Raw genomic sequence first — 57,284 nt, 5'->3', positions numbered from 1 at the left:
CTGTACAGGCCGCCGAACGAGAAGCCGCCGTAGGTCGGGCTCGTGTACTTGACCGCGTTGTTCACGCGATATGCGTTGTTGAAGTTGTCGAGGTCGCCCGGGTGAGCAGCGATGTAGCCGCCCCACTGGTCGCCTGCCTCGAGCGGGCCGACGAAGTCGACGACGGAGTCGTACTGGCGACCCAGCGTGACCGTACCGTACTGGCTCGACAGGCCGACGTAAGCCTGGCGGCCGAACATCAGGCCGCCCTGGCCCAGCTTGCCGGAGTTGACGTCGAAACCGTTTTCGAGCACGAAGATCGCCTTCAGGCCGCTGCCCAGATCTTCGGTGCCGCGCAGGCCGAAGCGGCTGCCTTGCATCACGCCGCTTGCCAGACCGTACAGGTGGCCGCCCTTGGCGTTGTTGTTGAAGATGAAGCCTTCATCGATGATGCCGTAGAGCGTCACGCTGCTTTGCGCATGGGCTGCGCCAGCAAACGCGCCCAGCGCGACGAGCGCGAGAAGCGACTTTTTCATTAACGGATCTCCAAGAAACACTGAATTTTTTTGGCGGGGCGGATAGTTATGTTGTGTTGACGGGCCCCGTCAACTTCGCAAGAAGTTGCACGTAATGTAGCAAAGCCGATTTTTCCGACAAAGCGAAATGCCGTGGCGCAAGGCTGCCATGTTTCCTTTATGCAACAATGGTTAAAATCACGGGTTAACCGCAATTTCCGCTGAATAATCAAGTCGGTTACGCAGCGGAGCACGTGCCTTTGCCGCCCGCGGCAGCACACGCAGCCAGGAGAACAGGATGGTGTTGGATGAACTGATCAGCGAATTCGATCGCGGCCTGCGATCGCTGACCGGCATTAGCCGGATGAGCCGCCCGGTGCCCGCGCCGGCGGAGCCGCCGGCCGGCGAACTGACGCCCGCGGAGCGCACGCACGCCGCCGGGCTGATGCGCGTGAACCATGTCGGCGAGGTCTGCGCGCAGGCGCTTTATCAGGCGCAGAAGCTGACCGCGCGCTCGTCGTCGTCGAAGGCGATGTTCGAGGAAGCCGCGCGCGAGGAGGAGGATCATCTCGCGTGGACCGCGCATCGGCTGAAGGAACTCGATTCGCGTCCGAGCCTGCTCAACCCGCTGTGGTACGCTGGCGCGCTCGCGATCGGCGTCGTCGCCGGCACGCTGGGCGACAAGGTCAGCCTCGGCTTCATGGCGGAGACGGAGCGCCAGGTCGAGAGCCATCTCGACGGGCACCTGTCCGAGCTGCCGGCGACCGACACGGCGTCGCGTGCGATCGTCGAGCAGATGCGGCTCGACGAGGTGAAGCACGGCAAGGCCGCGACCGACGCCGGCGGGATCGAGCTGCCGCTGCCCGCGCGGATGCTGATGCGCGCCGCGTCGAAAGTCATGACGAGCACTGCATACTATCTCTGACATTCGGGCCGGGGCGGCGCGCGACGCCGTCCTGGTTCGCCGTTCCCGATACCGCCCGTTTTTTCCGCGTTTTCCCGCCCCCGAAAGCCCCGTCCGCACGCCAGTCTGGCCCGCCTTTCTCACGTATCACCTTCACAAGTTGCACTAGCTCATTCATTTATAACGGTTTTTGGTATGAGGGGCCGCATGAGCATGCGCGCGTAAGTCCTTGTTCTAACTAACAAAATTCGTCAAAAAACCGGGCCGCTCCCTTGACCGTGCCAAACCCTTCCACTAAAGTGGGAGACAGTGTGAGAAAGTGTATTTTTGTGTGATTTAGCGGGCCATTCGGGCTAAATTCTTGAGCATTGAGCGGGTGCTTCGGTGCCCTGAACGGGAGAGCGGAAAGTGTTCCAAGGGGCGTCGGCGCTGACGCTCGATGCGAAAGGGCGGATGTCGGTGCCGGCTCGCTATCGCGAAGCGCTGCAAGGACAGGCAGAAGGACGGGTGACTGTGACCAAGCACCCGGACGGCTGCCTGTTGCTGTTTCCGCGCCCCGAATGGGAAGTATTCCGCGCCAAGATCGCCGCGCTGCCGATGGACGCGCATTGGTGGCGGCGAATTTTTCTCGGCAATGCGATGGATGTCGATCTCGACAGCGCAGGCCGGATTCTCGTATCGCCCGAGCTGCGGATGGCGGCCGGACTGGAAAAGGAAGTCATGTTGTTGGGAATGGGTAGTCACTTCGAGCTGTGGGATTCGCAGACCTACATCGCGAAGGAGCAGGCAGCGATGGCGCAGGGCATGCCCGACGCGCTGAAGAACTTCACGTTCTGATTGCGGTGACGGAGACGCCCGCGATGGGAAACGAATTGCAGCATCGGACCGTACTGTTGGACGAAGCGGTCGATTCGCTCGTGACGCGGCCGGACGGCATTTATGTCGACGGCACGTTCGGGCGCGGCGGTCATAGCCGCGCGGTGCTCGCGCGGCTGGCGCCGGGCGGCCGGCTGATCGCGTTCGACAAGGATCCGAGGGCGATCGAGACGGCGCAGCGTATCGAGGATGCGCGCTTCTCGATCGTGCATGACAGCTTTGCATCGATGCGCGACGCGCTTGCGGCGCGCGGTGTCGAGAAGGTGTCGGGTGTGTTGCTGGACCTGGGCGTGTCCTCGCCGCAGGTGGACGATCCGGCGCGCGGCTTCAGCTTTCGCGCGGATGGCCCGCTGGACATGCGAATGGATCCGACGCGCGGCGAGTCGGCGGCCGAGTGGCTCGCGCGGGCTTCGGTGCAGGAATTGACGGAGGTGATACGAGATTATGGGGAAGAACGGTTTGCTTTTCAGATTGCAAAGGCGCTTGTTGCTCGCCGGGCAGAGTCCGACCGTCTTGGGCCTCTCGACACCACGGGCGAGCTTGCCCAAATCGTGGGTAACGTCGTCAAAACCCGTGAGAAGGGCAAGGATCCGGCAACCCGCACCTTTCAGGCTATACGGATTCACGTCAATCAAGAGCTTGCGGACCTGCAAGTCGTACTAGACGCGGCATTGTCGTTGCTGGAGCAAGGGGGGCGGCTGGTGGTCATCAGCTTTCATTCACTCGAGGACCGGATCGTCAAGCGATTCATGCAGGCGCACGCGAGTGCGCCCGCGGTCGATCGTCGCCTGCCGATCCGCGCCGTCGACCTCCCGAGCCCGCCGCTCAAGATCATCAGCCGTCAGTTCCCGAGCGAGGCGGAAGTCGCCGCGAATCCGCGCGCCCGGTCGGCCGTGATGCGCATCGCGGAGCGCGTCACGCCATGAGCCGCTTCAACATCTTCCTGCTGATCATCGTGATGGGCTGCGCGCTGTCGGTCGTCAACTCGACGAACCAGCAGCGCCAGATCTTCATTCAGCTGCAGCGCGCGCAGTCGCAGGAGCGTCAGCTCCAGCAGGACTACGCGCAGCTTCAATATCAGCAGAGCGCGCTGTCCAAGACGTCCCGCATCGAGCAGCTCGCGAACGATTCGCTGAAGATGCAGCCGATCACGACGGGTCGCACCCAGTACCTGACACTGCCGTCGGGCGCCGCGAAGGCGACCGACGCGCCGATTCCCGCGTCGGCCGATACGGCCACCAAGGGCAACGGAGGCGCGCGATGAAGCCGTCGCAAAAGCGCCAGGACGTGAAGTTCTCGTCGAGCCCCGTGCTCGGCGTGCACCTGCCGATGTGGCGCTCGAAACTCGTCGTGTTCCTGCTGTTCATGGCGTTCGTCGCGCTCGCCGCGCGGGCATTCTGGATCCAGGGCCCCGGCAACGCGTTCTATCAGAAGCAGGGCGAGAGCCGCTACCAGCGCACGATCGAGCTGCCGGCCACGCGCGGCAAGATCCTCGACCGTAACGGGCTCGTGCTCGCGACGAGTCTGCCCGTGCGCGCGATCTGGGCGATTCCGGACGCCGTGCCGGACGATCTCGACGCCGGCAAGGTCAACCAGCTCGGCAAGCTCCTCGGCATGACGCCGAAGGAACTGCGCGTGAAGCTGTCGCAGGACAAGGGTTTCGTCTACGTAAAGCGCCAGGTGCCGATCGACGTCGCGGACAAGGTCGCCGCGCTCGACATTCCCGGTATCTATCAGCGCAACGAATACAAGCGCTTCTATCCGGAAGGCGAGATCACCGCTCACCTGATCGGCTTCACGAACGTCGAGGACGAAGGGCAGGAAGGCGTCGAACTCGGCGACCAGAAGATGCTGTCCGGCACGTCCGGCGTGCGCCGCGTGATCAAGGACCGGATGGGGCACATCGTCGAGGATGTCGCCGAACAGATCCCGCCGCACAACGGGACGGACGTCGACCTGTCGATCGACAGCAAGATCCAGTACATCGCGTATGCGAACCTGAAGGCCGCCGTCGAGAAGTTCAAGGCGAAGGCCGGCGCGGCGATGGTCGTCGACGTGCGCACCGGTGAGGTGCTCGCGCTCGTCAACTACCCGACGTACAACCCGAACGACCGCTCGCGCATGACGGGCGAGCAGTTGCGCAACCGGATCATGACCGACGTGTTCGAACCGGGTTCGATCATGAAGCCGTTTACGGTGTCGCTCGCGCTCGACCTGCACCGCGTGACGCCGAACACGCTCGTCGAGACGGGCAACGGGCATTTCGTGCTCGACGGCGCTCCGATCACCGACGACGCAGGTTTCGGCACGCTGACGGTCGGCGGCGTGATCCAGAAGTCGAGCAACATCGGTGCGACGAAGATCGCGATGACGATGCGGCCCGAGGAAATGTGGAATATGTATACGAGCATCGGCCTCGGCCAGGCGCCGAAGGTCGGGTTTCCGGGCGCGGTGGCCGGCCGCCTGCGTCCGTGGAAGAGCTGGCGCCGCATCGAGCAGGCGACGATGTCGTACGGCTACGGCCTGTCGGTGTCGCTGTTCCAGCTTGCGCGCGCCTACACGGCGATCGCGCATGACGGCGAGCTGATGCCCGTGACCATTTTCAAGACCGACCCCAATCAGCCGATCGTGGGCACGCAGGTGTTCAACCCGACCACCGCGCGCGAAGTGCGCGCGATGCTCGAAACGGTGGTGGCGCCGGGCGGCACGTCGCCGGATGCGGCCGTGCCGGGTTATCGGGTCGGCGGCAAGAGCGGTACCGCGTACAAGCATGAAGGTCACGGCTACACGCGCAAGTACCGCGCGTCGTTCGTCGGCATGGCGCCGATGCCGAATCCGCGCGTCGTGATCGCGGTGTCGGTCGACGAGCCGACCGCCGGCAGCCACTTCGGCGGCCAGGTGTCGGGCCCCGTATTCTCGGCGATCGCGGGCGATACGATGCGCGCGCTGAACGTGCCGCCGAACATGCCGATCAAGCAGCTCGTCGTGTCCGACGACGCGCCTGGCGCGCCCGCCGGGACGGGCCCGCAAAAGCTCGCCGCGGGCGGCGGCGCGAAGCATATGATCGTATCCAGCACGACACGTAATTCACCAGGAGTTGTTCGATGAGCGCCGCTCGCAGTTCCCATCCGGCGCATCAGCAGATCGCGGCCGCGCTTGCGTGGCTGCGCCAGCATGTGGCCCCCGCGGCGCAACTGCATGCCGACACGCGCAGCCTGAAGGCAGGCGACGTGTTCCTCGGCTATGCGGTCGACGGGGCAGACAATCGCGCCTTCATTTCCGATGCCGTCGCGCACGGCGCGGCCGCCGTGCTGTATCAGCCGGAAGGTCTCGAAGCCGCGCCGGCCGTGCCCGTCGCACTCGCGGTGCCGGCGCTCGACCAGCTGGCCGGCGAGATCGCCAGCGGCTGGTACGGCGACCCGAGCGACAGCCTGCTCGCCATCGGCGTGACCGGCACCAACGGCAAGACGTCCTGCACGCAATGGATCGCGGCCGCGCTGACGGCGCTGCACCAGCCGTGCGCGCTGATCGGCACGCTCGGCAGCGGCATGCCGGGGCAGCTGGTGCCGACCGGCTTCACGACACCTGACGCGCCGCAGCTGCAGCGCAGCCTCGCGCAACTGCACGACGCGGGCGCGAAGGCCGTCGCGATGGAAGTGTCTTCGCACGCGCTGCATCAGGGCCGCGTGAACGGCACGGCATTCGACATCGCCGTCTTCACGAACCTCACGCAGGATCACCTCGACTATCACGGCACGTTCGACGCGTACGAAGCCGCGAAGTCGAAGCTGTTCGCGTGGCGCGGTCTGCGCGCGGCGGTCGTCAATCGCGACGACGAAGCCGGCCGCCGCCTGCTCGAGAAGCTGGTCGGCCGCGTGCGCACGATCGCATACGGGGTCGGCGACGTGCAGGCGGCCGACGCCGATCGCGAGCTGGTCGCGCTCGACGTGCGCGCGACCGCCACGGGCACGGCTTTCCGCCTGCGCTCGTCGTGGGGCGACGCGGACGTCGAGGTCGGCACGCTCGGCACGTTCAACGTCAGCAACCTGCTCGCGGTGCTCGGCTCGCTGCTCGCGGCCGACGTGCCGTTCGATGCGGCCGTCGCGGAGATTGCGCGGCTCGAGTCCGTCAACGGGCGCATGCAGCGCCTTGGCGGCCGGCTGCAGAACGACGAACCGCTGGTCGTGATCGACTACGCGCACACGCCCGATGCGCTCGACAAGACGCTCGATGCATTGCGCCCGATCGCGGCGGCGCGCGGCGGGCGGCTCGTCTGCATGTTCGGCTGCGGCGGCGATCGCGACGCGACGAAGCGCCCGCTGATGGGCGCGATCGCCGAGCGGCTCGCCGACGAAGTCGTCGTCACGAGCGACAATCCGCGCAGCGAGGATCCGCAGCGCATCATCGACCAGGTCATCGCGGGGATGACCGCGCCCGATCGCGCACGCCGCATCGAGGATCGCGCGAGCGCGATCCTGCAGGCCGTGCGCGGTGCCGCCCGCGAGGACGTCGTCGTGCTGGCCGGCAAGGGGCACGAGGCGACGCAGGAAATCATGGGCAAGAAGCGCGCGTTCTCCGATCAGGATCACGCGCGGCTCGCGCTCGCGGCACGCGCGACGCACGGCAAGGGAGGCGGCCAATGACGATGCTCAGTCTCGGCGAAGCCGCGCGCCTGATTCCCGGCGCGACCGTCCACGGCGATCCGGACACCACCTTCGAGCGCGTGTCGACGGACAGCCGCACGGTCGGCCCGGGCGACCTGTTCGTCGCGCTGAAGGGCGAGCGCTTCGACGCGCACGACTTCCTCGGCGACGTGGCCGCGCGCGGCGCGGCCGCGGCGCTCGTCGCGCATGCGCCGGCGGGCCTGGCGATGCCGGTCGTCGAGGGCGGTGAAACGCGTGCCGCGCTCGGCGCGCTCGCGCACGGCTGGCGCAAGCGCTTCGCGGTGCCGCTCGTCGCGGTGACGGGCAGCAACGGCAAGACGACCGTCAAGGAAATGATCGCGTCGATCTTCACGGCGGCCGTCGGCGCAGACGCGCGGCTGGCGACGGCCGGCAACCTGAACAACGACATCGGCGTGCCGCTGACGCTGCTGCGCCTGTCGGACGCGCATCGCGTCGCGGTGATCGAGCTCGGGATGAATCACCCGGGCGAGACCGAAGTTCTCGCGCGCCTCGCGGCGCCGACCGTCGCGCTCGTCAACAATGCGCAGCGCGAACACCAGGAATTCATGGCGACGGTCGAGGCGGTCGCGCTCGAACACGCGGCCGTGATCCACGCGCTGACGCCGGACGGCGTCGCGGTGTTTCCGGCCGACGACGCGTACGCCGGTATCTGGCGTGTCGCGGCGACCGGCAACCGGATTCTCGATTTCGCGCTGCACGACGCCGAACGGCAGATCGAAGCGCAGGTCACGGGCCGTCTGCACGGCGGCGAGCTTGCGATCGACACGCCGTCCGGCTCGGTGACGGTGCGGCTGCGCGCGCTCGGCGAGCACAACGCACGCAACGCATTGGCGGCCACGGCCGCGACGCTCGCGGCCGGTATCGAGCTGGCCGCGATCAAGCAGGGCCTCGAATCGTTCGAGCCGGTCAAGGGCCGTTTGCAGGTCCGGCGAGCGGATGTCGGCAGCCTCGCGGGCGCGACGGTCGTCGACGACACCTACAACGCGAACCCCGATTCGATGCGCGCGGCGATCGACGTGCTGGCCGCACAACCGGCGCCGCGCGTGCTGGTGATCGGCGACATGGGCGAGGTGGGCGACGAAGGCCCGGCATTTCACCGGGAGATCGGCGCGTATGCGCGCGAGCGCGGCATCGATGCGCTGTTCGCGCTCGGCGATGCGTCGCGCGATGCATGTACCGCGTACGGCGACACGGCCCGCCATTTCGGCGACGTCGGCGCGCTGGTGACGGCGCTGCTCGCGGCGGGCTACGGCGCGCAGGCGACGGTGCTCGTGAAGGGCTCGCGGTACATGAAGATGGAGCGCGTGGTCGACGCGCTGACGAAACAACCCGCGGCGGGCACGGTGCCCGCTGCACACTGAGTAGAAGGAAGGAAGCATGCTGCTGGCGCTGGCGCAATGGCTGCAAGGAGACGCAAGCTTTTTGCGCTTGTTCACGTACCTGACGTTCCGTGCGGTGATGGCTACCATCACCGCGCTCGGGATCGGGCTCGTGTGCGGACCGTGGGTGATCCGCAAGCTGACGCAAATGAAGGTCGGGCAGGCCGTGCGCAAGGACGGCCCGCAGAGCCATCTCGTCAAGTCCGGCACGCCGACGATGGGCGGCGTGCTGATCCTGATCGGCATCGCGGTCGCGACGCTGCTGTGGGGCGACCTGACGAACCGTTTCATCTGGATCGTGATGCTCGTCACGTTCGGCTTCGGCGTCATTGGCTGGGTCGACGACTACCGCAAGGTCGTCTACAAGGACCCGCGCGGGATGTCGTCGCGCGAGAAGTATTTCTGGCAGTCGGTGATCGGGTTGTTCGCGGCGGTCTACCTCGCATTCAGCGTGTCCGAGGCGAACAACGTGCGTGTGTTCGACCTGTTCATGGCGTGGGTGCGCAGCGGCCTGTCGATGGGGCTGCCCGCGCGGGCCGACCTGATGTTGCCGTTCCTGAAGTCGATCAGCTACCCGCTGGGCGTCTGGGGCTTCATCGTGCTGACCTACTTCGTGATCGTCGGCGCGAGCAACGCGGTGAACCTGACCGACGGCCTCGACGGTCTCGTGATCATGCCGGTCGTGCTGGTCGGTGCGTCGCTCGGCGTGTTCGCGTACGTGATGGGCAGCTCGGTCTATTCGAAATATCTGCTGTTCCCGCACATCCCGGGCGCCGGTGAATTGCTGATCTTCTGCTCCGCGATGGGCGGGGCAGGGCTCGCGTTCCTCTGGTACAACACGCACCCCGCGCAGGTGTTCATGGGCGACGTCGGCGCGCTGGCGCTTGGCGGCGCGCTCGGCACGGTCGCGGTGATCGTGCGCCAGGAAATCGTGCTGTTCATCATGGGCGGCATCTTCGTCGCGGAAACGCTGTCGGTGATGCTGCAGGTGTCGTGGTTCAAGTACACGAAGAAGCGTTACGGCGAAGGGCGGCGCCTGCTGAAGATGGCACCGCTGCATCACCATTTCGAATTGTCCGGCTGGAAGGAAACGCAGGTGGTGGTGCGTTTCTGGATCATCACGCTGATGCTGTGCCTGTTCGGTCTGTCCACCCTCAAGTTGCGGTAAAGGAAAGGTAACAAGGATGTCTGGCGAGATGTTTGGAGATCGGCAGCGGCCGATGGTGCTCGTACTGGGGCTCGGGGAATCGGGTCTCGCGATCGCGCGATGGTGCGCGAGGCACGGGTGCCGGCTGCGAATTGCCGATACCCGCGAGGCGCCGCCGAACCTTGCCGCGCTGCAGGCCGAAGGCATCGATGCGGAGTTCGTCGGCGGGCCGTTCACGCCTGCACTGCTCGACGGCGGCATCGAGATCGTCGGGCTGAGCCCCGGCCTGTCGCCGCTCGAACCGGCACTGGCGGCGCTGATCGCGGCCGCGAACGAGCGCGCGATCGCCGTGTGGGGCGAACTGGAATTCTTCGCGCAGGCGCTGCGCGCGCTCGGCACGAGCGGCTACCAGCCGAAGGTGCTCGCGATCACCGGCACCAACGGCAAGACCACGACGACGAGCCTCACGGGCCTGCTGTGCCAGCGTTCGGGCAAGAAGGTCGCCGTCGCCGGCAACATCAGCCCGGCGATGCTCGACCGGCTCGCGGGCGCGATCGACGATACCGCGTTGCCCGACGTCTGGGTGCTCGAACTGTCGAGTTTCCAGCTCGAGACGGCACGCACGTTCGCACCGGACGCGGCCGCGATCCTCAACATCACGCAGGATCACCTCGACTGGCATGGCAGCTTCGACGCCTATGCGGCCGCGAAGGGCCGGATCTTCGGCGCGACGACCACGCGCGTGCTCAACCGCGACGATGCGGCCGTGATGAAGTTCGCGCCGGCCGCCGGCGCGGCCGATGCGGCGCGCACGGTCACGTTCGGCCTGAACGAACCGACGCAGGACGGCGACTATGGCCTGTCGCGCGACAACGGCATTGCGTGGCTGGTCGAAGCGGTCGACCGCGACGCGCCGGACGAGACGACGACGAGCCGTCGCCGCAAGCGCGACGGCACGCATACGCCCGACATCGCGCAGAAGCGCCTGATGCCGGCCGACGCGCTGCGCATCCGCGGGCTGCACAACGCGGCGAACGCGCTGGCCGCGTTCGCGCTTGCACGCGCGATCGATCTGCCGGCCGCGCCGTTGCTGCACGCGCTGCGCGAATACCGCGGCGAGGCGCATCGCGTCGAAGTGATCGCGACGATCGACGACGTGGACTACGTCGACGACAGCAAGGGAACGAACGTCGGCGCGACGGTGGCCGCGCTCGACGGGCTCGCGCAGAAGACCGTGCTGATCGCCGGCGGCGACGGCAAGGGTCAGGATTTCGCGCCGCTGGTCGCGCCGGTCGCGCGCTGGTGCCGTGCGGTGATGCTGATCGGCCGCGATGCGCCGGCGATTCGCGACACGCTCGCCGAAACCGGCGTGCCGCTCGCCGACCACGCGACGCTCGAAGGCGCGGTGCATGCCGCCGCCGACCTCGCCGAGCCGGGCGATGCGGTGCTGCTGTCGCCCGCGTGCGCGAGCCTCGACATGTTCAGGAACTACGCCCATCGCGCGGATGTGTTCCGCGCGGCGGTGGATGAAATCGCCATCGACAAAGGAGCGACGCCATGAGCTGGTCCGATCGCCTCGTCTCCCGTTTCAACGACCGGCGCGACACCGGCGGCAATGCTGCCGGCGGCCGCGTCGCGTCGGCCACGCGCGCCGCGACCGGCGGCCTCGCGAGCGTCGTCAATGGCGTGCGGCCGAGCCGCTCGCGGATGCTCGATTTCGACTACTCGCTGCTGTGGGTCGCGATCGCGCTGCTCGGGCTCGGCGTGGTGATGGTGTACTCGGCGTCGATCGCGATGCCCGATTCGCCGAAATACGCGTCGTATCACGACTATGCGTTCCTGATGCGCCACTGCGTGTCGCTTGGCGTCGCGTTCATCGCGGCGGTGATCGCGTTCCGCGTGCCCGTGTCGACCTGGGACAAATACGCGCCGCATCTCTTCCTGATCGCACTGGTCGGCCTCGTGATCGTGCTGATCCCGCACGTCGGCAAGGGGGTGAACGGTGCGCGCCGCTGGATTCCGCTCGGCATCACCAACATGCAGCCGTCGGAAATCATGAAGCTCGCGGTGACGATCTACGCGGCGAACTACACGGTGCGCAAGCAGGAATACATGCAGAGCTTCGCGAAGGGCTTCCTGCCGATGGCGTTCGCGGTCGGTCTCGTCGGCGCGCTGCTGCTGCTCGAGCCGGACATGGGCGCGTTCATGGTGGTCGCCGCGATCGCGATGGGCGTGCTGTTCCTCGGCGGCGTGAACGGCAAGCTGTTCGGCGGCCTGGTCGCGACGGCGGTTGGCACCTTCACGATGCTCGTATGGCTGTCGCCGTGGCGTCGCGAGCGGATCTTCGCGTACCTCGATCCGTGGGACGAACGCTATGCGCAGGGCAAGGCGTACCAGCTCACGCACTCGCTGATCGCGTTCGGCCGCGGCGAGTGGTTCGGCGTCGGCCTCGGCGGCAGCGTCGAGAAGCTGAACTACCTGCCCGAAGCGCATACCGACTTCATCCTCGCGGTGATCGGCGAGGAACTCGGCTTCGTCGGCGTGCTGGTCGTGATCCTGCTGTTTTACTGGATCGTACGCCGCGCGTTCGAGATCGGCCGTCAGGCGCTCGCGCTCGACCGCACGTTCGCGGGCCTGATGGCGAAGGGCATCGGCATCTGGTTCGGCGCGCAGACGTTCATCAACATGGGCGTGAACCTCGGCCTGCTGCCGACCAAGGGCCTGACGCTGCCGCTCGTGAGCTACGGCGGCTCGGGCATCCTGCTGAACTGTGTCGCGCTTGCGGTGCTGTTGCGGGTCGACTATGAAAATCGCGTATTGATGCGGGGAGGGAAGGTATGACCGCGTCGCGACGCACGCTGATGGTGATGGCAGGCGGCACCGGGGGCCACGTGTTCCCGGGGCTCGCCGTCGCGCACCGGATGGAAGCGGCGGGCTGGCGCGTCGTGTGGCTCGGCAATCCGGCCGGGATGGAAGCGACGCTCGTGCCGAAGCACGGCATTCCGATGGAATACGTGCGCTTCGGCGGACTGCGCGGCAAGGGCCTGAAGACCAAGCTGACGCTGCCGTTCAACCTGCTGCGCGCGTGCTGGCAGAGTCTCGGCGCGCTGCGCCGCGTGCGGCCGGACGTCGTGCTCGGGATGGGCGGCTACATCACGTTCCCGGCGGGCGTGATGACCGCGCTGTCGGGCCGCCCGCTCGTGCTGCACGAACAGAATTCGATCGCCGGTCTCGCGAACAAGGTGCTCGCGAAATTCGCGAAGCGCGTGCTCGTCGCGTTCCCTGGCGCACTGCCGCACGCGGAATGGACCGGCAACCCGATTCGCGCGGAACTTGCGCGCACGGAAACGCCCAAAGCACGCTATGCGTCGCGCAGCGGCCCGCTGAACGTGCTGGTCGTCGGCGGCAGTCTCGGCGCCGCCGCGCTGAACGAAGTCGTGCCGCGCGCGCTGGCGCTGCTGGCGCCGGGCGAGCGCCCGCGCATCGTGCACCAGGCCGGCGCGAAGCACATCGACGCGCTGAAGGCGAATTACGAAGCGGCCGGATTCACCGGCGGCGACGACGTGCGGCTCGTGCCGTTCATCGACGACATGGCCACCGCGTACGCGGCGGCGGATCTCGTGATCTGCCGCTCCGGCGCGATGACGGTGTCGGAAATCGCGGCGGTGGGCGTGGCGGCGCTGTTCGTGCCGTTCCCGTACGCGGTCGACGACCACCAGACGACCAACGCCGCGTTCCTCGCCGATGCGGGCGCGGCGGTGCTGGTGCAACAACGCGACCTGTCGGCGGAACTGCTTGCCGACTGGCTGCGCGGCCAGTCGCGGGCGTCGCTCGCGGACATGGCGGAGCGTTCGCGCTCGCTGGCGAAGCCCGAGGCCACCGACGAAGTCGCGCGCGTCTGCGCGAAGGTGGCCGGCGCGAACCTGGAACAACTGCAATGAAACACATCGTCAAACACATTCATTTCGTCGGGATCGGCGGCGCGGGCATGAGCGGCATCGCCGAAGTGCTCGTCAACCTCGGCTACGAGGTCAGCGGCTCCGACCTGTCGCGCAACGCGGTGACCGATCGCCTCGCGGCGCTCGGCGCGCGGATCGCGATCGGGCACGACGCGGCGAACATCGAGGGCGCGAACGCGGTCGTCGTGTCGACGGCCGTGCGCTCGGACAACCCCGAAGTGCTCGCCGCGCGCCACCAGCGCGTGCCGATCGTGCAGCGCGCGGTGATGCTCGCGGAGCTGATGCGCCTGAAGCAGGGGATCGCGATCGCCGGCACGCACGGCAAGACCACGACGACGAGCCTCGTCGCGAGCGTGCTCGCGGCGGGCGGGCTGGATCCGACCTTCGTGATCGGCGGCCGGCTGATCAGCGCCGGCGCGAACGCGCGGCTCGGCACGGGCGACTTCATCGTCGCCGAGGCCGACGAGTCGGACGCGTCGTTCCTGAACCTGTATCCGGTGATCGAAGTCATCACGAACATCGACGCCGATCACATGGACACCTACGGCCACGATTTCGCGCGGCTCAAGCAGGCGTTCATCGAATTCACGCAGCGTCTGCCGTTCTACGGCAGCGCGGTGGTGTGCGTCGACGATCCGAACGTGCGGCAGATCATCCCGTTCATTTCGAAGCCGGTCGTGCGCTACGGGCTGTCGCCGGACGCGCAGGTGCGTGCGGAAGACATCGACGCGCGCGACGGCCGCATGCACTTCACGGTGATCCGCGAAGGCCGTGCGCCGCTCGCGGTGGTGCTGAACCTGCCGGGCCTGCACAACGTGCAGAACGCGCTCGCGGCGATCGCGATCGCGACCGATCTCGGCGTGGCGGACGACGCGATCCAGCTGGCGCTGGCGGAATTCAACGGCGTCGGCCGACGCTTCCAGCGCTACGGCGAGGTGCCGAGCGCGGACGGCGGCCACTACACGCTGATCGACGACTACGGCCATCACCCCGTCGAGATGGCCGCGACGATCGCGGCCGCGCGCGGCGCGTTCCCGGGCCGCCGCCTCGTGCTGGCGTTCCAGCCGCACCGCTACACGCGCACGCGCGATTGCTTCGACGACTTCGTCAACGTGCTGTCGACGGTCGACGCGCTGGTGCTGACGGAAGTCTATGCCGCGGGCGAAGCGGCGATCGCGACGGCCAACGGCGACGCGCTGTCGCGTGCGCTGCGCGCGGTGGGCAAGGTTGACCCGGTGTTCGTCGCGACGGTCGACGACGTGCCGGACGCACTGGCCAAGGTCGCGCAGAACGGCGACGTGGTGATCACGATGGGCGCGGGTTCGATCGGCGGCGTGCCGGCGAAGCTCGTGCAACACACACAACAGAAGGCATGACATGAGCGGGATCGATCCGAAACGTTTCGGCAAGGTGGCGGTGTTGTTCGGCGGCGAATCCGCCGAGCGCGAGGTGTCGCTCACCTCGGGCCGTCTCGTGCTGCAGGGCCTGCGTGACGCGGGCGTTGACGCGCATCCGTTCGACCCGGCCGAGCGGCCGTTGTCGGCGCTGAAGGACGAAGGCTTTGTGCGCGCGTTCAACGCGCTGCACGGCGGCTACGGCGAGAACGGCCAGATCCAGGGCGCGCTCGATTTCTACGGAATCCGCTACACGGGCAGCGGCGTGCTCGGCTCGGCGCTCGGCCTCGACAAGTTCCGCACGAAGCTCGTGTGGCAGCAGACGGGCGTGCCGACGCCGCCGTTCGAGACGGTGATGCGCGGCGACGACTACGCGGCGCGCGCGGCGGACATCGTCGCGAAGCTCGGCCTGCCGCTGTTCGTGAAGCCGGCGAGCGAAGGCTCGAGCGTCGCGGTGCTGAAGGTGAAGACGGCCGACGCGTTGCCCGCCGCACTGTCGGAAGCGGCGACGCACGACAAGATCGTGATCGTCGAGAAGAGCATCGAAGGCGGCGGCGAATACACCGCGTGCATCGCCGGCGATCTCGACCTGCCGCTCATCAAGATCGTGCCGGCCGGCGAGTTCTACGACTACCACGCGAAGTATGTCGCCGACGATACGCAGTACCTGATTCCGTGCGGGCTGCCCGCGGAACAGGAAACGGAACTGAAGCGCATCGCGCGCCGCGCGTTCGACGTGCTCGGCTGCACCGACTGGGGTCGGGCGGACTTCATGCTCGATGCCGCCGGCAACGCGTATTTCCTGGAAGTGAACACGGCCCCCGGGATGACCGACCACTCGCTGCCGCCGAAGGCCGCGCGGTCGATCGGCATCAGCTATTCGGAGCTGGTCGTGAAGGTGCTGTCGCTTACGCTCAACGACTGACGCAGGAACGGAACGACGTATGTGGAACAACGTTCGCCAACTCAACCTTGCCGCCAGCGCGCTGTACGCGCTGTTGCTGCTCGTGTTGGCGGCGGCCGGCTGCTACTGGCTGATCCAGCGTCCGACGTTCGCGCTGCGCGAAATCCGGATCGACGGCGACACCGAGCACATCAACACGCCGACGGTGCGTGCGGGCGTGGTCGGCCGGCTGAAGGGCAATTTCTTCACGGTCGATCTCGATACGGCGCGTGCCGCGTTCGAGCAGATGCCGTGGGTGCGCCACGCGAGCGTGCGCCGGGTGTGGCCGAATGCGCTGGCTGTCACGCTCGAGGAGTACAAACCGCTCGGGACCTGGGGCAGCGCGCAGCTCGTGAGCGTCGACGGCGAGCTGTTCACCGCGAACCAGGGCGAACTGGATCAGGAACTGCCGGCGTTCGACGGCCCGGAGGGCAGTGCGAAGGAAGTCGTCACGCGGTATCGCGACTTCACGAACTGGTTTGCGCCGCTGAAGGCGGCGCCGGAAGAAGTGACGCTGTCGGCGCGCTACGCGTGGACGGTGAAGCTGTCGAACGGCATGCAGGTCGAGCTGGGCAAGGAGCGCACCAGCGAGACCCTGCATGACCGGAGCCAGCGCCTCGTCGCCGCGTGGTCGGCCGTCACGGAGCGTTGGGGCAACGACATCGAGTACGCGGACCTGCGTTATCCGAACGGATTCGCGATTCGTGCGGCAGGCATGCGGTTCCTGACCGATACCGACAAGCGCAAGAAGTAACGAGAGATCACACGCAAGAGCACTTTATGAGCAAAGACTACAAGGATCTGCTGGTTTCCCTCGACATCGGCACGTCGAAGGTGGTGGCCATCGTCGCCGAGCTGAAGGGCGAAGGCCATTACGAGGTGATCGGCCTCGGCCAGAGCGAATCGAAGGGTCTGAAGAAGGGCGTGGTGGTCAATATCGAGGCCACCGTGCAGTCGATCCAGCGCGCGCTCGAGGAAGCCGAGCTGATGGCCGACTGCAAGATCACCAACGTGTTCACGGGGATTGCCGGCAGCCATATCCGCAGCTTCAACTCGAGCGGGATGGTCGCGATCAAGGACAAGGAAGTCACGCAGACGGACGTCGCGCGCGTGATCGAGACCGCGAAGGCGATCAACATCCCGACCGACCAGCAGGTGCTGCACATCCTCACGCAGGAATTCATCATCGACGGCCAGGAAGACGTGCGCGAGCCGATCGGGATGAGCGGCATCCGCCTCGAGGTGAAGGTGCACATCGTGACGGGCGCGGTCAGTGCCGCGCAGAACATCGTCAAGTGCGTGCGTCGCTGCGGGCTGGAAGTGAACGACCTGATCCTGCAGCCGCTCGCGTCGTCGCTGGCCGTGCTGACGGAAGACGAAAAGGATCTCGGCGTGGTGCTGGTCGACATCGGCGGCGGCACGACCGACATCGCGATCTTCGCCGAAGGCGCGATCCGCCATACCGCGGTGATTCCGATCGCCGGCGACCAGATCACGAGCGACATCGCGATGGCGCTGCGCACGCCGACGCCGGATGCGGAAGACATCAAGGTCGGCTACGGGATCGCGAAGCAGGCGCTCGCCGATCCGGACGAGATGGTCGAAGTGCCGGGCCTCGGCGAACGCGGCCCGCGCACGCTGTCGCGCCAGGCGCTCGCGGCCGTGATCGAGCCGCGCGTCGAGGAACTGTTCTCGCTCGTGCAGCAGGTCGTGCGCGAGTCGGGTTACGAAGAACTGCTGAGCTCCGGCGTGGTCATTACCGGCGGGGCTTCGATGATGCCGGGCATGGTCGAGCTCGGCGAAGACATTTTCCTGAAACCGGTGCGCATCGGCGCGCCGGAATACGCAGGCGGCCTCGCCGACGTGGTGCGCAATCCGCGCTACTCGACGGCGATGGGCCTGCTCGTCGAAGGCAGTGCTCAGCGCATGCGCGGCCGCAAGGTCGCCGTGCAGTCCGGCAACGCGGGGCAGATCTTCTCGCGGATGAAGGAATGGTTCCTGAGCAACTTCTGACGAACCGAATCGAAATTCGCGCCGGTGCCGGCGGCTGGCGCGCGACAGGGGGTTGCCCGATCTCCTGCCGAATAACGGCCGAGTAGTTTTATTTTCTTGACGGAGGCAACAATGGAATTCGAAATGCTGGAAACCGAAACCAACGGCACCATCATCAAGGTGGTCGGCGTTGGCGGCGCTGGCGGCAATGCCGTTCAGCACATGATCAACCGTGGCGTGCAGGGCGTCGACTTCATCGTGATGAACACCGATGCACAGGCGTTGTCGCGCGCGCGCGCACCGTCCGTGATCCAGCTCGGCAACACCGGCCTCGGCGCCGGCGCGAAGCCGGAAATGGGCAAGGCGGCGGCGGAAGAGGCGCGCGAGCGCATCGCCGACGCGCTGCGTGGCGCGCACATGGTGTTCATCACGGCCGGCATGGGTGGCGGTACGGGCACGGGCGCGGCGCCGGTGGTCGCGCAGATCGCGAAGGAGATGGGCATCCTGACGGTGGGTGTCGTCAGCAAGCCGTTCGAATTCGAAGGCGGCAAGCGCATGCGCGTCGCGGAAGCAGGCTCGCAGCAACTGGAGGATCACGTCGACTCGCTGATCGTCGTCCTGAACGACAAGCTGTTCGACGTGATGGGCGATGACGCCGAGATGGACAAGTGCTTCCAGTGCGCGGACGACGTGTTGAACAACGCGGTTGCAGGCATTGCCGAAATCATCAATGTCGATGGCCTCGTGAACGTCGACTTCGAAGACGTGAAGACGGTGATGGGCGAGCAGGGCAAGGCGATGATGGGCACGGCGACGGTCGCCGGCGTCGATCGCGCACGCCTCGCGGCGGAACAGGCCGTGGCGAGCCCGCTGCTCGAAGGCGTCGATCTGTCGGGCGCGCGCGGCGTGCTGGTCAACATCACGTCGAGCCGTTCGCTGCGCCTGTCGGAAACGCGCGAAGTGATGAACACGATCAAGAGCTACGCGGCGGAAGACGCCACGGTGATCTTCGGTGCGGTGTACGACGACGCAATGGGCGATGCACTGCGCGTGACGGTCGTGGCGACGGGTCTGGGCCGTGCGGCGAAGAAGCAGCAATCGGCTCCGATGACGCTGCTGCGCACGGGTACCGACAACCAGCCGGTCAGCGCGGTCTCGCACGGCTATGCGCAACCGCAGCACGTCAGCACGGCCGACTATGGCGCGCTCGATACGCCGGCGGTGTGGCGCAACTCGCGCGAAACCGCGGCATCGCACGTGCAGGCGCTGCAGGAGAAGGGTGTCGACACGTACGACATCCCGGCTTTCCTGCGCAAGCAGGCTGACTGACGACGCACACACAGGCGAAGCCGCGGCGCGATCGACGAGATTGCCGCGGTAACGCCGGCGTGACGGATGCCACGGACCACGACAGGCCGCGTCGAATGCGACGCCGGGCCGGGAAACGTGCCCTCTTCGCGTGAGCGGAGCGGGATGGGACGTGCTGTCCGCAATACGCCGAAAAACCGTATCGCTATGAGGGACCAGCCATGATTCAAGTGGGCGACGCGCTGCCCGACGCGCAACTGTTCGAGTTCATCGACGACGCGCGCGAAGGCTGCACGCTGGGGCCGAATGCCTGCAGCGTGCGCGATCAGGTTGCGGGAAAGCGGGTGGTGATCTTCGGATTGCCGGGCGCTTTCACGCCGACCTGTTCGGCGCAGCATGTGCCGGGCTATGTCGAGCACGCCGAGCAACTGCGCTCGGCGGGCATCGACGAGCTCTGGTGCGTGTCCGTCAACGACGCATTCGTGATGGGCGCATGGGGACGTGATCTGCACACCGCGGGCAAGGTGCGCATGATGGCGGACGGCAGCGCTGCTTTCACTCATGCGCTGGGGCTGACGCAGGATTTGTCCGCGCGTGGCATGGGAATCCGTTCCCTGCGCTACGCGATGGTGGTCGACGACGGTGTGGTCAAGACGCTGGCCGTCGAAGCGCCGGGCAAGTTCGAAGTGAGCGATGCGGCGAGTGTGCTCGCGACGTTGACGTCCTGATCGTGCGGTGCGCCGTTGCCTGCCGGCAACGCTGCTCACCGGCCTCAGGGCAGTTGTAACACGGGCCGATGACCGGAAACGCCTCCGTTCCGGGCATCGGCCCGTCCCGTATCGGCGCGGGTAAACAGTCGAAACAGATTGATACGCAGTTTCAAACAGCGTTGAATAGGGAATTACGCTATAATCCCACCTATCGAATATAACTCCTGATTGATATTCTCAATCAAGATGAAGAACATCATGCTGAAGCAGCGCACCATCAAATCGATCGTGAAGACCGTGGGCATCGGTCTCCACTCGGGCCGCAAGGTCGAACTGACGCTCCGCCCGGCCGCGCCGGGCACGGGGATCGTTTTCTCGCGCGTCGACCTGCCCACGCCTGTCGACATTCCGGCATCCGCGATGTCGATCGGCGACACGCGGCTCGCGTCGGTGCTGCAGAAGGATGGTGCGCGCGTGTCGACCGTCGAGCACCTGATGTCGGCGTGTGCCGGCCTCGGCATCGACAACCTCTATGTCGACGTGACGGCCGAGGAAATCCCGATCATGGACGGCAGCGCCGCGTCCTTCGTGTTCCTGATCCAGTCCGCGGGCATCGAGGAGCAGAACGCGCCGAAGCGCTTCATCCAGGTGAAGAAACCGGTCGAAATCCGCGACGGCGACAAGTTCGCGCGTCTCGATCCGTATTTCGGCTTCAAGCTGAAGTTCACGATCGACTTCCGTCACCCGGCCGTCGACAAGACCGGCCAGGAACTCGAGGTCGACTTCGCGAACACGTCGTACGTGCGCGAGATCGCGCGTGCGCGCACGTTCGGTTTTGCCCATGAAGTCGAAATGATGCGCGAGCTGGGTCTCGCACGCGGCGGCAGCATGGACAACGCGATCGTGCTCGACGAATACCGGATCCTGAACAACGACGGGCTGCGCTACGACGACGAATTCGTGAAGCACAAGATGCTCGACGCGATCGGCGACCTGTACGTGGTCGGCCATCCGCTGCTGGCGTCGTACACCGCATACAAGTCGGGTCACGGGCTGAACAACGCGCTGCTGCGCGAACTGCTCGCGCACGAGGACGCGTACGAGATCGTCACGTTCGACGATCCGCAAGCCGCGCCGAGCGGCTTCGCGTTCGACACGCAGACGGCCTTCGCCTGATCGGCGTTCGGCACCCGCAATAAAAAAGCGACCTTCGGGTCGCTTTTTTGTTGGGCGTCAGGCCCGCGGGGGCGGCGCGCACTCAGCGCGACGACTTCGCACCGTGCCGCGCGGCCATTCGCGCGAGTGCAGCCTGCAATGGCGACGGCTCGAGGTGATCGGCGAGGTCGCGCAACGTGGTGGCGCCGACGGTCGTCATGCGTGCCTGCTTCACATGCGGGGGTTCCGGCGCGTCCTTCGGACGCACGCGCACGCGCAGCGCCGAGACCGGCCAGCCGCGCTTCTGAAGATCGGCGAGCAGGCGCGGCTCGACCTGCCGCAGCCGGGCGGCGAGCGCATTGTGCGCGGCAAAGAGGGTCAGGGTGCCGTCCTTGATGGAGCCCGGTTCGACGTGATTCGCGAGATAGTCGGGCAGCAGCGCGGCCAGGTCGCGCTGCAGCGACGCGACCTGTTCGACGCCGGCGCGCAGCGCCGCGAACGCGTCGGTGCGGTTGAGCACTTCGGACACGGGTTGCGGGCGATACGCGGCGAGCGGGCCGAAACGCTTGGAAAATCGGTTCATCGAGGCATTCTTCGGGCGCGCACGGGCGCGGACGTTGACGCCGATTGTACCCGCGCCGGCTCGCGCACGGGCGGCTTTCGGGCCATGCGCCCGATTGCCTGCACGGGTTTGGCGTGCGGCGCGAGTCCGGCCGGGACACCGGCGCATGCTTCCTCGCGTGCTAAAATTCCTCGTTTGATTCCACTAATTCGCTAAGCCGCCGAGGCTCGGGCGTCGGGGCGCGCAACGCGCGCCGGGCGCCGGTGCTGCGACGCAGGATCCGATCCGATGACAACCGGTTTTCTCCAGAAAATTTTTGGCAGCCGCAACCAGCGGCTCGTCAAGCAATACCAAAAGACCGTCGCGACGATCAATGCGCTCGAAACGCAGATCGAGAAGCTGACGGACGACCAGTTGCGCGGCAAGACGGATGAGTTCCGCCAGCGGATCGCGGGCGGCGAGTCGCTCGACAAGCTGCTGCCCGAGGCGTTCGCGGTCTGCCGGGAGGCGAGCCGCCGCGTGCTGAAGATGCGCCACTTCGACGTGCAGATGATCGGCGGCATGGTGCTCCACTACGGCAAGATCGCGGAAATGCGCACCGGCGAGGGCAAGACGCTCGTCGCGACGCTGCCCGTCTACCTGAATGCGCTGGCCGGCCGTGGCGTGCACGTCGTGACGGTCAACGACTACCTCGCGCAGCGCGACGCCGAATGGATGGCGCGCCTCTACAACTTCCTCGGTCTGTCGGTCGGCATCAACCTGTCCGGCATGGAGCACGACCAGAAGCAGCAAGCTTACGCGGCGGACATCACCTACGGCACGAACAACGAATTCGGCTTCGACTACCTGCGCGACAACATGGTCTACGAGACCGACGCGCGCGTGCAGCGGGCACTGAACTTCGCGGTCGTCGACGAAGTGGACTCGATCCTGATCGACGAGGCGCGTACGCCGCTGATCATCTCCGGCCAGGCGGAAGATCACACCGAACTGTACGTGCGGATGAACGCGCTGCCGCCGCTGCTCGAGCGCCAGATCGGCGAGGAGAAGGCCGACGGCACGGGCGTCGAGAAGCCGGGCGACTACACGCTCGACGAGAAGGCGCGCCAGGTGTTCCTGACGGAGTCGGGCCACGAGAAGGCCGAGCGGCTGCTCGCCGAGTGGGGCCTGATCGGCGAGGGCGAAAGCCTGTACGCACCGCAGAACATCACGCTGATGCACCACGTGTACGCCGCGCTGCGCGCGCACACGCTGTTCCACAAGGACCAGCACTACGTCGTGCAGAACGGCGAAGTGGTGATCGTCGACGAATTCACGGGCCGCCTGATGGCGGGCCGCCGCTGGTCCGACGGCCTGCATCAGGCGGTCGAGGCGAAGGAACACGTGAAGATCCAGAGCGAGAACCAGACGCTCGCCTCGATCACGTTCCAGAACTACTTCCGCATGTACGCGAAGCTCGCGGGCATGACCGGTACGGCCGACACCGAAGCGTACGAATTCAACGAGATCTACGGCCTCGAGACGGTCGTGATCCCGACCAACCGCCCGCCGAAGCGGATCGACAAGCAGGACCAGATCTACAAGACGGCCAAGGAGCGCTACGACGCGGTGATCCGCGACATTCGCGACTGCTACGAGCGCGGCCAGCCGGTGCTGGTCGGCACGACGTCGATCGAGAACTCGGAGCTGCTGTCGCACCTGCTGAAGCAGGCCGGCCTGCCGCACGAGGTGCTGAACGCGAAGCAGCACGAGCGTGAAGCCGCGATCGTCGCGGAAGCCGGTCGGCCGAACCGCATCACGATCGCGACCAACATGGCCGGTCGCGGTACCGACATCGTGCTCGGCGGCAACGCCGAGAAGCAGGCTGCGTTCATCGACGCCGACGACGCGATCCCCGCCGACGAAAAAGCGCGCCGCATCAAGCAGCTGCACGACGAGTGGGAAACGCTGCACGAGCAGGTGAAGGCCGCGGGCGGCCTGCACATCATCGGCACCGAGCGCCACGAATCGCGCCGGATCGACAACCAGCTGCGCGGCCGTGCGGGCCGCCAGGGCGACCCGGGCTCGTCGCGCTTCTACCTGTCGCTCGACGATCCGCTGCTGCGCATCTTCGCGGGCGACCGCGTGCGCTCGATCATGGATCGCCTGAAGATGCCGGAAGGCGAGGCGATCGAGGCCGGCATCGTCACGCGTTCGATCGAGTCCGCGCAGCGCAAGGTCGAAGCGCGCAACTTCGACATCCGCAAGCAGCTGCTCGAATACGACGACGTGTCGAACGACCAGCGCAAGGTGATCTATCAGCAGCGCAATGAACTGCTCGAAGCCCACGACATCACCGAGACGATCTCGGCGATGCGTCATGGCGTGATCGCCGAAGTCGTCCACCAGTTCGTGCCGCAAGGCAGCATCGAGGAACAGTGGGACGTGCCCGAGCTCGAGGAAGCGCTGCGCAACGACTGGCAGCTCGACCTCGCGATCCAGGAAATGGTAAACGAGTCGTCGTCGATCACGGCCGAGGAGATTCTCGAAGCGGTGACGACCGCCGCCGACGAGCAGTACGAGACGAAGGTCGCGATGGTCGGCCGCGAATCGTTCAGCGCGTTCGAGCGCTCGGTGATGCTGCAGACGGTCGACCGCCTGTGGCGCGAGCACCTCGCGGCGCTCGACCACCTGCGCCAGGGCATCCACCTGCGCGGCTATGCGCAGAAGAACCCGAAGCAGGAATACAAGCGCGAAGCGTTCGAGCTGTTCGCCGCGATGCTCGAGGCGATCAAGCAGGAAGTCACGCGCATCGTGATGAACGTGCAGATCCAGTCGCCGGAGCAGCTCGAGGAAGCCGCCGAGCAGATCGAGGAGCGCGGCGGTCATCTCGAAAACGTCGAGTATCAGCATGCCGACTACGCGGAATCCGGCGCGCCGGTCGCGAACGTCGCAGCCGCCACCGCGGCCACGGCGACGGCCGACATGGTCGGTAGCGCGATGACCCACAGCGGCCCCGGCGGCGAGATGCCGAAGGTCGGCCGCAACGACCCGTGCCCGTGCGGCAGCGGCAAGAAGTACAAGCAATGTCACGGGAAGCTGTCATGATCGGCGGCGGCGAGCATTCGCGTGCCGCTTCGTTCGCAGCTTCGAGTCAGTGATGTGAGTTGCGGCGGCCCGCGCATGCGGCCGCCGGTTCTTCCAATCGATGCCGGCGCATGCCGGCATTTTCCATCCGGCAGGTGTGCCCCATGGCTGTCAATTTTCCGTCGATCGATCCCGCCCAACTCCATCCCGTCGCCGGCGTCACGCTCGGCTGGGCGGAAGCGAACATCCGCAAGCCGAATCGCAAGGACGTGCTGGTCATCTCCGTCGACGAAGGGGCGACGGTCGCCGGCGTGTTCACCGAGAATCGCTTCTGCGCCGCGCCGGTGACGGTGTGCCGCGAGCACCTGGCAAAGGTGCGTGCCGGCGGTGCGGGCATCCGCGCGCTCGTCGTGAACACGGGCAATGCGAATGCGGGCACCGGCGAGCCGGGCCTCGCGAACACGCGCGAGACCTGCTCGGAACTCGCGCGCCTCGCGGGCATCGACGCTGCACAGGTGCTGCCGTTCTCGACCGGCGTGATTCTCGAGCCGCTGCCGATCGACCGCCTGAAGGCCGGGCTGCCGGCAGCGCTCGCAAACCGCAAGGCCGCGAACTGGTACGACGCCGCGCAGGCGATCATGACGACCGACACGCTGCCGAAGGCCACGTCGCGCCAGGTGACGATCGACGGCCACACGGTCACGCTGACGGGCATCAGCAAGGGTGCGGGCATGATCAAGCCGAACATGGCGACGATGCTGGGCTTCCTCGCGTTCGATGCGAACGTGGCGCAGCCGGTGCTCGACACGCTCGTGAAGGAAGTGGCCGACCGCTCGTTCAACTGCATCACGATCGACGGCGACACGTCGACGAACGACTCGTTCATCCTGATCGCGTCGGGCAAGAGCACGCTGCCCGTGATCACGTCGACCGACTCGCCGGCCTATGCGGCGCTGCGCGACGCGGTCACGCAGGTCGCCCAGGTGCTGTCGCAGCTGATCGTGCGCGATGGCGAAGGCGCGACGAAATTCATGACGGTGCAGGTCGAAGGCGGCAAGAGCGTCGCCGAGTGCCGCCAGATCGCGTATGCGATCGGGCACTCGCCGCTTGTGAAGACGGCTTTCTATGCATCCGACCCCAACCTTGGCCGGATCCTCGCGGCGATCGGCTACGCGGGCGTCACGGATCTCGACGTGGGCAAGATCGATCTCTATCTCGACGACGTGCTCGTCGCGAAGGCCGGCGGCCGCAATCCGGCTTACCAGGAGGAGGACGGCCAGCGCGTGATGAAGCAGAGCGAAATCACGATCCGCGTGCTGCTCGGCCGCGGCGACGCGCAGGCAACGGTCTGGACGTGCGATCTTTCGCACGATTACGTGAGCATCAACGCGGATTACCGCTCCTGATCGGGAGCGCTCGAACGACATGGACAAGCTCGAACAGTTTCTGACGCGCGCGGAAGCGCTGCTCGGCCGCCTCGAGGGGATGCTTCCGCCCGCGCCGGCGGCCATCGACTGGAACGCCGCCACCGCGTTCCGCTGGCGCAAGCGCCAGGGGCGCGGCTATCTGCAGCCGGTGCCGGCAGCATCGTCGATTACGCTCGACGATCTGCACAACATCGATCGACAGAAAGGGCTGATCGAGCAGAACACGCGACAGTTCGTCCAGTGCAAGCCGGCGAACAACGTGCTGCTGACCGGTGCGCGCGGCACCGGCAAGTCGTCCCTGATCAAGGCCTGCCTGAACGCGTATGCGAAGGACGGCCTGCGCCTGATCGAAGTCGACAAGGACGACCTGCACGATCTCGGCGACATCGTCGACCTGATCGCGCAGCGTCCGGAGCGGTTCATCGTGTTCTGCGACGACCTGTCGTTCGAGGAGGGCGAGTCGGGCTACAAGGCGCTGAAGGTCGCGCTCGACGGCTCGATCGCCGCGCAGTCCGACAACGTGCTGATCTACGCGACGTCGAACCGCCGCCATCTGCTGCCCGAGTACATGAGCGACAACGAGTCGTACAAGCATCTGCCGGACGGCGAGATCCACCCCGGTGAAGTCGTCGAGGAAAAGATCTCGCTGTCGGAGCGCTTCGGGCTGTGGGTCAGCTTCTACCCGTTCAAGCAGGACGACTACCTCGACATCGTCGCGCATTGGCTGCGCCATTTCGGCTGCGCGGACGCCGAGATCGAGACGGCGCGCGGCGACGCGCTCGTCTGGGCGCTCGAGCGCGGTTCGCGTTCGGGTCGCGTCGCATGGCAATTCGCGCGCGACTGGTCGGGTCGCAAGGAGCAGGCATGAGTGCGGATTTCGCAGCAGGCGGCGTGCGCGCGCCTGATGGACGCAAGGTGACGGAGGTCGCGGTCGGCGTGATGGTGCAGGCGGACGGTCGTTACCTGCTCGCGCAGCGGCTGCAGGGCAAGCCGTACGAGGGCTACTGGGAGTTTCCCGGCGGCAAGCTGGAGGCCGGGGAGAGCGTGGAGGACGCGCTGGCGCGCGAATTGCACGAGGAACTCGGCATCGAAGTCACAGCCAGCCACCGCTGGCATACGCTCGAGCACGATTATCCGCACGCGTACGTGCGGCTCTATTTCTGCAAGGTGACGGGCTGGACGGGCGAGCCGCACAGCAAGGAAGGGCAGGCGTTCGTGTGGCAGCAGCTGCCGGTCGAGGTCGCGCCGCTGTTGCCGGCGGCGCTGCCGGTGCTGGAGCTGCTCGAGAAGGAGGCGGCGTCGCAATGACGCCGTGGCGGCTCGCCTGAAAGGCGGGCCACATCGCAGGACGGGCGGCGTCGCGCGCCGCTCAGCTGTCGCGGCGGCCGTCGGTGCCGTCTTCCTCCGACGACGGACCCTCGTCGGAGGACCCGCCGATCCGGTACTTTTCTGCGGCCCATGCGCCGAGGTCGAGCTGCTTGCAGCGGGCCGAACAGAAGGGACGGAACTTGTTTTCAGGCGTCCAGCGCACTTCTGCGCCGCACGAAGGACATTTCACAACGGTAGTCATACGAGAGCGTCGAACCGGCACGCGGCCGTTACAGATTGCACAGGGTCAGGTGGAATGGCACGTCGATGTCAACCGCACGCGGCCGCACGTCGCCGTCCTGCATGGTGAACCGCACCCACAGCATGTATTTGTTGGCGCTCGCTTCGGGAATCACGCGCAGCTCCGGGGGCACGCGCACCTGCATCAGCTGGTAGGTGCGCCCCGACAGCATCTGCTGGTAGCTGCCCTGCATCGCCATCACTTTCGAGGCCTGGCCCGATTCACGCGCGAGCCGCAGCACGATCGCAGCGGCGTCGCGCAACGGCAGCAGCGGCAGGATCCATTTCGCGATGTCCTGGCGCCGCTGTTCCGCGGGCCATTGCTGCCACGCATAGTACGACGGCAGGTCAAACTTGCACGTGCCGCCGGGAATCACCGCGCGGCTGCGGATGCTGGCGAGCCACTCGTTGTCGATCAGATGCTGCCCGGTCTTGCCCTGCATCTGCCCAAGATTGGCGAGCGTCTGCTCGATTTCACCGAGCACGGCCTCGAGCGCATTCTGTTCGATGCCCGGATTGCCGCGAAAGGGGGCGAGCGTCTGGCGTTGACGTTCGAGCTCCTTCATCAGATCCGATTTCAGGTCCGCGCGGCCCGTGACCTCGGCGATTTCGAACAGCGTCGTCAGCGCGACGTGATGTTCACGCGGGTCCTCCTGAGCCAAAAAGAACGCGAAGCGCTCGAACAGGTCTTCGAGGCGCAACAGCGTGCGAATTCGCTCGTTGAACGGATACTCGTAAAGAATCAAGCGCGCTCGCCTCTAGGGTAGGGATTGAAACAATGCAGGACATTCTAATGCTCACTGTCTACCCTAGCAACGCACCAATTTCGTACACCATCACGATCGCGCGCGGCGATCAGTGCGCGGCGGCCGCGAATGCGAGATAACGTTGGTGCAGTGCATCGACCTGTGCGGCGAGAGCTGCGGGCGTCGTCGCATCGTTGACGATCACGTCGTCGGCCGCAGCGAGACGCGCTTCGCGCGTTGCTTGTCTTGCGATGATCGCTTCGACCTGTTCGCGCGTGAAATCATTGCGCCGCATCACACGTGCGATCTGCGTCTCGACCGGGCAGTCGACGACCAGCACGCGATCGCTGCGCGCCTTCCAGTTACCTGACTCGACGAGCAGCGGCACGACGAAGATCACGTAAGGGCCCTGCGCTTCGCGGGCCTCGCGCTCGGTCTCGGCGCGGATCAGCGGATGCGTGATCGCTTCGAGGCGCCGGCGCGCGTCGTCGTCGCTGAAAATGAGTGCGCGCATCTTTGCACGGTCGAGCGAGCCGTCGGCCGCGACGAAGTCCGGTCCGAATGCATGTTCGATCGCCGGCATCGCGAGGCCGGCCGGTGCGGTGATGCGGTGCGCGATCAGGTCGGTATCGACGATCGATGCACCGCGTGCGGCGAACATGTCGGCGACGGTCGTCTTGCCGCTGCCGATGCCGCCGGTGAGTCCTATTGCAAACATGTGAGCCTCCGCCGTGCCGTCACGAGGCAGCGAAGCGCCTCCCCGCGACGCAGCGAACATGGCGGCCGCCGGCGGTGCGTCATGTCAGCCGCCGAGTGCCGAATAGAAAGGGGTGCCGAAAAACAGCGTCGCGACGCCGCCTGCCGCGAGGAACGGGCCGAACGGAATCGGCTCCTCGAAGCGCATGCGTCCGCGCCAAGTCGCGACGAGCCCGACGAGCGCGCCCGTCACCGCGGCGAACAGCACGACCTGCGGCAGCGCGGCCCAGCCCATCCATGCGCCGAGCGCGGCGAGCAGCTTCAGGTCGCCGAAGCCGATGCCCTCGATGCCGCGCAACCATTTGAACAGCCAGTAGATCGACCACAGGAACAGGTAGCCGGCCATCGCGCCGACCACGGCCGAACGCAGCGACGTGAACGTGCCGCCGAGGTTCAGTGCGAGCCCGGCCCAAAGCAACGGCAGCGTCATCGAATCGGGCAGGTACCCGGTCCGGATATCGATCGCGCTCATTGCCAGCAGTGCCGCGCACAATCCGAACGCGGCGAGTGCGGCGACGGTGGGGCCGAACGCGGCGAGCGAACCGGCGGCGAGCAGCGCACCGGCGAGCTCGACGAGCGGATAGCGTACGCCGATCGCATGGCCGCACTGACGGCAGCGCCCGCGCAACAGCAAGTAGCTGACGAGCGGGATGTTCTCCCACGCACGCAGCACGTGACCGCAATGCGGGCAGGCGCTGCGCGGGCGCCACAGGTCGTAGCGCGGCGGATAGCCGTCGTCCGGCGGCGTGCTTGCACTGCCGGTCGCTTCGGCGATCTCGGCCTGCCAGGCGCGCTGCATCATCACCGGGATCCGGTGCACGACGACGTTCACGAAGCTGCCGACGCACAGGCCGAGCACGACGGCGAACGCATACTGCACCGCGGGCGGCAGCATCGCCAGCGCGAGCAACGTGCTGTCGGGCGAGTCGAATACGGTTATGAGGGGCGCGGACGTCATGGGGCTCGGGTTCGGGCATGAAAGGCGACAGAATCGGTTGCGATGCTACACCACGTTGCCCAGCTGAAGGATGGGCAGATACATCGCGATCACGAGGCCGCCGACGAATGCGCCCAGCACGATCACGATCAGCGGCTCGCCGAGCGCGGCGAGCGCATCGAGGCGCGCGTCGAGCTGACGCTCGCATAGCGCGGCGATATCGGCGAGCATCGTGTCGAGCGCACCGGTTTCCTCGGCGACGGCGATCGGCTGCACGACGTCGTCCGGGAAGCATCCCGCCGCGTGCATCGCATCGGCCAGACGCGCGCCGCGCAGCACGCGCGTCGCGATCTGTACGGTGGCCTGTTCGAAGACCGGATGGCCGGCGGTGCGCTCGAGCGTGGCGAACGCGTCGGCGAGCGGGACGCCCGCGCCGAGCAGCGTTGCAAGCGAGCGGCACCAGCGCGCGGTCGCGAAGCGTATGAGCGCGGTGCCGACGAGCGGCAGATTCAACAGATGCCGCGCGACCGTATAGCGCAGCGAAGGCGAGCGCCGCAGCGCGTGGCGCGCGACGAGTCCGGCGCCGGCTGCGCCCGCAACCAACGTGCCACCCCAGGCCGATGTCGCGGACGAGAGGGCGAGCAGGGCGCGGGTTGGTGCCGGCAGCGCCGCGCCGAAACCGTCGAAAATCTGTCGGAACGTCGGCACGACCCACACCATCAGCGCGGCCGAGATCGCGAGCGCGAACACGATGACGGCGACCGGGTATGCGAGTGCGGCACGCAGCTTGCGCCATTGCGCGTCGGCGCGTTCCCGGTGCTCCGCGACGCGGGTCAGTACGGTACCGAGCGCACCCGATGCCTCGCCCACCTCGATCAACTGGCGATACAGCGTGCCGAACTGGGACGGATAGCGTGCGAGCGCGGCGGCGAAGCGTTGCCCGCCGATGATCTCGCGCGCGAGACCGGCGGCGATGCGCGGCAACCCGTCGCGTGTACGGGTGCGGGCGAGCATCTCGAGCGACGGTGCAAGCGGTAGTCCGGCTTGCAGCAGGCTCGCGAGCTGACGCGTGAAGCGCGTGACCTCTCGTGCGCCGGCCGCGGGTGGTCGGGCCGCGCCGCGGACGTCGAGCGACAGCACCGCGACGCCGTCGCGCGCGAGTGCTGCTCGTGCGGCGGCTGCATCGAAGGCGATGACGTTCCCGCGGCATGGCGTGCCGTCGCGACGACGGCCGCGCCACGCGAAGCAGGTTTCCTTTGGCGGTGCATGCATGGCGATCATGCGTCGGGCGTCGCGGCCAGCGCTTCCGCGATGCTCGTCGTGCCGTCGCGGACGTGCGCGAGTGCCGCGTCGCGCAGACTGCATACGCCCTCGGACGCCGCGCATTGCGCGAGCGTGCCGACGCTTGCGCGTGCGACGATGTGCTCCGCCATTGCCGGTGAAACCGGCATCGTCTGATGCAGGCCGATCCGGCCGCGATAACCGATGCCGTGACAGGTGGCGCAGCCGTGCGCGACGAACGGGCGCCATCCGGATTCCAGCGCTGCCGAATCGCAGCCTGCTTCGCGCAGCGCGCGTGCCGATGCGTCCGAGCGCACGCGGCAGACGGTGCAGAGGCGCCGAACGAGGCGTTGTGCGGTGACGAGGCGCAACGCGGCCGCCAGGTTGTATGGTGCGACGCCGATGTCGAGCAGGCGCGCGACGGCTGTCGGCGCGTCGTTCGTGTGCAGCGTCGACAGCACGAGGTGCCCGGTCTGCGCGGCCTTGATCGCGACGTCGGCCGTCTCCGCATCGCGAATCTCGCCGACCATGATGACGTCCGGGTCCTGCCGCAGCAGCGCGCGCAGCGCAGTGGCGAAAGTGAGCCCGGCTTTTTCGGCCACGCCGACCTGGTTGATGCCGTCGAGCTGAATCTCGGCTGGATCCTCGACCGTGCACACGTTGTGCGCATCGCGGTCGAGCATCTGCAGCGCGCAATAGAGCGACAGCGTCTTGCCGCTTCCGGTCGGCCCGGTGACGAGCACGAGACCGTGCGGCGCGCGAATCGCGGCCTCCATCGCCGCGGCCTGCCGCGCGTCGAAGCCGAGGCGCGCGAGCGTGAGGTCGGGCGGCAACATTTCCAGGCGGCGCAACACGAGCTTCTCGCCGAACAGCGTGGGCAGCGAGCTGACACGGTAGTCGCCTCGCATGCCGCCGTCGACCGCGATGCGCAGCCGGCCGTCTTGCGGAAGCCGGCGCTCGGCGATGTCCATGCGGGCGAGCACCTTGATGCGGGTCACGAGTGCGTCGCGCAGATGAGCTGGCGGCCGCGCGTGTTCATGCAGGACGCCGTCGATGCGCAGGCGGATGCGCCAGCCTCCTTCGAACGGCTCGACGTGGATGTCGGACGCGTTGCGCACGCGGGCGGCGTGCAACGTGTCGGTCAGCAGCCGTACGGCGGGCGAGTCGTCGAGTTGCGCCGCATCGAGCGGCCGGGGCGTTTCAGCGGGCGATGCGTCGAGGGAGGCAGGCGGCCGCTGCGTGCGCGGCGGCGCCCCGGGAGGTGGGAAGTGCATGTGAGCCGGCGCTCGGCCGCCAGTTGATCGTGACCAGCAAATGGTCGCGTATCGCGAGCGGCGCCGACAGTCGGCCGTTCGGCTAGCGCGCGGCGCGTGCGCGCGTGCCGCGCGGCTTGAAGAGCTTGACGGTGCGCACGGCCTGATCGTCGCTGCGCATGACCTCGAGCATCACGTCACGGATTTTCAGGCACACGTCGCCTTCGGGAATTTCCTCGAGGATTTCGAGGATCAGGCCGTTCAGCGTCTTCGGTCCGTCGGTTGGCAATTGCAGGTGCAACCAGCGGTTCAGTTCGCGCAGCGGCATGCTGGCGGCGACGATGCATTCGCCGTTCTGGTCCCAGCCGCCCGCGCGTTCGCCGCGCGGCATCGACGTCGTGAATTCGCCGATCAGTTCCTCGATGATGTCCTCGGGCGTGACGAGCCCCTCGAGTTCGCCGTACTCGTTGACGACGAGCGCGGTTCGCTGCCGGCTTTCCTGAAAATACTGGAGCTGCTGGACGACCGGCGTGCCCGACGGCACGTAGTACGGCTCGGCGAGCAGCGTGCGCAACGTTTCGCGGTCGAAATCCTGGTTGTGCAGTGCGGTGAGTGTCTTCCGGACGTGCAGCACGCCGAGCACCTTGTCGATGTCGCCTTCGTAGACGACCAGGCGGTTGTGATAGCAGGTCTCGAGCTGATGCAGGATGTCGTCGAGCGGCGCGTAGAAGTTGAGCGATTCGATTTGCCGACGCGGCACCATCACGTCGTCGACCGTGATGTTCTCGAGGTCGAACAGGTTGAGCAGGATGCTGCGGTGCTTCGTCGGCATGAAGCTGCTCGATTCGAGCACGATCGCGCGCAGCTCGTCGGCCGACATCCGCTGATCGCGGCCCTTCTTCGTGTTGATACGCAGCACCCAGAGCACGCCGTTCGCGAGCGCGTTGACGAACCAGACGACCGGCTTGAACACGCGCATCAGCGGCGCGATCACGAGACTGGCGGGCAGCGCGATGCGCTCGGGAAAGGTTGCGCCGACGATCTTCGGCGCGATTTCCGCGAACACGATGATCAGGAACGCGACGATGCCGGTCGCGATCGACAGCGCGAGGTTGTTACGGCCGAACGTATGCAGCGCGAGCGAGGTCGTCAGAACCGGGATGATCGTGTTGAACAGATTGTTGCCGATCAGGATCACGCTGAGCAGCAGGTCGGTGCGCGTGAGAAGACCCTGCGTGGTTTTCGCGCCGAGCACGCCCTGGCCGGCGAGGTGTTTCAGCCGATGGCGGTTGAGCGCCATCATCGCGGTCTCGGAAATGGAAAAGAAGCTGGAGCAGAGGAGAAGCAGGAAGACGGCGCCGATTTGCGCCCATAAGGGAATTTGGTCCACGCGTCAGAAGGGCAGTGAAGGACAGGGATGGAGGGAATATAGCAGAGGCCGGCGGCCGGGATGTGTCGCACGCGGCATCGGGCCCGTGCGACCGGGCAAAACGAAGGCAAAAAAAAACCGTGCACATGGTGCACGGTTTTTTCAAATCTGGTCGGGGTGAGAGGATTCGAACCTCCGGCCTCTACGTCCCGAACGTAGCGCTCTACCAGGCTAAGCTACACCCCGATTTTTTGCTCTTCCGACTCTGGCGCCTTCGTGAAGATCGCTGCGTCGTCTCAAGCAAGAACGTAACTATAACGATGTTTTTTCTAAAAGGGAATACCTTGTTGAAGAAATTTTTCGAGGCAAGGTATCGCGTTCCCTTCGCGGCGCGTTTACGACTGCCGCGACGTCGAGTACGAGCACAGCCCGAGCAGGCTTTCCTTGTAGATCGAATCCGGGAACGCGGCGATCGCGGCCGCAGCGGCCTGTGCTTCCTGGCGCGCGCATTCGAGCGTATGGTCCAGCGCGCCCGAACGCGTGATCGCGTCGAAAATCGTATCGAAGCGATCGGTGCCGCCTTGTTCGATCGCCTCGCGCGCGAGCGCCGATTGTTCGGGCGTGCCGCGTTCGATCAGATAGATGAGCGGGAGCGTCGGTTTGCCTTCGCGCAGATCGTCGCCGGCATTCTTGCCCATCGCTTCGGCCGTGCCCGCGTAGTCGAGCCAGTCGTCCATGATCTGGAATGCGGTGCCGATCCGGCGGCCGTATTCGGCCGCGGCGGCTTCGGTCGGCGCATCGGCGCCGGCGAGCACCGCGCCCAGGCGGGCCGATGCCTCGAACAGCTTCGCCGTCTTGTAGCGGATCACCTGCATGTAGCGCGACTCGTCGACGTCCGCGTCGTGCATGTTCAGAAGCTGCAGCACTTCGCCCTCGGAGATGATCGTCGTCGCTTCCGACAGGATTTCCATCACGCGCATCTTGCCGACGCCGACCATCATCTCGAACGAGCGCGAATAGAGGTAGTCGCCGACCAGCACGCTCGCCGCATTGCCGAACAGCGCGTTCGCCGTCTGGCGGCCGCGCCGCAGTTCGGATTCGTCGACGACGTCGTCATGCAGCAGCGTGGCCGTGTGGATGAACTCGACGACGGCGGCCAGCACGTGCCGCTGGTGCGACGTCTCGCCGAGCGCACCGGCGACGAGCAACAACAGGGCCGGACGCAGCCGCTTGCCGCCCGCGCCGATGATGTACTCGGCGATCTGGTTGATCAGCAGCACGTCGGACGCGAGGCTTTGCCGGATAACGCGATTCACCTGCTCCATGTCGCTGGCGATCGGGGCGAGCAGGTGGGCGGCGCTGAGGGTGGGGGAGGCGGTGGACGACGACATGATGATCGAAATGGGTGATGCCGCGGATTATAAGTCGAATCCGCGATATCCCGGTCTGTCGGACGTGCCGGCACCGTGATTTTGGCCGTCCGGCCAGGGCTTGCGCGCGGCAATCGTGGATCGGCTTTGACTTGGGTGCTAACCCCATGTATAATCACGTGTTTTCCGCGCGTGGTGTGCGGAAAAATTGGATCCAGAGTGAGGTTCTCAATGTACGCGGTCATAAAAACCGGCGGCAAGCAGTACAAGGTTGCCGTTGGCGAAAAACTCAAAGTAGAACAGATACCGGCTGACATTGACGCTGAAATCACGCTCGACCAGGTTCTCGCAGTGGGCGAAGGCGAATCGATTAAGTTCGGTACGCCGCTGGTCAGTGGGGCTTCCGTCAAGGCCACCGTTGTGTCGCACGGTCGTCATGCCAAGGTCACCATCTTCAAGATGCGTCGCCGGAAGCACTACCAAAAGCACGGCGGCCACCGCCAGAACTACACTGAGCTGCGCATCGACGCGATCAACGCGTAAGCGCCTCGGTAAAGGAGCAATCAGATGGCACACAAAAAGGCAGGCGGCTCTTCCCGGAACGGCCGCGACTCCGAGTCGAAACGTCTCGGCGTGAAAGTGTACGGCGGCCAGGCGATCAACGCTGGCGGCATCATCGTGCGTCAGCGCGGTACGCGCATGCACGCTGGCGAGAACGTCGGCATGGGCAAGGATCACACCCTGTTCGCGCTGGTCGACGGTCACGTCAAGTTCGCGACCAAGGGCGCGGACAAGAAGCATCTGGTCATCGTCGTCCCGGCGGCTGCCTAAGTTCAGGCACCCACGGGCTTCGTAGCCGAAAGGCCCCGCAGTCTTCGCGGGGCCTTTTTTTATTTGGCCGCCGGGCGCATGTGCGCACCGGCGGCTGTCGCGAAACGGCGGGCAATCGGCCGAACGGCAGATTGTTCAAGCGCGCCGGCGCGCGGCACAATAGCGGAAATACTGGTCGGAGTGACGAATGAAGTTCATTGACGAAGCACGAATCGAAGTCATCGCCGGCGACGGAGGCGATGGCAGCGCGTCGATGCGCCGCGAGAAATTCGTCCCGTTCGGCGGGCCGGATGGCGGCGACGGCGGCCGGGGCGGCAACGTCTACGCGATCGCCGACCGCAACATCAACACGCTGATCGACTACCGTTACGCGAAGAAGCACTTGGCGCGCAATGGCGAAAACGGTCGCGGATCCGATTGCTACGGCAAGGGCGGTGACGACGTCACGCTGCGCATGCCGGTCGGCACGGTCGTGACGGACATGGACACGGGCGAATTGATCGCCGACCTCACCGAGCACGATCAGCAGGTGATGCTCGCGAAGGGCGGCGCAGGCGGCCTCGGCAACCTGCATTTCAAGTCGAGCACGAACCGCGCGCCGCGCCAGAAAACCGACGGCAAGCCGGGCGAACGGCGCATGCTGAGGCTCGAACTGAAGGTACTCGCCGACGTCGGTCTGCTCGGCATGCCGAACGCCGGCAAGTCGACCTTCATCTCGTCGGTGTCGAACGCGAAGCCGAAGATCGCCGACTATCCGTTCACGACACTCGCGCCGAACCTCGGCGTCGTGCGCGTCGGCCCGAGCAAGAGCTTCGTGATCGCCGACATCCCGGGGCTGATCGAGGGCGCAGCCGAAGGTGCGGGCCTCGGCCACCAGTTCCTGCGACACCTGCAGCGCACCGGTGTGCTGCTGCATCTCGTCGATTTGGCTCCGTTCGACGAAAGCGTCGATCCGGTCGCGGAAGCAACCGCGATCGTCGGCGAACTGCGCAAGTACGACGAGGCGCTCTACGAGAAGCCGCGTTGGCTCGTCCTCAACAAGCTCGACATGGTGCCGGAAGACGAGCGCGAGGCGCGCGTCGCCGATTTCCTCGACCGTTTCGGCTGGGACGGCCCGGTGTTCGAGATTTCGGCGCTCACGGGTCAGGGCTGCGAAGCGCTGTGCTACGCGATCTACGACTACCTCGCCGAGCATTCGGACGCGCATCGCGCGGCGGAAGAGGAAGATCTGGCCGCGGACGTGCGCTTCCGCGATGCGCCGCCCGCCGATGGCGGCGCGACGCCCGGCGACGACGCCTGAGCGGGGCCGGAACGCACCGGGCGTCGCGCCTGGTGCCGGAATTTAATCGCGCCCTGTCGGGCCGGCATCAGATACAGGAGACAGCGCACGATGCGTTCGATCATCGCGGATTCGAAGCGATTGGTGGTGAAGGTGGGCTCGAGCCTCGTAACCAACGACGGTAAGGGGCTCGATCATGCTGCGATCGGCCGCTGGGCGGCCCAGATCGCCGCGCTGCGCGCGCAGGGGAAGGAAGTGGTGCTCGTCAGTTCGGGCGCGATCGCTGAAGGGATGCAGCGGCTCGGCTGGAGCAAGCGTCCGCGCGAGATCGACGAGTTGCAGGCCGCCGCAGCGGTTGGCCAGATGGGGCTCGCGCAAGTCTACGAAAGCCGCTTTACCGAGCACGATATCCGCACCGCGCAGATCCTGCTGACACATGCCGACCTTGCCGATCGCGAACGCTACCTGAATGCGCGCTCGACGCTGCTTACGCTGCTGCGGCTCGGCGTCGTGCCGATCATCAACGAGAACGACACGGTCGTCACCGACGAAATCAAGTTTGGCGACAACGACACGCTCGGCGCGCTGGTCGCGAACCTGATCGAAGGCGATGCGCTGATCATCCTGACCGATCAGTCCGGGCTCTTCACCGCCGATCCGCGCAAGGATCCGAACGCGACGCTGGTCGCGGAAGCCAGTGCGGGCGCACCGGAACTCGAGGCGATGGCGGGCGGAGCCGGCTCGAGCCTCGGCCGCGGCGGAATGCTGACGAAGATCCTCGCGGCGAAGCGCGCAGCGCACAGCGGCGCGAACACCGTGATCGCGAGCGGCCGCGAAGCCGACGTGCTGGTGCGACTGGCGGCGGGCGAGGCGATCGGCACGCAGCTGATCGCGCGCACCGCGCGGATGGCTGCGCGCAAGCAATGGATGGCCGATCATCTGCAGGTACGCGGGCACGTCGTGATCGACGCCGGCGCGGTCGAAAAGCTGACGGCTGGCGGCAAGAGCCTGCTGCCGATCGGCGTGATCGGCGTGCAGGGCGCATTCGCGCGCGGCGAGGTGATCGCATGTGTCGGCCCCGACGGACGCGAAGTGGCGCGCGGTCTCACGAACTACAGCAGCGCGGAAACGAAGCTGATTCACCGCAAGCCGAGCGGCGAGATCGAGGCGGTGCTTGGCTACATGCTGGAACCGGAACTGATTCACCGCGACAACCTCGTGCTCGTGTAATCACTCGGCCAAGGCGTCGCGAGACACTAAAAAAGCCCGCGTTATGCGGGCTTTTTGTTGCGACTGGCGAGAGGCAGGGCCGGGCCGGCGCCCTGCGTCACATCTTCAGCGCAGCTGGCTCATCGCGGTGCGGTGGAACCGGATGTTCTCGAGAATCTGCTGGGTCGTGCCCTGCGGCATCTTGTTCGAGCAGAAGTAGTCCTGGTACAGCGCCGAGTGGTACGCGTTCAGCTCGCCGTTCTCGATGCGACGCCAGTCGTTCTCGACCGTACGGTCCCAGCCGTCGTGATCCGAATTCAGGCCTGCATACTGACGCCATTCGTAGGTGTCGCAGCGGATGCCTTCGTAGTTCACGTTGCGTGCGCCGGCCGGGCTCGTGATGACGACCGCATAGCGCACGACGCCGTCGGTGCCGACCGCGAGCGACTTCGCATCGACGGAGAACTTGAGCGGCGTGTTCTGCGATACGTTGAACGGCAGCAGGTCGCCCGCTTGCGGAAGCGGCGGCAGCGTGTCGACCGGGTTTTCCTTCCAGTTGCCCTGGCGGTCCAGCAGGTACACGAACTCGCTGTCATCCTTGTTGGTCGGCGTCTTCGAATTCGCGCAACCGGCCAGCGTGGCCGCGGCGACAATCGATGCGAGCGCGAGAGCAATCGCTTTCAATATGCATTCCTCGTAAAAAAAGGGCGCGACACAAGGTCGCGCCCGGTCATGCAGTCCGACTCGTCATTTGCCGATGATCTCGCGGGGCGGCATCTCGTCGAGCGTGCTCGCCTCCACTTCGATCTCCGAACAGACCACCGATGTGTCGACAATCGTCAGCGTCTGCTGGACCTGCGCACCGATGACGCGCGGATAGCGCGACGGACGCGGCCCACGCGGCTTTTCGGCTCGCTGCGCCGGGCGGCGCAGGAAGCGCGACAGTTCCGTCAGCGCCAACTGATAGACATCCCGCTTGAACTCGATCACCGCATCGAGCGGCACCCAGTACTCGTTCCAGCGCCACGCATCGAACTCCGGGTGATCGGTCGCGCGCAAGCAAATGTCGCAATCGCGTCCGACCATCCGCAGCAGGAACCAGATCTGCTTCTGGCCGCGGTAATGGCCGCGTACTTCGCGTTTGATGAACTTGTCAGGCACCTCGTAACGCAACCAGTCGCGGGTGCGGCCGATTATCTTGACGTGTTCCGGGTGCAGTCCGGTCTCCTCGTGCAGTTCCCGGTACATCGCCTGCATGGGGGTCTCGCCGTACTTGATCCCACCTTGAGGAAACTGCCAGGAATGCTCGCGGAGCCGCTTGCCCCAAAACACCTCGTTGCGCGCGTTCAAGAGGATGATGCCGACGTTCGGGCGAAAGCCTTCACGATCCAGCATACAACCACCTTCGAATCCTTTAAAATTGCTTTGATTATAAACAGATAACGGGCGCTGCGCACCGTGACGGAGCGAATCCGCGCGGGGTGCACCGGCTGAATTGTCCCTGATTAGTCTGCTACGTCATCTGCGCCATCGTCGTTCGTCGCGCGCAGCTTTTTCACCTTGAAACTTTTTCGGGCGCCCCGCCTGGGGGCGCCGTATTTGGAACCGTCCGCATGAAAGCTTCCCGTTTCTTTATCGGCACCCTCAAAGAAGCACCGGCCGACGCAGAGATCGTCAGCCACAAGCTGATGGTGCGCGCCGGCATGATCCGTCGCGTCGCCGGCGGCATCTACAACTACCTGCCGGTCGGCCTGCGTTCGATTCGCAAGGTCGAGGCGATCGTGCGCGAGGAAATGAACCGGGCAGGCGCCATCGAGCTGCTGATGCCGGCCGTGCAACCGGCCGAGCTGTGGCAGGAATCGGGGCGCTGGGAACAGTACGGCCCGGAACTGCTGCGCTTCAAGGACCGCAAGGACAACGACTTCGTGATCGGGCCGACGCACGAGGAGGTCGTCACCGACATCGCGCGCAACCAGATCAAGAGCTACCGGCAGATGCCGGTGAACTTCTATCAGATCCAGACGAAGTTCCGCGACGAGATTCGTCCGCGCTTCGGCGTGATGCGCGGCCGCGAATTCATCATGAAGGACGCGTATTCGTTCGACAAGGACGCGGCCGGCCTGAACGAGTCGTATCGCAAGATGTATGACGCATACGTGCGCATCTTCACGCGCCTCGGCCTCGAGTTCCGCGCGGTCGCGGCCGACAGCGGCTCGATCGGCGGCAACTTCTCGCACGAGTTCCACGTGATCGCCGATACCGGCGAAGACGCGATCGCCTACTGCCCGACGTCCGACTTCGCGGCGAACGTCGAAGCGGCCGAAGCGCTGCCGCTGACGCCCGCGCGCGCCGCACCGGCCGAAGCGATGGAGAAGGTTTCGACGCCCGGCAAGGCGAAGTGTGAGGCCGTCGCCGAACTGCTGGCGATCCCGCTCGAGCGCACGATCAAGTCGATCGTGCTTGCCACCGACAACGAAGGCGCCGAGCCGACCATCTGGCTCGTGATGCTGCGCGGCGACCACGATCTGAACGAGATCAAGGTGTCGAAGCTGCCGGGGCTGAAGAACCACCGCTTCGCGACCGAGCAGGAAATCGTCGAGTGGTTCGGCACGCCGCCGGGCTATCTCGGCCCGGTCGGCACGAAGAAGCCGGTGAAGGTGATCGCCGATCGCACGGCCGCGAACATGAGCGATTTCGTCGTCGGCGCGAACGAGGTCGACTATCACATCGCGGGCGTGAACTGGGGCCGCGACCTGCCGGAGCCGGACGTCGCCGACGTGCGCAACGTGAAGAAAGGCGATCCGTCGCCGGACGGCAAGGGCGAGATCGACATCTGCCGCGGCATCGAAGTCGGCCACGTGTTCCAGCTCGGCACCAAGTACTCGGAAGCGATGGGCGCGACGTTCCTCGACGAATCGGGCAAGCCGCAGCCGATGCTGATGGGCTGCTACGGCGTCGGCGTCACGCGCATTCTCGGCGCGGCGATCGAACAGAACTTCGACGACCGCGGCATCATCTGGCCCGAGTCGATCGCTCCGTTCGAGGTCGTGCTGTGCCCGATGGGCTACGATCGCAGCGACATGGTTCGCGAGGCGGCCGACAAGCTGTACGCGGAACTGGCCGCTGCCGGCATCGACGTGATCCTCGACGATCGCGGCGAGCGCCCGGGCGTAATGTTCGCCGACTGGGAACTGATCGGCGTGCCGCATCGCCTGGTGATCGGCGAGCGTGGCCTGAAGGAGGGCAAGATCGAGTATCAGGGCCGCCGCGACGCCGAAGCGACGCTGCTGCCGGCCGACGCGGCCGCGGCGACGGTGACGGAGAAGATCCGCGCCGCGCTCGCGCGCTAAGCGCTGCAACCGGGGGACACGGTGGAATACACCTTCCTGTCGGCCACCGTGCTCCTCGTGCTGATCACGGATCCGCTCGGCAACATTCCGCTGTTCATCACGGCGATGCGGGACGTGCCGCGCGAGCGGCGCGTGAAGCTGATTCTGCGTGAAGTGGGGATCGCGTTCGTGATCCTGCTGTTCTTCATGGTGGTCGGCGATCGTTTCCTGCGGATGATGAGCCTCACCGACCTGTCGCTGCGGCTCGGCGGCGGGATCGTGCTGTTCCTGATCGCGCTGCGGATGATCTTCCCGCATCCGGACGGCGCGCTCGGCAGCGATCCGCGCGCAGGCGGCGAGCCGTTCATCGTGCCGCTCGCTATTCCGGCGCTTGCCGGGCCGTCCGCGCTCGCGACGGTAATGCTGCTCACGTCGCAGGCGCCGGGCAAGATGTTCGAGTGGGTCGGCGCGCTGACGGTCACGATGATCGTCTGCGCGATCACGCTGGTGCTGGCTGAAAGGATTCAGGCGTGGCTCGGCGAGCGGACCGTCGCCGCGTTCGAGCGGCTGATGGGCCTCGTGCTTGTCGCGATCTCGGTCGAGATGCTGCTGGCCGGCATTCGCGCGTTCGTGCACCAGTTGCAGCCGTAGCGCGGGCGTTGCGGTCGATGAAAAAAAGCGGCGCTCCGGGAAACCGGAGCGCCGCTTTCCATTTATATGGCGGGCAGGGCGGCGATCACACGTTCGCGGTCAGCGCGCGGATCGTCGGCAGATTGCGCCAGTAGCCCTTTGCGTCCATCCCGCAGCCGAACACGTAGCGGTCCGGCACCGAGAAGCCGCAAAAGTCGGGGTGCAGCGGTTTCGCCTTCGTAAGCGTCTTCTCGCACAGCACGGCGGACATGAAGCGCTTCGCGCCCATGTCGAGGATGCGGTCGCGGATCGCCGCCATCGTCTCGCCTTCGTCGAGGATGTCGTCGAGCACGAGCACGATCCGGTCCTTCACCGATTCGCGCGGCGCGACGCGCCAGTGCATCTCCGGGCTGCCCTGCGTCGTGTTGCGGTAGCGGGTCAGGTGGATGTAGTCGAATTCCAGCGGGAAATCGAGATGCGGCAGCAGCATCCCGGTAAACACCGCGGCGCCGCCCATCACCGAGAGCACGAGCGGGAACGCGTCGCCGATGTCGGCGCGGATCGCGTCGGCCATCCGGGCGATCGATGCGTTGACGGCATCGGCCGAGACGATCTCTTCGGAGTGGTCGAAAATGTGGAGGGCTTCTTCGCGGTTCATGTGTTCTGGCGGGCAGTCGGTATACAAATAAGGATGAAGCAGAACGGCCGGCGCGCGCTACGGCAAAAACCCGCGCGCCGACCGACGGGCGGAATCAGCGCATGCCGGGCATCATGCCCTTCAGGCCGCGCATCATCTTCTGCATGTTGCCGCCCTTCAGCTTCTTCATCATCGTACGCATCTGGTCGTACTGGTTCAGCATCCGGTTGACTTCCTGCACCGGCACGCCCGCGCCGGCTGCAATGCGGCGCTTGCGCGTCGCCTTGATGATTTCGGGTTTCGCGCGCTCGGCGGGCGTCATCGAGCTGATGATCCCTTCCATGCGGCGGATCTGCTTCTCGGCCTGGCCCATGTCGGCGCCGGCCGCCGCCTGCTGGAACTGCGCGGGCAGCTTGTCCATCAGCGACGACAGGCCGCCCATGTTCTTCATCTGCGAGATCTGCGCGCGGAAATCGTTCAGGTCGAAGTCGCCGCCTTTCTTCACCTTGTCGGCGAGCTTCTGCGCGGCCTGCACGTCGACGCCGCGCTGAGCCTCCTCGACGAGCGCGAGGATGTCGCCCATGCCGAGGATCCGGTTCGCCATCCGGTCCGGGTGGAACACCTCGAGGCCGTCGAGCTTCTCGGCGACGCCGACGAACTTGATCGGCTTGCCCGTGATGTGGCGCACCGACAGCGCGGCACCGCCGCGCGAATCGCCGTCGAGCTTGGTTAGCACGACGCCGGTGAGCGGCAGCGTGTCGTTGAACGCCTTCGCGGTGTTGACCGCGTCCTGACCGAGCATCGCGTCGACGACGAACAGCGTTTCGGCCGGCTTCAGCGTGCCGTGCAGCGCGGCGATTTCCTGCATCATCGCCTCGTCGATACCGAGGCGGCCGGCCGTGTCGACGATCAGCACGTCATGGTAGTGGCGCTTCGCCCAGTCGACGGCCGCGAGTGCGATGTCGACGGGCTTCTGGTCCGGCGTCGACGGGAAGAAATCGGCGCCGACCTGTTCGCTCACCGTTTTCAGCTGCATGATGGCGGCCGGGCGATACACGTCGCACGACACCGTCAGCACCTTCTTCTTGTACTTCTCGCGCAGCAGCTTCGCGAGCTTGCCGGCGGTCGTCGTCTTGCCGGCGCCCTGCAGGCCGGCCATCAGGATCACGGCGGGCGGCGTGACGGCGAGGTTCAGCTCGGCGGCCTTGCCTTCGTAGTCGCCGCCGATCACGGCGGTCAGTTCCTTCTGGACCACGCCGACGAGCGCCTGACCCGGCGACAGGCTGCTGATCACTTCCTCGCCGAGCGCCTTTTCCTTGACCTTGGCGATGAATTCGCGAACGACGGGCAGCGCGACGTCGGCTTCCAGCAGCGCGAGACGCACCTCGCGGAGCATCTCCTGGGTGTTCGCCTCGGTGAGCCGGGCCTCGCCGCGCAGCGTCTTGACGACGCGCGCCATCCGTTGAGTGAGATTGTCGAGCATGGGGAGCGATGGACAGTGGGGCCCGAAGGCGCAACGGAACCGAACAAAGGGAGCCGTCGCGGGAAGGGGGCCTAGTGTAAACTTCGAACATGGATATTGTACTGTATGCCCTCACCGCATTCCTGTACGGCGGCCTCGCCGTCGCAGGCTGGCGCACGCACCGCCAGGGCGCGACCTCGCTCGTCGCGAGCGTGCCGGCCGTGCCGGTTCCGGCGTCCGCCGCGTCGGGGATGAGCGGGGCCGGCCGCGCACTGCTGTTCGCGGCGCTCGTCGCGCACGGCGTGCTGCTGCACATGACGATTTTTCCGCACGACGCGATGGTCTTCGGCTTCGCGTTCGCGCTGTCCGCGATGTTCTGGCTCGGCGCCGGCATCTACTGGATCGAGAGCTTCTTCTTCCCGCTCGACAGCCTGCGCCTGCTGGTGCTGCCGCTCGCGTGCGGCGCGTCGCTGCTGCCGCTTGTGTTCGGCGGCGTGCGGGTGCTGCCTTATGCCGCAGCGCCGCTGTTCAAGATGCACTTCCTGATCGCGAACATCGCGTACGGCCTTTTCGCGATCGCCGCGCTGCACGCGGTCCTGATGCTGATGGTCGAGCGGCGCCTGCAGTCGCTGAGGAGCGGCGGGCGCGACGGCTCGACCGGCTGGATCGCGAGCTGGCTCGAAACGCTGCCGCCGCTGCTCACGCTCGAGAAGCTGCTGTTCCGCCTGATCGGCGCCGGCTTCGTGCTGCTGACGCTGACGCTCGCGTCGGGGATCCTGTTCAGCGAGCAGGTCGATGCGCGCGCGCTGCGGCTCGATCACAAGACCGTGTTCGCGGTGCTGTCGTGGCTGATGTTCGGCGGCCTGCTGGTCGCCCACAAGACGTCGGGCTGGCGTGGGCGCGGCGCCGCGCGCTGGGTGCTCGTGTCGTTCGCCGCGCTGCTGCTCGCGTATGTCGGCAGCCGGTTCGTTTTCGAGGTGCTGCTGCACCGCTCCGTGGTTTGAACGCAGGTTTCCGATGCGACAGATTCTTCTCCTGATCCTTCTCTTCTTCGCGGGTTCGTGGCTCACGCGCAAGCTGCGCCAGGCGCAGGAGCACGCGCAGGCGCGCAACGGCCGCGGTGGCGGCTTCGACGGCGCGCCCGGTTCCGGCAGCGCCGGGACGGCACGCCCGAACGGCGATGCGCGCTCGCTGCCCGAACCGATGGTGCGCTGTGCCGAATGCGGCGTGCATACGCCGAAGGGCGACGCCGTCGCCGCGGGCGGCGAATACTTCTGCAGCACCGAGCACGCGCAGCGCCACGGCGCACACGCGAGCGGCCGCGACGCCCGATGAGCGACGCAGCGCTGCTGTCGGTCGACGCGCACGGCTGGGTGCGCGAAGCGCGCCACGCGCCGTCGCCGAATTTCGAGGCGCGGCCCGCGGGCGCGGTGCCGACGCTCGTCGTCGTCCACAACATCAGCCTGCCGCCCGGCGAGTTCGGCGGCGACGCGATCGAGGCGCTGTTCCTGAATCGCCTCGATTGCGATGCGCACCCTTATTACCAGAGCCACCTGCGCGGCGTGCGCGTGTCCGCGCATTTCCTGATCCGTCGCGACGGTGAGCTCGTGCAGTTCGTGTCGTGCGACGAGCGTGCATGGCATGCGGGCGCGTCCGAGTTCTTCGGCCGGCCGCGCTGCAACGACTTCTCGATCGGCATCGAGCTCGAAGGCGCGGACGACGTGCCGTTCGACGCGGCGCAGTACGCGACGCTCGGCGTGCTCGCGCGCACGCTTGCCGCGCGCTATCCGATCGATGCGGTGGCCGGGCATTCCGACGTCGCGCCGGGCCGCAAGACCGACCCGGGACCGCACTTCGATTGGCAACGCTTCGCAGGCGATGCCGGCTTTTCCGCCGAATACTTTCCTTTCCGTCAGCACTGAGCGCAGGGTTTTTTGACCGGGGAAAGTTTTTTCTCCGACCAATGCCTTGTCGTGTCTGCGCGCGAGCGATGTCAAGACCTCCATCGCAAATTATCCGTTTTGACCTCGTCCGAATGTCCACTATACTTGGTGCCAGTTGAGCAGTTCTGTACTAGATATAGTGTGTGTCGCAGGGGAAACCCGAGCGGCACCGGCCGGCGGGCAACGCCGGCGGACAGGGTTCTCAGGGCGGCGCGCCAGGCCGGGCGGTCCGGGCGTCGCGATCAAGCGCAGCGAACTTCGACGGGGCAGGGTATACATGACGAAGCACACGACCGGAACGGTTGTCGCGCATCGACCGAACCGGCTTCCCCGACGCATCGCTCGCCTCTTACCGCTCGCGCACGCCATTGCGCAGCGTTCGTTTTAATCCGCGGTTCTCTCCGCACCATCCAACACCAGGAGCTTTGCACATGCAAACCACCGACAACGCGACGTCCCAGTACGAGAGCGCCTCGAGCCGTCCGCTCGGCGGGACCGAACAGGGCGCACAGGCGCTCGCGCCGCAGGCCACGTTCGCCGACTACAAGGTGATCCGCCGCAACGGCAGCGTGGTGTCGTTCGAGCCTTCGAAGATCGCGATTGCGGTGACCAAGGCTTTCCTGGCCGTCAACGGCGGGCAGGGCGCGGCATCGGCGCGCGTACGCGAACTCGTCGAGCAGCTGACGCACAACGTCGTGCGCGCGCTCGTGCGCAGCCGTCCGAACGGCGGTACGTTCCATATCGAAGATATCCAGGACCAGGTCGAACTCGCGCTGATGCGCGGCGGCGAGCACAACGTCGCGCGTGCGTACGTGCTGTATCGCGAGAAGCGTCACCTCGAGCGTCAGCATGCGGGCGAGGAAGCAGCGGCCGCGGGCGGCGAGGCGAGCACCGGCATCAACGTCGTCGACAACGGCGTCACGCGTCCGCTCGACCTGAACGCGCTGCGTGCGTTGATCGTGTCGGCGTGCGACGGCCTCGGCGCTGCGGTTAACCCTGACCCGATCGTCGCGGAAACGGTGAAGAACCTGTACGACGGCGTGCCGATGAGCCAGGTCTACGACTCGGCGATCCTCGCTGCGCGCACGATGATCGAAAAGGATCCGGCATACAGCCAGGTCACGGCCCGCATCCTGCTGCACACGATCCGTCGCGAGATCCTCGGCGAGGAAGTGGTCCAGGCCGAAATGTCGGCCCGCTACGCCGAATACTTCCCGCAGTTCCTGAAGCGCGGCGTCGACGCCGGCCTGCTCGACGACAAGCTGCTGCAGTTCGACCTGAAGCGTCTGGGCGAAGCGCTCGACGCGAACCGCGATCTGCAATTCGGCTACCTCGGCCTGCAGACGCTGTACGACCGCTACTTCCTGCACGTCGACGGCGCCCGCATCGAAATGCCGCAGGCATTCTTCATGCGCGTCGCGATGGGCCTGTCGCTGAACGAGATCGACCGCGAAACGCGCGCGATCGAGTTCTACAACGTGCTGTCGAGCTTCGACTTCATGAGCTCGACGCCGACGCTGTTCAACTCGGGCACCCACCGCTCGCAGCTGTCGTCGTGCTACCTGACGACGGTCGCGGACGACCTCGACGGCATCTATGAAGCGCTGAAGGAAAACGCGCTGCTGTCGAAGTTCGCCGGCGGCCTCGGCAACGACTGGACCCGCGTGCGCGCACTCGGCTCGCATATCAAGGGCACGAACGGCAAGTCGCAAGGCGTGGTCCCGTTCCTGAAGGTCGTCAACGACACGGCCGTCGCGGTCAACCAGGGCGGCAAGCGCAAGGGCGCGGTGTGCGCGTACCTGGAATCGTGGCACCTCGACATCGAGGAATTCCTCGAGCTGCGCAAGAACACGGGCGACGACCGCCGCCGTACGCACGACATGAACACGGCGAACTGGATTCCCGACCTGTTCATGAAGCGCGTGATGGAAGGCGCCGACTGGACGCTGTTCTCGCCGTCGACCTGCCCGGATCTGCACGACAAGTTCGGCGCGGAGTTCGAGAAGGCTTACACGGCTTACGAAGACAAGGTAGCGCGCGGCGAGATCAAGCTGTTCAAGAAGATCCCGGCGCAGCAACTCTGGCGCAAGATGCTCGGCATGCTGTTCGAAACCGGCCACCCGTGGATCACGTTCAAGGATCCGTGCAACGTGCGCTCGCCGCAACAGCACGTCGGTGTCGTCCATTCGTCGAACCTGTGCACGGAAATCACGCTGAACACGAGCGACACCGAAATCGCGGTGTGCAACCTGGGCTCGGTGAACCTCGTCGCCCACCTGGTGAAGCAGGCCGACGGCAGCTACGCGCTCGACCACGACAAGCTGAAGCGCACGATCAGCGTCGCGATGCGCATGCTCGACAACGTGATCGACATCAACTACTACGCGGTGCCGAAGGCGCGTAACTCGAACCTGAAGCACCGTCCGGTCGGCATGGGCATCATGGGCTTCCAGGACTGCCTGCACCTGCTGCGCACGCCGTACGCGTCGGAAGCGGCCGTCGAGTTCGCCGATCGTTCGATGGAAGCGGTCTGCTACTACGCGTACTACGCGTCGACCGAGCTGGCCGAGGAACGCGGCCGCTACTCGAGCTACCGCGGCTCGCTGTGGGATCGCGGCATCCTCCCGCAGGACACGCTGAAGCTGCTGACGGAAGCGCGCGGCGGCTACGTCGAGGTCGACACGTCCGAGTCGCTCGACTGGACGACGCTGCGTTCGCGGATCGCCGCGCACGGCATGCGCAACTCGAACTGCGTCGCGATCGCGCCGACGGCGACGATCTCGAACATCATCGGCGTGTCGGCATGCATCGAGCCGACCTTCCAGAACCTGTACGTGAAGTCGAACCTGTCGGGCGAATTCACGGTGGTCAACGAGTACCTCGTTCGCGACCTGAAGGAACGCGGCCTGTGGGACGAAGTGATGGTCGCCGACCTGAAGTACTTCGACGGCATGCTGTCGCGCATCGACCGCATCCCGGCCGACCTGCGCGCGATCTACGCGACCGCGTTCGAAGTCGACCCGACGTGGCTGGTCGAAGCGGCGTCGCGTCGTCAGAAGTGGATCGACCAGGCGCAGTCGCTGAACATCTACATGGGCGGCGCGTCGGGCAAGAAGCTCGACGAGGTCTACAAGCTCGCATGGCTGCGCGGTCTGAAGACGACCTACTACCTCCGCACGATGGCGGCGACGCACGTCGAGAAGTCGACGGTCGCACACGGCGCGCTGAACGCAGTGCCGACGAGCGGCGGCTCGAGCAGCGGCGGCGCGCAAGGCGCGGCAGGCGGCTTCGGTGCGGCGGGCGGCGATGCATCGTCGGGCGCGATCAATGCTGCACCGGCGCTGGCGCCGGTCGAAGCAGACGGTCCGGTGTGCACGATGCGTCCGGGCGATCCGGGCTTCGACGAGTGCGAAGCCTGCCAGTAACGCGGCGCGCATGACCTGAAGAAGGTTCGGGCGGCGCGCACGGCAACCGATCGAGGTTGAAGTGTGCGCCGCTCTCTACTAAAAAAATGATAAGGAATCTGTAACGCGGCACTTGCGTTGCAGGCAGTGACAAGCGATCGAAACATCCCCGACGACGTCGCGTTTCGATCAGCGTTCGATGCGTCGAGCGCACCTCGCGATACATGCGTGACACGCGTCGCGCTCTGCATGAACGACGATGCGTTGCTCAAAGTGTTGTATCGAGGTCGCAACGCGAATCGAAAAAAGGATTTTTCGTGAGCGAACCCTTTTATCGCTCAGGAAAAGATGGTACAAACCGTTCTAAATTGATGGTGAGAATTTATGCTCAACTGGGATGACGAGAAGACTGCCGTAACCCCCGCGAGCGGAGCGCAGCAAAACGCGATGCGCACCTCCGCAGGGATGGCTGTCGGACTGCAGGCTGCAACGCCTGCCGCCCATCAGGTCCGCGACATTTTCGAAGGCGATCTTGCGGTGCCGCCGCAAGCATCGGCTGTTCCCGCTGGCGGTTCGGAAGCGCGGGTCAATGTCGCCGACAAACGCATCATCAACGGCCAGACTGACGTCAATCAGCTGGTGCCGTTCAAGTACAAGTGGGCGTGGGAAAAGTATCTGGCGGGTTGCGCGAACCACTGGATGCCGCAGGAAATCAACATGTCCCGCGACATCGCACTGTGGAAGGACCCGAACGGTCTGACCGAGGACGAGCGCCGCATCGTCAAGCGCAACCTCGGCTTCTTCGTGACGGCCGATTCGCTCGCCGCGAACAACATCGTGCTCGGCACGTACCGCCACATCACGGCGCCCGAATGCCGGCAGTTCCTGCTGCGCCAGGCGTTCGAGGAAGCGATCCACACGCACGCGTATCAATACATTGTCGAATCGCTCGGTCTCGACGAAGGCGAGATCTTCAACGCGTACCACGAGGTCACGTCGATCCGCGCGAAGGACGAATTCCTGATCCCGTTCATCCACACGCTGACGGACCCGGCCTTCAAGACCGGCACGCTCGAAGCGGATCAGAAGCTGCTGAAGTCGCTGATCGTGTTCGCCTGCATCATGGAAGGCCTGTTCTTCTATGTCGGCTTCACGCAGATCCTCGCACTCGGCCGCCAGAACAAGATGACGGGTGCTGCAGAGCAATATCAGTACATCCTGCGTGACGAGTCGATGCACTGCAATTTCGGCATCGACCTGATCAACCAGATCAAGCTCGAGAACCCGCATCTCTGGACCGCGGAATTCCGCGCCGAGATCCGCGAGCTGTTCAAGCAGGCTGTCGAACTCGAATACCGCTACGCCGAGGACACGATGCCGCGCGGCGTGCTGGGTTTGAACGCGTCGATGTTCAAGAGCTATCTGCGCTTCATCAGCAACCGTCGTTGCCAGCAGATCGGCCTCGATCCGCTGTTCCCGAACGAGGAAAACCCGTTCCCGTGGATGAGCGAGATGATCGACCTGAAGAAGGAACGCAACTTCTTCGAGACGCGTGTGATCGAGTATCAGACGGGCGGTGCGCTGTCCTGGGAATAACCCGCAGCAGCGAACCCGTCACATGATGGAGCAGCCGGCGGCCTCTCGGTCCCGGCCCAAGGTTTAGGAGCAAGAACGCCTGATGCAAAGCATGCCCGGTGCCTTATCGGCCCAACGACATGATCGGCACTTTGCGAACCCTTCAGTGGGATGGGCAAACTTCCCTCCGGAAAAAGCGGGCGGCCGTGTGGCGGTCCGCTTGATCAAGCGATTAGGGGTAGCGGCGCGAGGTGCGCCGGCTACCGACTTGATTTGGCGCGCGAGGCCATGGGGTCACGCGCGCCATACCGTATTCATTAGCGTAAGCGCGTGGTATCCGCGTACGCCGATGAATAGCCCGCTTCGAAGCGCACGTCCTGAACAGCGTCCGCGGGAAGCGGGTTTTGACGAAGGGTGTAGTTTGAACTGACTCTCATCTGAACCTGAAGGAGAACAACATGGCTACTGCCAAGAAAAAACCGGCTGCTAAGAAGGTTGCTGCCAAGAAGACCGTTGCGAAGAAGGCTGCTGCTCCGGCGAAGAAGGCCGCTGCGGTGAAGAAGGTTGCTGCGAAGAAGGTCGCGGTGAAGAAGGTTGCCGCGAAGAAGGCAGCACCGGCGAAGAAGGCCGCTGCGAAGAAGGTCGCGGCAAAGAAGGTCGCAACGAAGAAGGTTGCAGCCAAGAAGGTCGCTGCGAAGAAAGTCGCGGTGAAGAAGGTTGCCGCGAAGAAGGCAGCACCGGCGAAGAAGGCCGCAGCGAAGAAGGTTGCAGCCAAGAAGGTCGCAGTGAAGAAGGTTGCTGCGAAGAAGGCCGCACCGGCGAAGAAGGCTGCTGCGAAGAAGGCAGCGCCGGCGAAGAAGGCTGCCGCGAAGAAGGCTGCGCCTGCGAAGAAGGCCGCTGCGAAGAAGGCTGCTCCTGCCAAGAAGGCTGCGCCTGCGAAGAAGGCTGCCGCTGCACCGAAGGCTGCCGCACCGAAGGCCGCTGCCCCGGCGAAGAAGGCTGCTGCTCCGAAGAAGGCCGTCGTGAAGAAGGCTGCACCGGCAACCACCGCGTCGACCGCATCGGTCGCGCCGGCATCGGGCGTGAAGACCGCGCTCAACCCGGCAGCGGCATGGCCGTTCCCGACCGGCAGCCGTCCGTAATCGCGGCTGACCCGTACCACCCGGACACTCACGTGGTGTCCGCGGGTTGAGTAGCGCTACTCAATCGGTCCCGCCATCTGGCTCAGGTGGCGGGATTTTTTTCGTCCGTATTCGTCGATGCGTCGACCGGCTGTCGGGCACGGACGAAAAAAAACGCATGTGCAGCTTCGCACATGCGTTCGACCGCGGCTTGCGCCGCATGCTGAGGATGCTCGTTAGTGCGTGACGCGCGTGACGCCGCCGCTCGACAGCAGTCGCACACGCTCGCCGGCGCGGAACACTTCGCCGCTCGCCGCCTGCGTGATCGAGCGCAGGTCGCCGTTGTCGAGGCGCACGGTGATTTCGACACCGTTCGCCGTGCTGAGGTTTTCGCCGACCGCGTTGCCCGCGACGGCGCCGACGAGACCGCCCGCGATGGCCGTCAGGATCGACCCCTTGCCGCCGCCGATCGCGCTGCCCGCGACCGCGCCGAGCGCACCGCCACCCAGCGTGCCGATCGCGCTGCCGCCGCCGTCGGACTGGATGCGCACGGCACGGACGCTTTCGACCGTGCCCATGCGGACGGTCTGTTCGCGCTGCGCCTGACCGACGCTATAGACATCTGCCGAGCCCGGCGCCGTGAAGCAGCCCGCGAGCGTCAGCGTGGCCGTCAGCATGGCGGCGAGCGTGAGGGTTTTCTTGGTCATCATTTTTGATCTCCCACAATATTCATTTGAGACTGTACCCGAAGGCAGCCTCGAAACGCGCGTCGATTTCGGCGCGCGTCAGTGCGTAAGTTTGAGGCCCCTGGTGAGCGATCTTGATCGAGCCCATCAGGCTCGCGAGGCGGCCCGTGGTCGCCCAGTCGAGGCCATTCTCGATGCCGTACAGCAGGCCGCCACGGAAGGCGTCGCCGCAGCCGGTCGGATCGACGACACGCTCGGCTTGCACGACCGGAATCTGTTCTTCGCCGTTTTTGTGAAGAATAGTGGAGCCGTGCTCGCCGCGCGTGATGATCAACGCCTGAACTCGGCTGGCGATTTCCTGTTCGGACCAGCCCGTCTTGTCGCTGACGAGTTTGCCCTCGTAGTCGTTGACCGCCACGAAGGTCGCGAGTTCAATGATGCGGCGCAGCGTCGCACCATCGAACAGCGGCAGGCCCTGGCCCGGATCGAAGATGAACGGGACGCCGGCCTTTGCGAATTGCTCGGCGTGCTGGACCATCCCGTCGAAGCCGTCCGGCGCGACGATGCCGAGCTTCACGCCCGACACTTCGTCCGCGCGGTTCAGGTGCGACTGCATCATCGCGCCCGGGTGGAATGCGGTGATCTGGTTGTTCTCGAGATCGGTCGTGATCATCGCCTGCGCGGTGTGCGTTTCGGGCACCACGCGCACGCTGGCCCTGGACAGGCCGAGGCTGTCGAGACGCTCGAGATAACGATCGGCGTCGTTCGCGCCGACCGTCGCCATGATGCGCGCGTCGCCGCCGAGCATGTGCAGCGCGTAAGCGATGTTCCCCGCGCAACCGCCGAATTCGCGACGCATCGTCGGCACGAGGAAGCTCACGTTCAGAAGGTGAACCTGGTCGGGCAGGATGTGCTCGCGAAACCGGCCTTCGAAGGTCATGATGTTGTCGTAGGCGAGCGAGCCGCAAATCAGCGTAGTCAAGGCGTGCGTTCCTGTAGAGAGCAAAAGGAAGCGGCCGCCCGGCCGGCGCGCCGAGGCCGTCGGGCCTCGCGCGGCAGCGCCGGGCGGCAGCGGGTTACTTCAGTGCGGCGAGCGCTGCGTCGTAGTTCGGCTCGTCCTTGATCTCGCCGACGAGTTCCGCGTGGATCACCTTGTCCTGCGCGTCGAGCACGACGACCGCGCGGGCCGTCAGGCCGTTCAGCGGGCCGCTCGTCACGTCGACGCCGTACGCGTTCGCGAACGCGCGGGCGCCGCGGAACGTCGAAGCCGTCACGACGTTCGCGAGGCCTTCCGTCGTGCAGAAGCGCGTGGCGGCGAACGGCAGGTCGCCGGATACGACGATCACGACCGTGTTGTCGAGCGACGACGCGGCTTCGTTGAACTTGCGGGTCGACGTTGCGCAGGTCGGCGTGTCGAGGCTCGGGACGATGTTCAGCACCTTGCGCTTGCCGGCGAAGCTGGCGAGCGACAGATCGGCGAGGTCCTTGCCGACCAGCTTGAAGTCGGGGGCTTGCGAGCCGACGGCCGGGAACGTGCCGGCGAGATCGATCGGGTTGCCACCCAGCGTAACTTTGCTCATGTTCGTGCTCCGAAATAGCGCGCCGCTGCGGCGCGCGGGTTGAGACGGCGCGCATGCGCGCGCCGCGGGGCGTCACGGATAGAAGATCTGGACGCGGAAATTCGAGGCGGGCGCGCCGTTCGTGTCGAGACGGACGACCATCGTCCGCGTCGTGCCGGGCGGCAGCCCGGCGTCGATCGGCGTGCCCGGGCGGACGTAGTCGCGCGGCGCGAGCACGCGGCGCACGGTCACATGATTCGTGTCGTCGAGCAGCGTCAGCTCGAGCGACGGGTAGGCGAGTGCGACGCGGTAGCGGTTCGTCAGCGGCACCTTCAACTCCAGCACGCGCGGGCCGTCGAGCTGGCGCAGGTCGGCCGCGTCGAGCCGCAGCCCGTCGATCGCGCGTGGCGGCGTGACCGTGCAGCCGAGCGGCGCGCACGCCTGCCGGAACCAGCCCTGCGTGACCGGCCAGTCGATCATCACGGTTTCGCGCTGCCACCACGCGAGTTGCGCGACGAGCAGCACCGCGAGCGCGGCGGCGACGAGTCCGCCGAAAAAGCCGCCGAGCATCCCGCGTCGCTGCGGCGCGCGCGTCTCGCGGGTCACGGCGAAGTGCGGGCGATCGTCGTCGGCCAGTGCGGCGGGGAAGGGCGCGGCCGGTTGGACGGCCGCTTCGCCGGCGGCCGCGGCCGGTGCGGGGGCGCGCTCGTCGGCGTCGGCGCCGGGTTCAGGGACGGCTTGCGCCGGCGTGAATGCGAAGCGCGGTTCGCGCGGTGCGCGTTCGTCGTCGGGTACGGAGAAGTGCGCGTTGCCGACAGGTTCGTCCGCGTCGGCGGTTGACGGCGTGTGCGCGACGAAGCGCGGTTCGCGCAGGTCGGGTTCGGCGGGTGGCGTGGCCCGCGATGCGCCGGATGAGTCGGTTTCGTGGCGCGCCCAATCCGGCTCGGCCGACGCGACAGCGTGCAGTTCGGCCGGAGCCGATGCGATCGGGGCAGGCGTGCCGGACAGGTGGACGACGCCGGCGTCCATGGCCGGCAGCGCGAGCGGTACCAGCGGCTCGGTGCGCACGGTCTGCACGGTGTGCTGCAGGGATGGGTCGACGCCGGCATCGAGCCACGGCGCCCACATGTCCCAGCCTTCGGGCTGGTAGTCGGAACCGGACGTCGGCTCGACCGGTGCGTCGGTGGCGAAGAGCCGCGCGGGCGCGGCTTCGTGTTGCGGTACGGCGGCGGCCGGCCCGGCCGGTGCCGCTTCGGTCAGCGCAGGCTCGGGAACGAGCGACTGCGACGCGTTGAAGACCTGATGGCAGTGTCCGCAGCGCACGAGCCCGTCATGCAGCGAGAGCTGTTCCTGCTGCAGCCGGAAGACGGTTTCGCAATGAGGGCAGCGCGTCGCAAGAAGCATGTCGAGCCGGGCGGCCTGCTGGCCAGAGTGAAGGACAGCGCTATTCTAATGGCTTTCCCGCCGCGTTCCGGCGAGGCATACCCAACCTTCGTGTTCGCGCCAGACCGAGATGTCGACGTAGCGCGCATAGACGGCCGCGACTTCGTCCGCCTGGCGCGCGAGCACGCCCGACAGCGCGATGCGCCCGCCCGGTTTCACCTTCGATGCGAGCATCGACGCCATCAGTTTCAGCGGGTTCGACAGGATGTTGGCGACGACGATGTCGAATTCACCGGCCGGGCATGCGTCGGGCAGCCCGTACGTGACTTCCGCGTGGTTGCGTTCGCTGTTCTGCCGCGCCGATTCGACCGCTTGAGGATCGATGTCGATGCCGACCACGGGGTTCGCCCCGCATTTCTTCGCGAGGATCGCGAGAATGCCCGAGCCGCAACCGTAGTCGAGCACGGACTGGCCGGGCTTCACCGACTGTTCGAGCCACTCCATGCACAGGCGCGTGGTCGGGTGGCTGCCCGTGCCGAACGCGAGGCCGGGGTCGAGTTCGAGGATCAGCGCGTCGGGGTCGGGTGCGTCGTGCCACGACGGCACGACCCAGATCCGCTCGCCGATCGGAATCGGCTCGAATTGCGACTGCGTGAGCCGCACCCAGTCCTGTTCCTCGACTTCGCGTACGTCGAACTTCGGCGTCTCGGCGACGCCGATCTCGTTCGCGGCCGCCGCGAGCAGCACGGCCGGATCGTGATCGGGCGACAGCAGCGCGATCACGCGCGAGTGCTGCCATGCGGTGCGTTCGGGAACGAGGCCCGGCTCGCCGAAGAGCGGCTGTTCGTCGGGCGTGTCGGCGTCGGCGTCCTCGACGGACACCGACAGCGCGCCCAGGTCGAGCAGCGCGTCGGA

54 protein-coding genes and 1 tRNA gene (2 of these 55 running past the window's edge) are annotated in these 57,284 nt (G+C 66.2%); 35 read left to right on the top strand and 20 right to left on the bottom strand.

Annotated elements, in window-relative coordinates:
• Positions 1-515 carry the start of a porin gene (locus tag WS45_RS16290; RefSeq protein ID WP_059535150.1) on the bottom strand. It extends 643 nt beyond the left edge of the window, so the window shows 515 of its 1,158 coding nt (coding positions 1-515); the start codon lies at positions 513-515; its stop codon lies beyond the left edge, outside the window.
• Between the two features lie 277 nt (positions 516-792).
• Between WS45_RS16290 and coq7 the strand changes: the two genes are divergently transcribed.
• The 18 genes from coq7 to lpxC all read left to right on the top strand — a co-directional run bounded on the left by coq7 (position 793) and on the right by lpxC (position 20,967).
• Positions 793-1,419: a 2-polyprenyl-3-methyl-6-methoxy-1,4-benzoquinone monooxygenase gene (coq7, locus tag WS45_RS16285; RefSeq protein ID WP_059608158.1), complete on the top strand. Its 627-nt coding sequence runs from the start codon at positions 793-795 to the stop codon at positions 1,417-1,419.
• Between the two features lie 387 nt (positions 1,420-1,806).
• On the top strand, positions 1,807-2,235 hold the full coding sequence (gene mraZ / locus WS45_RS16280) for a division/cell wall cluster transcriptional repressor MraZ (protein ID WP_006400450.1): 429 nt from the start codon (positions 1,807-1,809) through the stop codon (positions 2,233-2,235).
• Positions 2,236-2,258: 23 nt separating this feature from the next.
• A complete protein-coding gene (rsmH, locus tag WS45_RS16275; RefSeq protein WP_059535156.1) occupies positions 2,259-3,200 on the top strand; it encodes a 16S rRNA (cytosine(1402)-N(4))-methyltransferase RsmH in 942 nt (313 codons plus the stop codon).
• On the top strand, positions 3,197-3,538 hold the full coding sequence (ftsL, locus tag WS45_RS16270; RefSeq protein WP_059700739.1) for a cell division protein FtsL: 342 nt from the start codon (positions 3,197-3,199) through the stop codon (positions 3,536-3,538). Before rsmH ends, ftsL begins: the two co-directional genes overlap by 4 nt.
• Positions 3,535-5,382 carry a peptidoglycan D,D-transpeptidase FtsI family protein gene (locus tag WS45_RS16265; protein ID WP_059535159.1) on the top strand — a complete coding sequence of 616 codons (1,848 nt, stop codon included), beginning with the start codon at positions 3,535-3,537 and terminating at the stop codon, positions 5,380-5,382. Before ftsL ends, WS45_RS16265 begins: the two co-directional genes overlap by 4 nt.
• On the top strand, positions 5,379-6,917 hold the full coding sequence (locus WS45_RS16260; protein WP_059700738.1) for a UDP-N-acetylmuramoyl-L-alanyl-D-glutamate--2,6-diaminopimelate ligase: 1,539 nt from the start codon (positions 5,379-5,381) through the stop codon (positions 6,915-6,917). The genes WS45_RS16265 and WS45_RS16260 overlap by 4 nt, the downstream gene beginning before the upstream one ends.
• The gene (locus tag WS45_RS16255) at positions 6,914-8,320 is read left to right on the top strand and encodes a UDP-N-acetylmuramoyl-tripeptide--D-alanyl-D-alanine ligase (RefSeq protein WP_059700737.1); all 1,407 of its coding nucleotides are present in this window, start codon (positions 6,914-6,916) and stop codon (positions 8,318-8,320) included. The genes WS45_RS16260 and WS45_RS16255 overlap by 4 nt, the downstream gene beginning before the upstream one ends.
• 16 nt (positions 8,321-8,336) lie before the next feature.
• Entirely contained in the window at positions 8,337-9,506 is a 1,170-nt protein-coding gene (gene mraY, locus WS45_RS16250; RefSeq protein WP_059451891.1) for a phospho-N-acetylmuramoyl-pentapeptide-transferase, read from the top strand.
• A 28-nt stretch (positions 9,507-9,534) separates the two neighbouring features.
• A complete protein-coding gene (murD, locus tag WS45_RS16245; RefSeq protein ID WP_059700736.1) occupies positions 9,535-11,046 on the top strand; it encodes a UDP-N-acetylmuramoyl-L-alanine--D-glutamate ligase in 1,512 nt (503 codons plus the stop codon).
• Positions 11,043-12,326: a putative lipid II flippase FtsW gene (ftsW, locus tag WS45_RS16240; RefSeq protein WP_059535166.1), complete on the top strand. Its 1,284-nt coding sequence runs from the start codon at positions 11,043-11,045 to the stop codon at positions 12,324-12,326. Before murD ends, ftsW begins: the two co-directional genes overlap by 4 nt.
• Positions 12,323-13,426: an undecaprenyldiphospho-muramoylpentapeptide beta-N-acetylglucosaminyltransferase gene (gene murG / locus WS45_RS16235; RefSeq protein WP_059535168.1), complete on the top strand. Its 1,104-nt coding sequence runs from the start codon at positions 12,323-12,325 to the stop codon at positions 13,424-13,426. Before ftsW ends, murG begins: the two co-directional genes overlap by 4 nt.
• Positions 13,423-14,820, top strand: coding sequence for a UDP-N-acetylmuramate--L-alanine ligase (gene murC, locus WS45_RS16230; protein WP_059688958.1), 1,398 nt, complete (start codon positions 13,423-13,425; stop codon positions 14,818-14,820). The genes murG and murC overlap by 4 nt, the downstream gene beginning before the upstream one ends.
• Position 14,821: 1 nt before the next feature.
• Positions 14,822-15,763, top strand: a complete 942-nt coding sequence (locus WS45_RS16225; protein WP_059688957.1) for a D-alanine--D-alanine ligase — start codon at positions 14,822-14,824, stop codon at positions 15,761-15,763.
• 19 nt (positions 15,764-15,782) lie between these two features.
• Positions 15,783-16,535: a cell division protein FtsQ/DivIB gene (locus WS45_RS16220; RefSeq protein ID WP_059700735.1), complete on the top strand. Its 753-nt coding sequence runs from the start codon at positions 15,783-15,785 to the stop codon at positions 16,533-16,535.
• A 26-nt stretch (positions 16,536-16,561) separates the two neighbouring features.
• Positions 16,562-17,794 (top strand): cell division protein FtsA, encoded by a 1,233-nt coding sequence (gene ftsA, locus WS45_RS16215; protein WP_006752447.1) that lies wholly within the window; start codon positions 16,562-16,564, stop codon positions 17,792-17,794.
• Between the two features lie 111 nt (positions 17,795-17,905).
• Positions 17,906-19,102, top strand: coding sequence for a cell division protein FtsZ (ftsZ, locus tag WS45_RS16210; RefSeq protein WP_011883181.1), 1,197 nt, complete (start codon positions 17,906-17,908; stop codon positions 19,100-19,102).
• Positions 19,103-19,302: 200 nt separating this feature from the next.
• Positions 19,303-19,809: a peroxiredoxin gene (locus tag WS45_RS16205; RefSeq protein WP_059535173.1), complete on the top strand. Its 507-nt coding sequence runs from the start codon at positions 19,303-19,305 to the stop codon at positions 19,807-19,809.
• Between the two features lie 240 nt (positions 19,810-20,049).
• A complete protein-coding gene (gene lpxC, locus WS45_RS16200) occupies positions 20,050-20,967 on the top strand; it encodes a UDP-3-O-acyl-N-acetylglucosamine deacetylase (RefSeq protein WP_059535496.1) in 918 nt (305 codons plus the stop codon).
• 82 nt (positions 20,968-21,049) lie between these two features.
• Here lpxC and WS45_RS16195 read toward each other — a convergent pair whose 3' ends face one another.
• Positions 21,050-21,529, bottom strand: coding sequence for a DUF721 domain-containing protein (locus tag WS45_RS16195; RefSeq protein WP_059700734.1), 480 nt, complete (start codon positions 21,527-21,529; stop codon positions 21,050-21,052).
• 267 nt (positions 21,530-21,796) lie between these two features.
• Between WS45_RS16195 and secA the strand changes: the two genes are divergently transcribed.
• From secA to WS45_RS16175, 4 genes are all read left to right on the top strand, one after another.
• Positions 21,797-24,595: a preprotein translocase subunit SecA gene (secA, locus tag WS45_RS16190; protein ID WP_059700733.1), complete on the top strand. Its 2,799-nt coding sequence runs from the start codon at positions 21,797-21,799 to the stop codon at positions 24,593-24,595.
• A 143-nt stretch (positions 24,596-24,738) separates the two neighbouring features.
• A complete protein-coding gene (gene argJ, locus WS45_RS16185; RefSeq protein WP_059700732.1) occupies positions 24,739-25,980 on the top strand; it encodes a bifunctional glutamate N-acetyltransferase/amino-acid acetyltransferase ArgJ in 1,242 nt (413 codons plus the stop codon).
• Between the two features lie 19 nt (positions 25,981-25,999).
• Positions 26,000-26,869 carry an ATP-binding protein gene (locus WS45_RS16180; RefSeq protein ID WP_059688955.1) on the top strand — a complete coding sequence of 290 codons (870 nt, stop codon included), beginning with the start codon at positions 26,000-26,002 and terminating at the stop codon, positions 26,867-26,869.
• The gene (locus WS45_RS16175; RefSeq protein WP_059535183.1) at positions 26,866-27,309 is read left to right on the top strand and encodes an NUDIX domain-containing protein; all 444 of its coding nucleotides are present in this window, start codon (positions 26,866-26,868) and stop codon (positions 27,307-27,309) included. Before WS45_RS16180 ends, WS45_RS16175 begins: the two co-directional genes overlap by 4 nt.
• A gap of 61 nt (positions 27,310-27,370) precedes the next feature.
• Here WS45_RS16175 and WS45_RS16170 read toward each other — a convergent pair whose 3' ends face one another.
• From WS45_RS16170 to WS45_RS16130, 9 genes are all read right to left on the bottom strand, one after another.
• Positions 27,371-27,571 (bottom strand): DNA gyrase inhibitor YacG, encoded by a 201-nt coding sequence (locus WS45_RS16170; protein ID WP_039317342.1) that lies wholly within the window; start codon positions 27,569-27,571, stop codon positions 27,371-27,373.
• 28 nt (positions 27,572-27,599) lie between these two features.
• Positions 27,600-28,355 carry a cell division protein ZapD gene (gene zapD / locus WS45_RS16165; protein WP_059700731.1) on the bottom strand — a complete coding sequence of 252 codons (756 nt, stop codon included), beginning with the start codon at positions 28,353-28,355 and terminating at the stop codon, positions 27,600-27,602.
• A 109-nt stretch (positions 28,356-28,464) separates the two neighbouring features.
• Entirely contained in the window at positions 28,465-29,073 is a 609-nt protein-coding gene (gene coaE / locus WS45_RS16160; RefSeq protein ID WP_059688953.1) for a dephospho-CoA kinase, read from the bottom strand.
• Positions 29,074-29,157: 84 nt separating this feature from the next.
• A complete protein-coding gene (locus WS45_RS16155; RefSeq protein WP_059700730.1) occupies positions 29,158-30,069 on the bottom strand; it encodes a prepilin peptidase in 912 nt (303 codons plus the stop codon).
• Between the two features lie 45 nt (positions 30,070-30,114).
• Positions 30,115-31,329, bottom strand: coding sequence for a type II secretion system F family protein (locus WS45_RS16150; RefSeq protein ID WP_059700729.1), 1,215 nt, complete (start codon positions 31,327-31,329; stop codon positions 30,115-30,117).
• On the bottom strand, positions 31,326-32,603 hold the full coding sequence (locus WS45_RS16145; protein WP_059700728.1) for a GspE/PulE family protein: 1,278 nt from the start codon (positions 32,601-32,603) through the stop codon (positions 31,326-31,328). The genes WS45_RS16150 and WS45_RS16145 overlap by 4 nt, the downstream gene beginning before the upstream one ends.
• 82 nt (positions 32,604-32,685) lie before the next feature.
• The gene (locus WS45_RS16140) at positions 32,686-33,972 is read right to left on the bottom strand and encodes an HlyC/CorC family transporter (protein WP_082721944.1); all 1,287 of its coding nucleotides are present in this window, start codon (positions 33,970-33,972) and stop codon (positions 32,686-32,688) included.
• Between the two features lie 148 nt (positions 33,973-34,120).
• Positions 34,121-34,197, bottom strand: a tRNA-Pro gene (locus tag WS45_RS16135).
• 149 nt (positions 34,198-34,346) lie between these two features.
• Entirely contained in the window at positions 34,347-35,342 is a 996-nt protein-coding gene (locus WS45_RS16130) for a polyprenyl synthetase family protein (RefSeq protein WP_059700727.1), read from the bottom strand.
• Between the two features lie 210 nt (positions 35,343-35,552).
• On the opposite strand from WS45_RS16130, the gene rplU reads away from it, so the two are divergent.
• From rplU to proB, 4 genes are all read left to right on the top strand, one after another.
• Positions 35,553-35,864, top strand: coding sequence for a 50S ribosomal protein L21 (gene rplU, locus WS45_RS16125; RefSeq protein ID WP_006025184.1), 312 nt, complete (start codon positions 35,553-35,555; stop codon positions 35,862-35,864).
• A 24-nt stretch (positions 35,865-35,888) separates the two neighbouring features.
• Positions 35,889-36,152 carry a 50S ribosomal protein L27 gene (gene rpmA / locus WS45_RS16120; protein WP_006476999.1) on the top strand — a complete coding sequence of 88 codons (264 nt, stop codon included), beginning with the start codon at positions 35,889-35,891 and terminating at the stop codon, positions 36,150-36,152.
• A gap of 187 nt (positions 36,153-36,339) precedes the next feature.
• On the top strand, positions 36,340-37,452 hold the full coding sequence (gene cgtA / locus WS45_RS16115) for an Obg family GTPase CgtA (protein WP_059535195.1): 1,113 nt from the start codon (positions 36,340-36,342) through the stop codon (positions 37,450-37,452).
• 90 nt (positions 37,453-37,542) lie between these two features.
• Positions 37,543-38,661 (top strand): glutamate 5-kinase, encoded by a 1,119-nt coding sequence (gene proB, locus WS45_RS16110; protein WP_059681797.1) that lies wholly within the window; start codon positions 37,543-37,545, stop codon positions 38,659-38,661.
• A 105-nt stretch (positions 38,662-38,766) separates the two neighbouring features.
• Here the strand turns inward: proB and WS45_RS16105 are convergent, their stop codons facing one another.
• On the bottom strand, positions 38,767-39,324 hold the full coding sequence (locus tag WS45_RS16105) for a CNP1-like family protein (protein WP_059465329.1): 558 nt from the start codon (positions 39,322-39,324) through the stop codon (positions 38,767-38,769).
• Between the two features lie 63 nt (positions 39,325-39,387).
• Positions 39,388-40,035: an RNA pyrophosphohydrolase gene (locus tag WS45_RS16100; protein ID WP_059535199.1), complete on the bottom strand. Its 648-nt coding sequence runs from the start codon at positions 40,033-40,035 to the stop codon at positions 39,388-39,390.
• Between the two features lie 218 nt (positions 40,036-40,253).
• On the opposite strand from WS45_RS16100, the gene WS45_RS16095 reads away from it, so the two are divergent.
• Positions 40,254-41,990 carry a proline--tRNA ligase gene (locus tag WS45_RS16095; protein ID WP_059700726.1) on the top strand — a complete coding sequence of 579 codons (1,737 nt, stop codon included), beginning with the start codon at positions 40,254-40,256 and terminating at the stop codon, positions 41,988-41,990.
• A gap of 21 nt (positions 41,991-42,011) precedes the next feature.
• Entirely contained in the window at positions 42,012-42,620 is a 609-nt protein-coding gene (locus WS45_RS16090; RefSeq protein WP_040143346.1) for a MarC family protein, read from the top strand.
• An 85-nt stretch (positions 42,621-42,705) separates the two neighbouring features.
• Here the strand turns inward: WS45_RS16090 and WS45_RS16085 are convergent, their stop codons facing one another.
• Together WS45_RS16085 and ffh are read right to left on the bottom strand one after the other, a co-directional pair.
• Entirely contained in the window at positions 42,706-43,257 is a 552-nt protein-coding gene (locus tag WS45_RS16085) for a hypoxanthine-guanine phosphoribosyltransferase (protein ID WP_059535202.1), read from the bottom strand.
• Between the two features lie 94 nt (positions 43,258-43,351).
• The gene (gene ffh, locus WS45_RS16080) at positions 43,352-44,719 is read right to left on the bottom strand and encodes a signal recognition particle protein (protein WP_059465333.1); all 1,368 of its coding nucleotides are present in this window, start codon (positions 44,717-44,719) and stop codon (positions 43,352-43,354) included.
• Positions 44,720-44,808: 89 nt separating this feature from the next.
• On the opposite strand from ffh, the gene WS45_RS16075 reads away from it, so the two are divergent.
• From WS45_RS16075 to WS45_RS16050, 7 genes are all read left to right on the top strand, one after another.
• Complete coding sequence (locus tag WS45_RS16075) at positions 44,809-45,702, top strand: cytochrome C assembly family protein (RefSeq protein WP_059535204.1); 894 nt, start codon at positions 44,809-44,811, stop codon at positions 45,700-45,702.
• Between the two features lie 13 nt (positions 45,703-45,715).
• Positions 45,716-46,033 (top strand): PP0621 family protein, encoded by a 318-nt coding sequence (locus WS45_RS16070; protein WP_059700725.1) that lies wholly within the window; start codon positions 45,716-45,718, stop codon positions 46,031-46,033.
• The gene (gene ampD, locus WS45_RS16065) at positions 46,030-46,620 is read left to right on the top strand and encodes a 1,6-anhydro-N-acetylmuramyl-L-alanine amidase AmpD (RefSeq protein ID WP_059608190.1); all 591 of its coding nucleotides are present in this window, start codon (positions 46,030-46,032) and stop codon (positions 46,618-46,620) included. Before WS45_RS16070 ends, ampD begins: the two co-directional genes overlap by 4 nt.
• Before the next feature lie 452 nt (positions 46,621-47,072).
• Positions 47,073-50,066, top strand: coding sequence for a ribonucleoside-diphosphate reductase subunit alpha (locus WS45_RS16060; protein ID WP_059535210.1), 2,994 nt, complete (start codon positions 47,073-47,075; stop codon positions 50,064-50,066).
• Positions 50,067-50,429: 363 nt separating this feature from the next.
• Positions 50,430-51,641, top strand: coding sequence for a ribonucleotide-diphosphate reductase subunit beta (locus WS45_RS16055; protein WP_059535212.1), 1,212 nt, complete (start codon positions 50,430-50,432; stop codon positions 51,639-51,641).
• Between the two features lie 82 nt (positions 51,642-51,723).
• Complete coding sequence (locus WS45_RS33615; RefSeq protein WP_082721943.1) at positions 51,724-52,050, top strand: hypothetical protein; 327 nt, start codon at positions 51,724-51,726, stop codon at positions 52,048-52,050.
• A gap of 28 nt (positions 52,051-52,078) precedes the next feature.
• Positions 52,079-52,762: a histone H1-like DNA-binding protein gene (locus WS45_RS16050; RefSeq protein ID WP_059451920.1), complete on the top strand. Its 684-nt coding sequence runs from the start codon at positions 52,079-52,081 to the stop codon at positions 52,760-52,762.
• A gap of 215 nt (positions 52,763-52,977) precedes the next feature.
• Here the strand turns inward: WS45_RS16050 and WS45_RS16045 are convergent, their stop codons facing one another.
• From WS45_RS16045 to prmA, 5 genes are all read right to left on the bottom strand, one after another.
• Positions 52,978-53,451: a glycine zipper 2TM domain-containing protein gene (locus WS45_RS16045; RefSeq protein ID WP_059535216.1), complete on the bottom strand. Its 474-nt coding sequence runs from the start codon at positions 53,449-53,451 to the stop codon at positions 52,978-52,980.
• Between the two features lie 19 nt (positions 53,452-53,470).
• Positions 53,471-54,409 carry a carbohydrate kinase family protein gene (locus WS45_RS16040; RefSeq protein ID WP_059535217.1) on the bottom strand — a complete coding sequence of 313 codons (939 nt, stop codon included), beginning with the start codon at positions 54,407-54,409 and terminating at the stop codon, positions 53,471-53,473.
• Between the two features lie 94 nt (positions 54,410-54,503).
• Positions 54,504-55,007, bottom strand: coding sequence for a thiol peroxidase (tpx, locus tag WS45_RS16035; protein ID WP_059535219.1), 504 nt, complete (start codon positions 55,005-55,007; stop codon positions 54,504-54,506).
• Between the two features lie 72 nt (positions 55,008-55,079).
• Positions 55,080-56,390 carry a DUF3426 domain-containing protein gene (locus WS45_RS16030; protein ID WP_059700724.1) on the bottom strand — a complete coding sequence of 437 codons (1,311 nt, stop codon included), beginning with the start codon at positions 56,388-56,390 and terminating at the stop codon, positions 55,080-55,082.
• Between the two features lie 45 nt (positions 56,391-56,435).
• Positions 56,436-57,284, bottom strand: partial view of a 50S ribosomal protein L11 methyltransferase gene (prmA, locus tag WS45_RS16025; RefSeq protein WP_059535223.1) — the 3' portion only. 54 nt of this gene lie beyond the right edge of the window; the window shows 849 of its 903 coding nt (coding positions 55-903); its start codon lies off the right edge, out of view; its stop codon occupies positions 56,436-56,438.

It is taken from the genome of Burkholderia sp. RF2-non_BP3 (genome assembly GCF_001522185.1).
Classification (GTDB): Bacteria; Pseudomonadota; Gammaproteobacteria; order Burkholderiales; family Burkholderiaceae; genus Burkholderia; species Burkholderia diffusa.
The sequence above is the reverse complement of the archived record's forward strand: the minus strand, read 5'-3'. Positions and strand labels throughout refer to the sequence as shown.

Coding starts and splice junctions, on each gene's coding strand:
- coq7 (WP_059608158.1), top strand. CDS start 793: ATGGTGTTGGATGAACTGATCAGCGAATTCGATCGCGGCCTGCGATCG.
- rsmH (WP_059535156.1), top strand. CDS start 2,259: ATGGGAAACGAATTGCAGCATCGGACCGTACTGTTGGACGAAGCGGTC.
- ftsL (WP_059700739.1), top strand. CDS start 3,197: ATGAGCCGCTTCAACATCTTCCTGCTGATCATCGTGATGGGCTGCGCG.
- WS45_RS16265 (WP_059535159.1), top strand. CDS start 3,535: ATGAAGCCGTCGCAAAAGCGCCAGGACGTGAAGTTCTCGTCGAGCCCC.
- WS45_RS16260 (WP_059700738.1), top strand. CDS start 5,379: ATGAGCGCCGCTCGCAGTTCCCATCCGGCGCATCAGCAGATCGCGGCC.
- WS45_RS16255 (WP_059700737.1), top strand. CDS start 6,914: ATGACGATGCTCAGTCTCGGCGAAGCCGCGCGCCTGATTCCCGGCGCG.
- mraY (WP_059451891.1), top strand. CDS start 8,337: ATGCTGCTGGCGCTGGCGCAATGGCTGCAAGGAGACGCAAGCTTTTTG.
- murD (WP_059700736.1), top strand. CDS start 9,535: ATGTTTGGAGATCGGCAGCGGCCGATGGTGCTCGTACTGGGGCTCGGG.
- ftsW (WP_059535166.1), top strand. CDS start 11,043: ATGAGCTGGTCCGATCGCCTCGTCTCCCGTTTCAACGACCGGCGCGAC.
- murG (WP_059535168.1), top strand. CDS start 12,323: ATGACCGCGTCGCGACGCACGCTGATGGTGATGGCAGGCGGCACCGGG.
- murC (WP_059688958.1), top strand. CDS start 13,423: ATGAAACACATCGTCAAACACATTCATTTCGTCGGGATCGGCGGCGCG.
- WS45_RS16225 (WP_059688957.1), top strand. CDS start 14,822: ATGAGCGGGATCGATCCGAAACGTTTCGGCAAGGTGGCGGTGTTGTTC.
- WS45_RS16220 (WP_059700735.1), top strand. CDS start 15,783: ATGTGGAACAACGTTCGCCAACTCAACCTTGCCGCCAGCGCGCTGTAC.
- ftsA (WP_006752447.1), top strand. CDS start 16,562: ATGAGCAAAGACTACAAGGATCTGCTGGTTTCCCTCGACATCGGCACG.
- ftsZ (WP_011883181.1), top strand. CDS start 17,906: ATGGAATTCGAAATGCTGGAAACCGAAACCAACGGCACCATCATCAAG.
- WS45_RS16205 (WP_059535173.1), top strand. CDS start 19,303: ATGATTCAAGTGGGCGACGCGCTGCCCGACGCGCAACTGTTCGAGTTC.
- lpxC (WP_059535496.1), top strand. CDS start 20,050: ATGCTGAAGCAGCGCACCATCAAATCGATCGTGAAGACCGTGGGCATC.
- WS45_RS16195 (WP_059700734.1), bottom strand. CDS start 21,529: ATGAACCGATTTTCCAAGCGTTTCGGCCCGCTCGCCGCGTATCGCCCG.
- secA (WP_059700733.1), top strand. CDS start 21,797: ATGACAACCGGTTTTCTCCAGAAAATTTTTGGCAGCCGCAACCAGCGG.
- argJ (WP_059700732.1), top strand. CDS start 24,739: ATGGCTGTCAATTTTCCGTCGATCGATCCCGCCCAACTCCATCCCGTC.
- WS45_RS16180 (WP_059688955.1), top strand. CDS start 26,000: ATGGACAAGCTCGAACAGTTTCTGACGCGCGCGGAAGCGCTGCTCGGC.
- WS45_RS16175 (WP_059535183.1), top strand. CDS start 26,866: ATGAGTGCGGATTTCGCAGCAGGCGGCGTGCGCGCGCCTGATGGACGC.
- WS45_RS16170 (WP_039317342.1), bottom strand. CDS start 27,571: ATGACTACCGTTGTGAAATGTCCTTCGTGCGGCGCAGAAGTGCGCTGG.
- coaE (WP_059688953.1), bottom strand. CDS start 29,073: ATGTTTGCAATAGGACTCACCGGCGGCATCGGCAGCGGCAAGACGACC.
- WS45_RS16155 (WP_059700730.1), bottom strand. CDS start 30,069: ATGACGTCCGCGCCCCTCATAACCGTATTCGACTCGCCCGACAGCACG.
- WS45_RS16150 (WP_059700729.1), bottom strand. CDS start 31,329: ATGATCGCCATGCATGCACCGCCAAAGGAAACCTGCTTCGCGTGGCGC.
- WS45_RS16145 (WP_059700728.1), bottom strand. CDS start 32,603: ATGCACTTCCCACCTCCCGGGGCGCCGCCGCGCACGCAGCGGCCGCCT.
- WS45_RS16130 (WP_059700727.1), bottom strand. CDS start 35,342: ATGTCGTCGTCCACCGCCTCCCCCACCCTCAGCGCCGCCCACCTGCTC.
- rplU (WP_006025184.1), top strand. CDS start 35,553: ATGTACGCGGTCATAAAAACCGGCGGCAAGCAGTACAAGGTTGCCGTT.
- rpmA (WP_006476999.1), top strand. CDS start 35,889: ATGGCACACAAAAAGGCAGGCGGCTCTTCCCGGAACGGCCGCGACTCC.
- cgtA (WP_059535195.1), top strand. CDS start 36,340: ATGAAGTTCATTGACGAAGCACGAATCGAAGTCATCGCCGGCGACGGA.
- proB (WP_059681797.1), top strand. CDS start 37,543: ATGCGTTCGATCATCGCGGATTCGAAGCGATTGGTGGTGAAGGTGGGC.
- WS45_RS16100 (WP_059535199.1), bottom strand. CDS start 40,035: ATGCTGGATCGTGAAGGCTTTCGCCCGAACGTCGGCATCATCCTCTTG.
- WS45_RS16095 (WP_059700726.1), top strand. CDS start 40,254: ATGAAAGCTTCCCGTTTCTTTATCGGCACCCTCAAAGAAGCACCGGCC.
- WS45_RS16085 (WP_059535202.1), bottom strand. CDS start 43,257: ATGAACCGCGAAGAAGCCCTCCACATTTTCGACCACTCCGAAGAGATC.
- ffh (WP_059465333.1), bottom strand. CDS start 44,719: ATGCTCGACAATCTCACTCAACGGATGGCGCGCGTCGTCAAGACGCTG.
- WS45_RS16075 (WP_059535204.1), top strand. CDS start 44,809: ATGGATATTGTACTGTATGCCCTCACCGCATTCCTGTACGGCGGCCTC.
- WS45_RS16070 (WP_059700725.1), top strand. CDS start 45,716: ATGCGACAGATTCTTCTCCTGATCCTTCTCTTCTTCGCGGGTTCGTGG.
- ampD (WP_059608190.1), top strand. CDS start 46,030: ATGAGCGACGCAGCGCTGCTGTCGGTCGACGCGCACGGCTGGGTGCGC.
- WS45_RS16060 (WP_059535210.1), top strand. CDS start 47,073: ATGCAAACCACCGACAACGCGACGTCCCAGTACGAGAGCGCCTCGAGC.
- WS45_RS16055 (WP_059535212.1), top strand. CDS start 50,430: ATGCTCAACTGGGATGACGAGAAGACTGCCGTAACCCCCGCGAGCGGA.
- WS45_RS33615 (WP_082721943.1), top strand. CDS start 51,724: ATGCAAAGCATGCCCGGTGCCTTATCGGCCCAACGACATGATCGGCAC.
- WS45_RS16050 (WP_059451920.1), top strand. CDS start 52,079: ATGGCTACTGCCAAGAAAAAACCGGCTGCTAAGAAGGTTGCTGCCAAG.
- WS45_RS16045 (WP_059535216.1), bottom strand. CDS start 53,451: ATGATGACCAAGAAAACCCTCACGCTCGCCGCCATGCTGACGGCCACG.
- tpx (WP_059535219.1), bottom strand. CDS start 55,007: ATGAGCAAAGTTACGCTGGGTGGCAACCCGATCGATCTCGCCGGCACG.
- WS45_RS16030 (WP_059700724.1), bottom strand. CDS start 56,390: ATGCTTCTTGCGACGCGCTGCCCTCATTGCGAAACCGTCTTCCGGCTG.